We start from the raw sequence: 57,671 nt of genomic DNA on the forward strand, positions 1-57,671 counted from the left end.
CGGCTCTCTCGCCGCGGCGGGGGGGCGCGCCCGGCGCACCTTGACGGGGGCGGTAGGGCCGGCCGCTGGCCGGCACCGCCTGATGCTGGGACGCCCAGGTAGACGCCGACCTTGGTCGGCGCTCGCACCGCTATAGCAGCGCCGAAGCAACCACCGATGCCTTTACTCGAATACTGTCCGGCGCATCACCCTTCAGCGCTTCGATCAAGGACACGACTTCTGCTGCGCCTTTGGTTGAGGCTTCATTCTTCAGGCAGGCAATCAACCTATCTCTGTATGGATCACTATTCAGCAATCTGCAGATGAACGTCTCCAACCATTCTGGTGCCACGGTACGCATGTACGGAGCTGATTGGACAAGCGCGGAAACCATCCTGTCGCCGTCACTGTCCTCGACAAGATGAAGAAGCCCCCACATGACTTCTTCATGCGGAGTGTCATCGGCGAACATCGAGAAGAGGACCCCCAGCTCCTGACTGGAGAACTCCAGACCTGACAACGCCTGAACCGTCTGGTCAAATACCGCGACATCCTCAGAAGTGAGCATTCGCGAGGCCCGTAACAGCTCCTCCAGAAGTTGGCCTTTCATCACAGCTTCGTTGGCGGAACCTGGCATTACTTGCACCGGTGCATCAGCGGAGTGATATCCGATTGTACGCACGCACCCTGGTAACGGTGGCATTGGCACCAAGAACCGCCAAGTATGACCAGCGTTACCGACCGAACTCTTTGGAGCCGTCCAACTGCTCGGCTCAGTTACCCACGCTGCACGACGCCTGACCGAAAGACAGCCGAGCATGGGCTCGGCTCTACATGATTGGGGCCTTCGGATCACTTCCGGGCCAGCGGCTTCACATTGTTCGCATAGTGCGGAAACGCAGGCGCGGCAAACTCCCTCAGCATGTGCAGGTGCGGCTGAAGCTTGAGCCTGCGCAAGCTGCCAACTGCGACTTCGCCGCCGCAAACCAGCGCTGGCTCAAAGCCATACATCTCATCTGCCATCAAGTGCCCGCAAGTGCTCACAACCCTGTCGAAAGGCAGCTCTTCGGCCCCATCCATCAGATCAAAGTCGTCAAGCTCCGCGCAAGCGAAGAATGCCTTGATGCCACCATTCTGCCGTGCGAGAGACTTGGGTCTCAAACAGTTCTGAAGAGCAACTACTTCACTGCGGATCGGATCGATGCTCACGCCAACGCCTGATGCCTCGCCGCACAGGTAGAGCCGTCCAAACCCGCTTCTGGCAAACACATGGTAGGTATCGATCAGGGGAAATGGCGTACCAGACAACCACATGTGCATGAGGCCTTCGTAGTCCTCGGGATTCACCGTCCACAGCCGTCCATTGCCATAGTTCGCCCATCCATCCCGACGCCAATAGCTCAAGAGCGATTCAGGCAAGATGCCCGCCCACTTGGAGAAGGCGGCCTCTGGCACCGAGTCGTGTTCAGTTGCCTCTCCGAAGCTCTCGATGAAGAGCGCGAAATCCTCATCCTCCTCCATTAACCCTCCCATGCAAGGCTATCTCGTCGGTTTGGACTGAGGCGCTCTTATATCTGGTGCTTCATCAGATTCTAAGAGTTGTTTACGACAGGCCATTGGAAATTCACGCGTTCACATAGCCGCCCGCCTCCGCTTGACCAGGTGCCCGCCGCTGACCAACATGCGCCATCACCGCTGATGGGACACCGCGATGTACCGCACCCTTGCTGCCGCATTGCTCTGCGCCCTTTTCGCCGCTCCGATCGCTTCTGCGCGTGCGTCCCCTGGCGATCTTTCCAATCAGCTCGACGCCCAGCTGCAGAGCAACCGCGAGCGCTACGGCATCGCCGGCCAGGCGGTACTGGTCGCACACAACGGCCAGGTGCTCTACCAGGGGGCCAGCGGCGAACGCGATCCCGCTGCCCATGCGCCTGCCACTGTCGATACCATCTTCGCCGCGCAGTCGATGGCAAAGCTGCTGACCAGCACGCTGGTGATGCAGCTGGTCGACCAGGGCAAGGTGGATCTGGACGCACCGGCCAGCCGCTATGTTCCGGATCTGCCATCCGCATGGCAGGCGATTCACGTGCGCGATTTCCTCAACCACAGCTCCGGCATCGGCGAGTACTACGATCACGTGGACAACCGCTGGGTGAGCAAGGGCCACCCCGGTGTGGCGCCTAACCTTGGCGCTGCACTGAAGGTGGCTGCGGCGGCGCCGATGCAGTTCGCCACCGGCAGCCGCGTGCAGTACACGCAGGCCAACTACCTGGTGCTGACAGCGTTGCTGGAAGCGCACTACAGCAAGCCATACCCGGCCATCGCGCGCGAACACATCCTGCAGCCGCTGAAGATGACCAGCACTTCATGGGGAGCAGCGAGCGTGCCGGCGCAGCGCGCAGCGGTGCCTTATATCGGCAAGGACGGCCAACTGCAGCCGGCCAATGAAGATCCTTGGCCGGACTACGGCTGGGGCCATGCCGATCTGCAGACCACCGTGGGTGACATGAACCGTTTCCTGCAGGCGCTGGCGACCGGCAAGCTGCTGCGCACGTCCACGCTGGAGACGCTCTGGCAGCCGCAGAAGCTGAGCGGCGGCGGCAGCAATTTCTTCTCCACCGGCTGGGACACCACCCGCAGCGACAGCTACACCCAGGTCGGCCACGATGGTGGCACCCGCGTGCGTGCAAGGCTGGCCTACAAGGGCACGCTGGCCAACGGCTACTGGGTGTTCGTGTACCTGTCCAACGGCAGCGCCCGCAACGTGTGGTCGAGCACGCTGGTGGAAAGCACGATGGCGGTGGCCGCGCCCGACGAATTCCCGCATGCGGTGTTGTCCGAGCGATTGATCGCGTATGCGCTGGATGACAGCGCTGGCGCGGCCGAAGCTGTGCATCGCTGGCTGCGCGACAGCAACAAGGTTGCTGCCAGTGAACTGGAACGTGCGATCAATGCCGATGGGTATGCCATCCGTGAAAGCCTCGGTGCACGCAAGGCACTGAAAGCATTCGTGCTCAACACCGAGCTGTATCAGGATTCGGCCAACGCGTGGGACAGCCTGGCCGAATGCCATGCGGCACTGGATGAGAAGGAAACGGCCGATCGGCTGTACGCAAAGGCCAAGGCGCTGGCGAAGCCGGCGCTGTAGAGTCGAGCCATGCTCGGCTCCGGCACAGGAAAGCAGTCGAGCACGGCTCGACTCTACAGAAGGCGAAAAGCAGTCGAGCAAGCTCGACTCTACAAGGAGCGCGGGCGGCCATACACCGCCGATGGGTGACGTGACGCCGCCGACCTGTTAACTTGCGCGCCACTTTAGTGGTTTACAGCATTCCCGCATGTCGCTCTCGCCGTACCGCCCCGCCCCGTCGCTGCTGTTCCTGGCCGTTTCCCTCGGTCTTTCCTCCACCGCCGCTGCGGCCCCGCAGGCCACCACGCTGGATGCCGTGCAGGTCACCGCCGCTGCCGATGCCAGCGCCCACGCGCGCGAGGCGCTGAAGCGCGTACCCGGCGCCAGCAACGTCATCGACGTGGCCAAGGCCGACAGCCGGCTGTCCAGCAGCGCCGATGTGCTGGCCTACCAGCCGGGCATCAGTGCGCAGTCGCCGGGCAACGAGGGCACCAGGATCTCGATCCGTGGCTCGGGCATCAACCGTGGCCCGGGCGCGCACGCCTCGGGCATCACTGTGTCGATCGACGGTCTGCCACTGACCGGCCCGGGCGGCACGCCCTACGAGCTGCTGGAACCACTGTGGCTGTCGCGCGTCGAAGTCCTGCGCGGCGCCAACGGCTTCGAGCGCGGCGCCTTGGCGCTGGGCGGTGCCATCGACTACGTCAGCCGCAGCGGGCGTGATTCGGCGGGCGTGCAGCTGCGCTACGAAGCCGGCAGCCGTGGCTACCAGAAGCGCGGCATCAGCTGGGGCGGCGTCAGTGGTGATGTCGATTACTTCCTGGCCTACACCGATACCGAGTTCGATGGCTATCAGCGCCATGCGCGCGGCGACGGCAAGGGCGCGATGGCCAACATCGGCTGGCAGATCACGCCCGATCTGCAGACGCGCTTCTTCGTGCGCTACCGCGAGACCAATCACCAAACACCCGGTCGCCTGACCCGGGACCAGATCCGCAACGACCCGCATGCGGCCAACCCGGCCAACCTGGCCATCGATGCACGTCGGCCCCAGCCCGGCAGCACGTGGGTGGGCAACGTCACCACGATGCAGATCGATGAGGATTCCTCGCTGCAGGCCGGGCTGGTCTACCACAAGTACCCGATGGACTTGAACGAGAGCCTGTACCGGCAGCAGCTGGACTACGCCAACCTCAACGCCACGCTGGACTACCGCCGCCGCCACCGGCTGTTCGGCCTGGACAGCGAGACCACGGTCGGCCTGCGCGTCACCCACGATCTGGACGCCGATGTGCGCGAGTCGCTGCGCTTTGCCAGCAACGGCTATGCCGCCGGTACGCGCACGCGTGACTTCCGCCACCACGGCACCGACAGCACGCTGCACGTCGGCAATACCCTCACCTTCAATGACCGCCTGCGCATGCAGACCGGGCTGGCACTGATCAACACCCGTCGCGATGTGCAGGTGACCTGGCCAAGCAGCGGCGGCCGCCTTCGCGACCACGACTGGGACTACGCGCCGCGACTGGGCTTCACCTGGCAGCACAGCGCCCAGACCCAGTGGTTCGGCAACCTCAGCCGCTCGGTGGAGGCGCCGCATCCCTGGTCGATGATCTGGGGCTCGAACCAGTACTTCGGGCCAGGCAATGGCCCGTCTACCGGCCGCCAGCGCGCGCCGGTGCCGATGCAGAACCAGACCGCCACCACGCTGGAACTGGGCGCGCGCGGTGACGCCGCGCTGGGCCGCTGGGAACTGACCGGCTACTACGCTCACGTGAACCACGAACTGCTGAGCGTCGAACTGCAACCGGTGCCGAACCTGTTCATCGCCGAGAACAACGCCAGCCCCACCGTTCACCGCGGCATCGAGGCCGGATTGGACAGCACGCTGTGGCAGGCTGCACCGGGCCGCCTGTCGCTGCGCCAAGCATATACCTTCAGCGATTTCCGCTACCGCCACGACGCGCGTTTCGGCAGCAATCGCCTGCCCGGCCTGCCGCGCCACGCCTATCAGGCCGAGCTGCGCTTCGATCATGCATCCGGCCTGTACGCTGCGCTCAATACCGAATACGCCTCGCGCATCGCCGTCGACTACGCCAACAGCTATTGGGCCGACAGCCATGTGATCTTCGGCAGCCGCATCGGCTACGACGCACCCGGTGGCCGCTGGCAGGTCTGGGCGGAGATGCGCAACATCGGCAACCGCCACTACGCCGCCACGGTCACGCCGGGCTACAACGATGCCGGCAGGGATGTCGCGCGCTCGACGCCGGGCGAAGGTCGTGGCGTCTACGCAGGTGTGCGCTGGCGCTTTGATTGATTACCTCAAGCGGCGCCGGGTGTGATCCGGCGCCGCCGACAAGATCAGCTGATGCGCCACGCCGGCAAGCGCTCGCTGCGTTTCCAGATGGAAGGCGCGAAGCCGATCAGCACCATCGCCGCCAGCCACTTCGGTGAGGTAGTGAGCAGTGTGGAGGTGAGCGAGCCATCAACGGGTGCGGCCATTTCCTGCCACGGGTTGTAGCCCAGGTAGACGACGCTGCCAGCCCACCACAGCAACGCCACACCGATACCCACCAGCAACAGGGCCAGCGTTCGGCAGGTCCAGCGCTGCGAGCTGGTGCCCCATTCGCGGGATACCGCCACCAGCAGGCCCACCACCAGCAGCGAAATCAGGGCCACCAGGCCGACCTCGACCTTGGGCGCAATACGCTCATAAGTGCAGGCGCGGCAGTCTGTCTCTTCAGCTGCGACGGTAGCTTCGGTGCGATCTGCCTGCCCAGCCGCTGCGGGTGCCGACTGGGCCAGCGCTGCAAACGGCATCAACACTGCCAGCAGCACCATCATGGTCCAACGAAACAACGTCCTGTTGCTGTGTGTAGCGACATCCATGCGCTCTTCCTCGTCAGTGGTGGTTGACAGCGGGGCCACATGCCTTGGCCCTGGCGCGGATCATAGCGCACGGCCAGACAGGAACGAAAAGGGGCTCACGGCCTTGATCCGCGCCGGTTCGGTCGAATCATGGAGGCGCGGCGGCCTTCAGCAACTGCGCGGCCACCTGGTCGAACGGGCCGATGTCCTGCAGTGCACGGCACATCGCCACCGCACCTTCCACGCTGGCAATCACCAGACTGGCCAGCCCACCCGCGGCGGCCGGATCGTGGCCGTCGGCGACGAACGCTGCGGCCAGATGGCCCTGCCAGCGCGCGAACACTTCGGCCGCGGCGGCACGCGGCTGGCTGGGCATGGCCTCCACCGGCTCCTCAACCGCAGCTGCCAGCACCGGGCAGCCAGCGCGGAACCCGGTGCGCAGCAGGCGCTCGCGCCACATTGCCAGGAACTGCTGCAGGCCCTGCACTGCGCCGCCCTTCAGCAGCTCCACCAGCAGTGCTTCCACCTTGTCGCCAGCCATGTGGGTGGCACGCGCCAGCAGCTCCTGCTTGCCGCCGGGAAAGTGGTGGTAGGTAGAGCCCAGCGGCGCCTCGGCCAGCTTGGTCACCTCACGGATGCTGGTGGCATTGAGGCCCACACGCGCCAGCATCTGTGCCGCAGCATCAATCACGCGTTGAGGCGCATCAGAGGGGCGCGGGCTCACGGCAGTCTCCTTGCCAGGACAGTCGTCATAGATTAGCGTACCGGCGATTCTATAACAGTCGTCATAACCATGAATCTCTGGTTCCGCCTGCTCCACCTGCTGCTGTGCAGCCTGTTCCGGCCGAAGCTGGAGGCCCCGTTCGGGGTCTCGCGCCTGCAGTTCCGTGTGCTGCCCAATGACCTGGACAGCAACCTGCACATGACCAACGGCCGCTACTGGAACATCTTCGACCTGGGCCGGCTGGACCTGATCCTGCGCATGGGCCTGGGCCGGGTCGCGCTGCGCGAGAAGTGGGCACCGATCGTCGGTGCCGGCACCATCCAGTTCCGCCGCGAACTCAAGCCGTTCCAGCGCTTCACCCTGGAAACGCGCCTGGTGGGCTGGGTCGGTTCGCGCGGCATCATGGAGCAACGCGTACTGATCGGCGCCGATCAGAAGATCGCCACGCGCGCGCTGCTGGTCACCGGTATCTACGACCGTCGCGCACGTCAGTTCCTGGGCATGCCGAAGATGATGGAAGCGATCGGCGTGGTCGCCCCGCCGTCGCCACCGCTCAGTGCAGCCGCCGAGGCGCTGCTGGCTGCAGATGCCGCATTGAAGCAGGACGATGCCTGAGGCGCGTCAGCCCACCTTTGGCATGTTCTTGGTCACGCAATGGATACCGCCACCGCCACCGGCGATGGCATCGATGTCCACCTGTTCGATCACGCGGCCGGGATACATGTCTTCCAGTAGTTCACGGCAGTAGCCATCGGCAGCGTCGTCTCCGAACTGCGGCGCGACCACGGCGCCGTTGATCGGCAGGTAGTTGATGTAGCCCATCGCCAGATCGTCGTTGTCGCGGGTATGCACGTTGTCGCGCCCGTCCAGCGGCGGCGGCAGCGTATGCACCTGCAGGCGACGGCCGTCGGCATCGGTGGCCCCGCGCAGGATCTGCAGGTGTTCGCGGGTCAGATCGTAGTCGTAGGACTCCGGATCGTTGTCCAGGTTGGCGATCACCACGCCCGGCCGCACGAAACGCGCATAGAAGTCCACGTGCGCATCGGTGATGTCCTTGCCGGCGATACCGGGCAGCCAGATCACCTTGCGCACGCCCAGGTGATGCTTCAGCTCGGCCTCGATATCCGCGCGCGACCAGTCCGGATTGCGGTTGCGGTTGACCCAGCAGCTTTCGGTAAGGATGGCCGTGCCGTGACCATCGACTTCGATACCGCCGCCTTCGCCCACCAGATCGCTTTCCAGCAGCGTCGCGCCAGTCACCTGCGCCAGCCAAGGGGCCACCGCGCCATCGTTGCGCGCACTCTGCTTGCCACCCCAGCCATTGAAGTTGAAGTCGACCAGGCCCAGTCCGCCCCGGTCATTGGTGACAAAGCAACCACCGTAATCGCGCACCCAGATGTCATCCAAGGGCACCTCCAGGAACTCGATGTTGTCGCGGCCACAGCGGTCCTGCGCCTGCTTCAACTGCGCCGGGCGGCACAGCACGCTGACCGGCTGGTGGCGGGCGATGGTACGGGCCAGCCGCGCCACGGCGGCGTTCACCGCATCGGCCTGCGCGCCCCACACCCGCGGCTGCGCGGCGAAGGCCAGGAACACGCGTTCCTGCGGGCCGTGCTCGTCCGGCATGCGCCAAGTCCCTGCACCTGGCCCTGCTGCGGATACGCGACCCGGCACCCCGGCCAGGCCCAGCGCGGCCAGGCCACCAAGACCGGCGGCGCCCGCCAGTTGGGTGAGGAAGTGACGACGGTTGCTCATGACAGGCTCCAGGGCCGGTGTGGGATGGGCGCTATGCTGCCCTTGCCGACACATAAGAACAAACGATAGATTCAACCATTGATTGAACAGTTTTACTTATCTTAAATGCTCAAGCACTGGCCACCACTGAACGCGCTACGGGGTTTCGAGGCCGCCGCCCGGCTCGGCAGTTTCCACCGTGCGGCAGAGGAACTGCACCTGACCCAGTCGGCCATCAGCCAGCAGATCCGGGGCCTGGAAGCGTCGCTGCAGCAGCCGCTGTTCTTCCGGCAGGGCCGCAGCGTCACCCTCACCGATGCCGGCATCGACCTCCTGGAAACAACGCAGGCGCTGCTGCGGCAGCTGGCCAGCGGCATCCGCCGGCTCGATCAGTACCGCAAGCCCAATCAACTGATCGTCAACACCAGCCCGGCCTTTGCCCGGCATTGGCTGGTGCCACGCCTGGCCGGGTTCCACCGCCTGCACCCCGACGCCGATCTGTGGCTGCTGACCAGCGAGGAAGCGCCGGACATGACCACGCAGACGCTGGACGTAGCGGTACGCGATGACCTCGACTCACAGGCGCAGTGCCAGCATCGCGTGCTGCTGCAGGATCGTCTCTATCCAGCCTGCCATCCGGCCCTGCTCACCACACCGGCGCACGAACGCCTCACCCTGCATGGCGAGCGCGAGATGGACTGGAGCCAATGGCAGGTACAGGGCGGCGCCGATGTCGGCCAGCGCCGCGAGGGCATGAACTTCTCCGAGCCCGGGCAGCTGTTGGATGCCGCATGCCAAGGGCTGGGCATCGCACTGGTCAGCGAACTGCTGAGCGCGCGTGCGTGCGATCAAGGCCTGCTGCAACCATTGGATGATGCACGCGTGCGCGGCCCACGCTGGAGTTGGCTGGTACATGAGGAGAGTGCAACCGATCCGCTGGTGATCAGTTTCTGCGAGTGGCTGCTGGCAAGCCTGCCCGGCGGAGCTACTTCTGCTGCAGCGCGTGCTTGACCGCCGCCTCAGCCAGCGGCGCCATCACCGCATAGCCCTTCGCCGTAGGATGCACGCCATCCTCGGCGAGCTGCGGATCCAGTCCACCGGCCGCATTGGCCATCGGCGTGTAGTAGTCCAGATAGACCAGCTGCTGCGCATCGGCATAGCGCTTCAATGCCGTGTTCAATGCACGTACCTTGGGCGCAGGTGCCGTGCCCGGCAGCCACGGGTAATCGCATACCGGCAGCACTGATGCCAGCACTACGGCGATGCCATGTGCACGGGCCAGGTCCACCATCGCGTGCAGGTTGTCTTCGATCATCGCCTGCGTGGATGGGCCGGTGTTGCCGGCAATGTCGTTGGTGCCGGCCAGGATCACCACCACCTGTGGCTTCAGTGCCAGCACGTCCTGCGGGAAACGTACCAGCATCTGCGCCGTGGTCTGGCCGCTGATGCCGCGGTTGAGCCAGCCCTTGCCGGGGAAGAAACCGGCACTGCCCTCCCTGCCCCAGCCCTCGGTGATGGAATCACCGAAGAACACCACGCGCGGCAGGCCCGGCACTGCCGCAGGCAGTTGCGCGTTGGCATCACGATAGCGTTGCAGCTCCGGCCAATCGGCCAGGCGCTGCTGCATGAAGCGCACTTCATCGGGACGAAGCTGGTCAATGGGCGTCTGCAGCAGCGGATTGACCGCGACGGCTTCAGCGGCGCCCAACGGTGTAGCCAACGCAAGGCCCAACGTCACGACAGTGGCAGTGACAGTGACAAGCTCAACAGGTCCACGCATGCGGGTACTCCTGAAATCATCTTCAGCAGTCTAACGCCCCACCCTGTGCTCAGCGTGCAGCCGTACGCGCAGCCACACCTGTGACTTTCGCCGGCATCCACATACCCGGCGTCCAGCCGCTGGCGGCCAGGATCGCCTTCGGGTTGTCCTGCTGGATCAGCGCACGCACCGCATCACGTTTGTCCTTGGCCTGCAGGTAATAGGCCTTGGCGATGCGGTATCCCACCCAGTACCCCAGGTCGTACGGTTCCTGCGAGCCCGGCTTGTAGTTGTACAGCCACGGCGACAGATCGGTGCTGTCCAGATCCAGCGCGAACGCGCTTTCGATATGCACTTCCCGACCACGGGTCCAGGCCGCGTGGCGCCCGTTGCCGACGTTGCCGGAAATCAGTTCGGCGATGAACTCCGCGATGCCCTCGCCCAGCGATACACGCAGCACCGTCGCATGCGGGTCGCCCGGCTCGAAGTCGATCAGGCCCGTCTGCTGGATGTGCACGTACTCGTGCGCGATCACGTGCACGAAGCGGTCCTGCACGTTGGGATTCATGAAATCGGCTGCGCACAGCGCTTCCAGGCCGATGATCACGCCGCTTTTCGAGGTCAGCCCTACCGGACGGCCACGGCCGACGGCGATGGTCACCGGCGGAAACGCAGCCTGCGGATAGATGGCCTGCAGGTTGGAAAACACCTGCGTCAGGCGTTGCTTCACCGCCGGCAGTTCGGCCAGGCAGCTTCGCCCCCGCACATACAGTTCCGGCTGGCTGGCGATGGACTCGGCAATGCGCTCGGGGGTGACCCGACGTGCCTTGGCCAGCTCGGACAGGCCCGCAGAACCCTCGGCCATGTAGCCACGCAACTGCGCAACGCTGGGTTTGCCACCTGCGTTGTCGTACAGCGCGTAGAAACGGCTGACATCGTCGGTGACAATCTGCGGCCCGGCCGGTACCGCCGCCGTGGCCATGCCAATCACCCCGGCACAGGCCAGGGCCAACAGGCCGCGCAGGATCATGGACATCGCTCCGTCCTTGGTGGAGTGCATGCGAAGCGCGCAATCTATCACTCCGGCCCTTCCGCCGCAGCAAGCAGATGCGGGCACCCCGGCGCTGTGCCAGACTCGCGTTGGCACCTGCCACGGAAGATAGAGCACCCCGCGATGATGATCGTTCCCGCCTACTGGGCCGAAGCCCGCCTGCAGGCCCGTTTCCGTGGCCGGCCGGTGGTGGTGCGCCGCTTCGGCTGGTCCGACGAAGGCCCTGCCGAGGCGCAGGTGCACGCCGACCGCCGCGCCAATGAAGCCCTCAATGCCATCCTCGCCGGGCAGGTGCTGCCGCGTCGCGAAGTGCGCAGCAACTACGGCGTGGAGGGCGTGCCGATCCGCGAGCAGATCGTGCTGCGCGACGGCGACGTCATCATCACCCGCAACAGCTATGGCGCACTGTGCCTCAACAGCCCGGACGTACTGTTCGCCGACATCGACCATGCGCAGCCGCCAGCCGGCTGCGTGATGCCGGCCATCGTTGCGGCGGTCGTGCTGCTTGCCGGCGCCGTCACCGGCACGCTGCTGTGGCATTGGCTGGTGGGACTGGTGCTGGGCGTGGCGGCGGTGGTTCTGGTCAATGCCGCAGTGCTGATGCGCCGCAGGCAGCGGCTGGCAGCCGCCGGGGGCGCCGAGGGGTTGGCGCTGCGACGCGTGGAAGCCTTCAGCGAACAACACCCCGACTGGCATCTGCGCGCCTACCGGACGCCTGCGGGACTGCGCGTACTGGCGATGCATGCCACGTTCTCCCCGGAGGACGAGCAGCTGCAGGCATTCTTCAAGGTACTGGGCACCGATACCCTGTACGCGCGCATGTGCCGGCTGCAGCATTGCTTCCGTGCGCGACTGACACCGAAGCCGTGGCGCGTCGGCCTGAAGTACCGCATCCGCCCGCCAGTGGCCGCGTGGTCATCCGAACAGGCCAACAATCCGGATCGACTGGCCTGGATTGCCGAGTACGAAAAGAAGAGCGCCGGCTTCGCAGCCTGCGCTTATCTACGCAGTTTCGGCGATACCACCCGGGTGCATGCCCGGGCCGAGCACGTGCGCGATCTGCATGACCGGATATCGCACGCGCAGGACCGCCTACCGCTGGCGTGAGGGCGGGTGCTCAGTCAGCGCTCTGCACGAACGGCTGCCCTGCCAGGGTAGTGCCCAGCCGCACCGCGATCTGTTGACCGTCCTTTTCGAAGGTCGTCGCACACTGCTTTCCGTCCTTCTGGCATCCGACTTCCGGAAAGCCCTCCAGCGACTCCGGCGCGCCCTGCGCACGTTTCGCCTGCCAGCCTGCAGCATCCAGCAGGCGCTTGGCCTTGGCGTAAGGCATGCCGGCGATGATCCCCAGCTGCGCCAGTTCGGCGGGCAGTGGCTGCGCACCTGCAGTTGAGACCAGGACCAAGTACAACGTTGCAGCAAGAAGGATGGCTTTCATTGCACCGACCCGAGGCGAACTCACAGGGTCAGCCTAGCCCATCTGCATGGCATGCGAATGTGCCGGTAACACGTCGTTACCGAGTCTCCACAGTTGATTGCAAAGCCGTCGGCATCATTTACATGTGGACAGCAGCCGAGCATGGGCTGGGCTCTACAGAATGCAGGAAGGCCGCCCTGAGGCGGCCCTTTGCAACGCAGTCGAGCAAGCTCGACTCTACTTTGCGTTCTTCACGTAGGTGTCGAACCAGTTCAGCATCTCCGACACCAGCTGCTCGTTGGACTCCAACGCGGTATACCAGTGCGGTTCGTTCGGCAGCATCACCAGGCGGGTGGTACCGCCGTTGCCACGAATGGCCTGGTACAGCTTGCGCGACTGGAACGGTTCGGTACCCGGGTTGGCATCGTCCTCACCGTGCACCAGCAGCAGCGGCAGCTTGATCTTGTCGGCATAGAAGAACGGCGAGGCCTTCAGGTACACGTCCTGCGCCTGCCATACCGAGCGACGCTCGTTCTGGAAGCCGAACGGGGTAAAGGTCTTGTTGTACGAACCGCTGGTCGCCACACCGGCCTTGAACAGGTTGGTGTGCGCGATCAGGTTGGCGGTCATCAGGCCACCGTGGCTGTGCCCGGTCACGCCGATGCGGTTGCGGTCGACCACGCCCATGTCCACGGCCTTGTCCACCGCTGCCTTGGCGTCGGCTTCCAGCTGCTCCAGATAGGTGTCGTAGGCGTTCTTCGGGTCACCCACGATCGGGAAAGAGGCGTTGTCGATGATCGCGTAGCCGGCCAGCAGCATCAGGCGGTACGGCTGCAGGCGGGTGAAGGTCTGCTGCGAACCGGACACCTGGCCGGCCTGCGCGGCGTTGGCGAAGTCGGCCGGGTACGCGTACAGGATCGCCGGCACGCGCTGGCCTTCCTTGTAGCCCGGCGGCGTGTACAGGGTGAACGACAGGTCCACGCCATCGGCACGCTTATACGTCACCAGCTGCTTCTTGATCTGGCGCACTTCCGGGGTCGGGTCGACCAGTTTGGTCAGCGCGGTCGTGGTGGAGGCGAACTGCGCCTCGCCGGTCTTCGCATCTGCCACTGCCTCACCCTGCTGGCGGATGAAGGCGTTCGGCGGATCGATCACCGACTGGTGCCAGGTCAGGTAGCGCCCCGGCGTGTTGCTGAAGCCGAGGAACTGCTCGTAGGCATCGGCACTGCTGCGGAACAGGCGCTCGCTCTTCAGCGTGCCCAGGTCCAGGCGGTCCAGGAACGGACGATCGCCCTGCGGCGAGGCGCCACGGCCGCTGAGGAACACGTGGTTGCCCTCACGACGCACGACCTGCGCGCCATTCGGCAGGCGGGTAAACACCAGGTTGCCGGGGTTGCCGTACAGCTCATCGCTGGACATGTCCCACAGCAGGCGACCTTCCTTCTTCGGCTGGTCCACGTCGACGATGCGGGTCTGCATCCAGTGACGGTTCTCGTCGTTCTCGTACTGGAAGGCTACGGCCGGATCGGCGGTCCACGCGAAGCCCTCGAACCGCTGCGCGGTACGGGTGATCTCGGTCGGCTTGCCGTTGAACGGGGCCTTCAGCATCAGCACGCGGTCACGGTGCGGCACGCTGACTTTCCAGTCGCCCTTGTCCAGCGCTTCGGCATAGACCAGGGTCGCCGGATCGGTGGCTCGCCAGTCGAAACCGCGCGGGCCTTCCGGTACGCCGTGCACCGGCACGCGATCCGCCAGCGCCAGGCTGGCGATCGGCGTGCTGCGGCCATTGCTGATATCCAGCACCGCCACATCATTGGCGAAGCGCTGGTAGGTCACGGCATGCGAGTACGGTGCCTTGATCGACTCGGTCAGCACGTGCACGCCATCGGGCGCGGCGCTGACCTCGTTGAACAGCGCCGGCTGCCCCAGCGGGCGCACGCTGCCCGCGGCGGTATCGACCACGGCCAGCTGCGACGCGCCGTAGTAGGCGAACAGCTTCTCGTCATGCACGCTGGTCAGCGTGTCGCGGGCTTCATAGGTGCTGCTCTCGCCGCTGCTTCCCAGCGACTCCTGCGCATCCGGACCGGTCGGCACGCCACCGTTGGACGGCGCCGGACCCTGATTGGGCGGCACCAGTTTCACCAGCAGGTTCTGGCTGCCGCCCAGCCACTGCACGGTGTAGCCGAAGATCGGATTCAGCTGCACGTTCGGCACCTGCTTCACCTGGCCGGTGGCCGCATCGCCCACCCACAGCTGCACGCTGGTATCGACCGCATTCTGGAAGGCGAAGTGGCTGCCATCGGCCGACCACAGCGCGCCGGTGGCGCAGCCCTGCGGCAGGTTGACCTTGGTCTCCTTGCCGCTGCCGATATCGACCAGAGTGAAGTCGGCCACGCAGGCCGGAATGCCGTAGCCGCCGGGAGTGTCATGGCGGCTGCGGTTCTTCGGCTCCAGGCGCACGCCGGCCAGCTTCAGGTACGGCTGGGCGACGCGGCTGATTGACGGGTAGGTCTGCGCGGTGGTCAGCAGCAGGCGCTGGCCGCCCGGGGCCACGTTCGGTGCCGGCGGCGGTGGTGCCTTCAGCACCTTGAGCAGGTGTTCCGGCGGCTTCGCGTAATCAGCGAAGGCCGGGCCAGCGGCCAGCAGGCCGACGGTGGCAACGGCAACGGCCGCCGCCAGAGAGGTTCGACGGATCAGCATCCTTATCCCCTGGGGTGTGAATGGGCGCCCGAGGACGGGCAAGGGCCCGAATCTAGCACCGCAGGAGGCAACGGGAATGGGCCGGAAGGGCTAGTGGCCGGATAGGGCAAAGTGGGACGCACGCGGAGAGGCCGGCGATGGGTCGACTTCTGCCACGCGTGGTCTGTCATCACTGCTGGGCGTGCAGGTCCCAGGCCGTCAGGTAATCAGGGTCGACCACGATCATGCCACTGTTGCGCATGCGGTACTCGCCGGGCTCGGCCCGCTGGTACTGGTCGAGCATGGGCGGCAGGTAACGCTCATGACCATCGTCTTCGTCGGCCAGCACCACGCCTTCGTCGGCACTGATGCGCAGCACGGTGCCCGCGTACTGCTCCAGACCCTGCACCTGGCCATCGCCACCATAGCGGGTGACACCCACCAGCACGACCTTGCCGATCATTTCCTCGGCCTTGGCATCGTCCAGTGGGGGCAGCATGGGATTGAATTCGTCGTTCATCGGAGCACCTCCAAAGCCTGTGGGGATAGCGTGGGTTTGGCGGCCCCACGTGCCAGCGTCGATGGCAACGCAGGGATCTCTCTTGGGGCGCAAGTACCTGGATCGCAGGACCAACCGGGCAACGCCGGGGCGCGATGGGTGAAAGGTGTCTGGGACTGCGGAGGACGGCCATCCATACCGATGGCGTGACCGTATCAGGTCAAGGTCAACACCACGCGTTGCGTTGCATACACGGTGAAGCGTGACAGCTGCACTGTAGCGGCATGAGGGCCTCCTGTTGAAGGTCACACGCGGGTGTGTTGCTCCGTTGGAACGAATGCTGCCACTCTGCGCGGAAGGAACAAGTGAAGATTGCAGGCGACCTGTAAAAGGTGGTTCGCGCGGTACCCGTTCATTAAGCCGGCGCCCCGCTCTGCTGCGGCACGCCTGCCCCGGCACCCACGCTAGAATGCGCCCATGCGCACCGTACATGCCCTCCGCTACATCACCCCCTTGAGGGAAGGTGGTTCCCTGCCGGCCGTGGTCGAGACCGATGACGACGGCATGGCCGTGCTGAAATTCCGTGGCGCCGGCCAGGGCCCGAAGGCGCTGATCGCCGAGCTGATCGCCGGCGAGATGGCGCGCGCGCTGGGCCTGCCGATTCCGGAAATCCTGTTCGTGGAGCTGGACCGCGAGTTCGCCCGCACCGAGCCGGATCCGGAAATCCAGGAACTGATCCGCGCCAGCGAAGGCCTGAACCTGGGCCTGGACTACCTGCCCGGCGCGATCAACTACGACCCGGCGGCGATGCCGGTGGATGCCGATCTGGCCTCGCGCATCGTCTGGTTCGATGCGTTTACCAGCAATGTCGATCGCACCACGCGCAACCCCAACCTGATGGTGTGGCACCGCAGGTTGTACCTGATCGACCACGGTGCGGCCATGTACTTCCATCACGACTGGGCCAACGCCGGCGATGCCTGCGAGAAGCCGTTCGTGCTGATCCGCGACCATGTGCTGCTGTCGTTCGCCAGCCGCATCGCCGAAGTGGATGCCGAGCTGGCCGCGCACCTGACCGATGCCGAGATCGAGCGGATCGTCGGCCTGGTGCCGGACAGCTGGCTGGTGAATGAGCCCGCGTTCGACAGCCCACAGGCCTATCGCCAAGGCTATATCAACTATCTCAAGCACCGCCTGAAAGTGCGTGCGGTGTTCGTGCAGGAGGCCATCCGTGCCCACGCTGCACACGTATGACTATGCGGTCATCCGCGTGGTACCGCGGGTGGAGCGCGAGGAATTCATCAACGTCGGGGTGATCGTCTCCTGTCCCGGCGCGCGTCATCTGGAAGCGGCCATCGAGATCGATCCGGCACGCCTGCACGCCTTCGCACCAGCGCTGGACCAGGAGGCGCTGCAGCCATGGCTGGATGCGATCGTGGCGATCTGCCGCGGCGATGCCAGCGCCGGGCCGATCGCGCAGCTGCCGGCGCGCGCGCGCTTCCATTTCCTCACCGCCAAGCGCAGCTCGATCGTGCAGATGTCGAGCACGCATGTGGGCCGCACGGCAGACCCGGCGGGTGTGGTGGAACACTTGATGACGAAGATGGTGCGGGTGCCGACACCAACCGCGTAGCGGCAACTGGTAGAGTCGACTGTTAGTCGACTAACGCGCGCTGCGGGGGCTCTTCGGCGGCATCGAGAAAGGCAGTCGACTCTACCCGGTCGACTCTACCCAGTCGGTCCCATCACCGTGCACGTTCGCCTGCCGATTCAAGCTCGCTCAACGGCCAGCGGCACCATCCATACGGATGGTCACCGATCTGCGCGGCAAGACCGGCTCGAACGGGGTTTGCCAGAATATAGCAAGCGTGCCTGTGAAGCGACGCATCACTGCGGACTGCATGATCGTAATAACCAGCCTGCCAGATTGCACCCGGCTCCCTCGCCGCCGGTTGATTAGAAAGCTGCTGCGCGCCTTGAAGCGCTGCACGCAGTAGCCCAGCGAGTGACTGCGAAGGTGAGCCAGCCAGTGAATGTGATCCGGCATGATGATCCAGGCAAGTGATGCAGTCAGGCCCTCCCGATCCATCGATCCAAGGAGTTGCATGGCAAGGTCGGCATTGGCAGGGCAATCGAAGACGCGATGGTGGTTCCGGCACACCATGGTAATGGTGTAGACGTTACCGACTATGGATCGGCGGCCGGCAAGCAGTTGAGGGCTGGGCATGAGTTCGAGGATGCCCGCCAGGATGGATGCTCGACATCGGTTCACTGCCAACGTCAGGATCAGGGATCATCTCAATGCAGCGTCCGGGGATGTGGAGTCGCCTGGGTAGAGTCGACTGTTAGTCGACCGCTCTTCTCTTCCACGTTGGAAAGCCCGCGCTTCGCGCGATAGTCGACTAACAGTCGACTCTACCCAGTCGGCTCTGCCCAGCCGGTTTTACCCCGTCGGCCTACCTCGGCAACGCAAACGCCATCACGTAATCGCCGTTCGGGGTTTCCATGAAATGGTGGCCGCCGGCCATGATCACCACGTACTGGCGCCCGCCCTGCTCGTACACCATCGGATTGGCTTGGCCTCCCGCGGGCAGCCTGGCATGCCACAACTCCTTGCCGGTCTTCAGGTCGATGGCGCGCAGGAGGTCATCGGTGGCGGCGGCGATGAAGATCAGGCCGCTGGCGGTCACCACCGAACCGCCATTGTTCGGCGTGCCGATCTCGATCGGCAGGCCGGAGCGGATGCCGAAGGGTCCATTGCCACGCGCACTGCCGAACGGACGGTCCCACAGCAGCTTGCCGGTGCGCAGGTCGATGGCACGGATGCCGCCATAGGGCGGCTGCTTGCACAGCAAACCGGTGAACGGCAGGCGCCAACCGGCATTGACCTGGATGGCGTAAGGCGTGCCCACCTGCGGGTCACCCGCGCCTTCTGCTCCGCCCTGGTCGAACCGGATCTTTTCGCGCGGCAGCCAGCCCAGCCGGTCGGCCTCCGCGCGTGGCACCAGCCGGTTGTAGTTGGGCATGTCGTTGTAGTTGGCCACGATCACGCCGCGGCGCGTATCGATGGACACGCTGCCCCAGTCCGAGCCTCCGTTGTAGCCGGGGTACTCGATGGAATGGCGCTCGCTGCTCGGCGGCGTGTAGAACCCTTCGTAATAGGCCTTGCGGAACTGGATGCGGCAGACCAGCTGATCGAGCGGGGTGATGCCCCACATGTCACGTTCGGTCAGTTCATGCTCGCGACGCAGCGTGTGGTACAGCGAGAACAGTTGCGTGGGCGAGCGCTGCTCGGGCTCAACACCGCCAATGGGCACCTTGCGCTCCTCGGCAGCACTCAGCAACTGGCCGTTGCGGCGGTCGAGGATGTAGATGTCGCCCTGCTTGGTCGGCAACAGGATCGCCGGCACTTTGCCGGCAGCGGTCGGGTAATCGATCAGGCTGGCCTGCGAACCCAGGTCGTAATCCCACACGTCCTTGCGCACCGCCTGGAAATGCCAGACCGGCTTGCCGGTGGCCACGTCGATCGCCACCAGTGACGTCGCATAGCGGTTCTGGTTTTCCGTGCGTGAGCCGCTCCAGTAGTCACCCGCGGAATTGCCCAGCGGCAGGTAGACCAGGCCCAGCGCCTCATCACCGGTGGCGGTGGTCCACATGTTGGGCGTGCCGCGCGTATAGGTCTGCTCGCGCGGCGGCAGGCCGCTGCGCTCGGGCTGGTCCATGTCCCACGCCCAGCGCAGCTTGCCGGTGATGGCATCGTAGGCCTGGATCACGCCGGACGGCGCATCGCGGCGCTGCCCGTCCAGCACCTGGTGACCGGTCACGATCACCCCGCGCACGATCGCCGGTGGCGAGGTGATCGACACGTAACCCGGTGGCACCTCGCCCATGCCCAGGGTGATGTCGACCTGGCCGTTGTTGCCGAAGCTGGCGCAGGGGCGGCCGCTGTCCGCGTCCACCGCGATGATGCGGCCGTCCAGCGTGCCTTCGATGATGCGTGCCCAGCACGCCGGACGGCTGCCCGGTGCAGCACTGCGGGTGACGCTGGGCGGCGGTTCGGGCAACGCCAGATCGGCCGCGGCATCGGCCAGCGTGGCATCGGCAAGAACCGGCGTGCTGGGCTGCTCGTAATAGCTCACACCACGACAGGCAGCGGTATAGGGAATCGAGACGTCCTTCACCTTCGGATCGAACCGCCACAGTTCCTTGCCGCTGGCAGCATCAAGCGCGATCAGGCGGTTGCGTGCGGTGCACAGGTACAGGCGGTCGCCGATCTTCAGCGGTGTGGTTTCGGCGCCCCAGCGCTTCTTCGGCATATCGCCGGTACGGAACTGCCAGGCCGGTTGCAACGTGGCCACATTGGCCGGGGTGATCTGCTGCAGCGGCGAATAGCGGGTGCCCGCATTGCTGCGGCCCCACGCCGGCCAGTCGCCCTCGGCGGGCTGGTCAGCCGGCTGCAGGCCCGTGGTATCACGCGTAGGTTCCAGTCCGGCGCTGACCGCGCCTTCCGGGAACGGCTGATGCCCATCCACTTCACCATGCGGCGCAAAGGCCAGGCCGAAGGCGGCCACGAACACCAGCACCAGCACACCCGCCACGCTACGCGACAGGCGTTTGGAGACCGGCTCGTACAGGGTGGGCGCCAGCAAGGCCAGCACGATGCCGAGTGCGGTCACCAGGCCCAGCCGTGGCACCCAGCGCCAGTAGTCGCTGCCTGACTCCCACCAGGTCCACAGCAGCGTGCCGATGAACACCAGCGCGTACAGCAATGCACCGCTGCGGCGGTTGCCGAACAACAGGATGCCGCTGGCCAGCAGGCCGAGCCCGGCGATGGCGTAGTACGCCGAGCCGCCAAGGCTGAGCAGCCACGCACCGAGCCCGCCGATGACCAGGCCGAGCACGACCAGCAGCAGCGACAGCACGGTGATGAGGGGATGCCGGGAGGCGCGGAAGGGAACGGGAGCGGACTGCGGCGTGGCGGACATCGTCGATCTCCGGGGGCAGCATGCGCCGTTATCCCACCGCACATGTGAAGCGCGCGCGTATTTTCTGCATGGACCTGACTGGGCAATCGTCGACCCGGCGATCGTCGACTGGGTAGAGTCGACTGTTAGTCGACTATCGCGCGCAGCGCGGGTTTTTCATCGCCATGTGCAGAGCAGTCGACTAACAGTCGACTCTACCGCAGCGATCGGATGGTCCGCAGCGCTCGTAGAGTCCAGCACGACCGGAAGGTCCGCAGAAACAACGACGCCGGCACAGGGCCGGCGTCGTCGGGTACTTCTCATCGCGGCGGGATCACTCCTGCGCGGCGTCCTCGCTGCTGGCAGCCGCCGCCGGGGCGTCGTCGGTCGCGGCCGGGGCGGCAGCAGCCACCTCGTCCTCGTCCTCGTCGATCGAAGCATCCATGCGCTCCACCGCCTGCAGCTTCTCGTCCTTGGACAGGCGGATCAGGGTCACGCCCTGGGTGTTGCGGCCGACGCGGCTGATTTCCGAGCCACGCGTACGCACCAGGGTGCCACCATCGGAGATCAGCAGCACTTCGTCGCTGGAGCCCATCAGCACCGCGGCAACCAGCTTGCCGTTGCGCTCGGTGGTCTGGATGCCGATCACGCCCTGGGTGCCACGGCCCTTGCGCGGGTAATCCGGCAGCGGGGTGCGCTTGCCGTAGCCGTTCTCGGTGGCGGTAAGGATGTACTGCACGCTGGCGTCATCGGCGCCGTCGATCACCGCATCGCCATTGGCGGCGGTTTCCTCGACACCGTTGTCGTCCTCGTTCTCGTCCTCGCTGCCACCGGCACTCTCGGCCACGATCAGGCTGACCACTTCTTCACCGGCCGGCATCTTGATGCCACGCACGCCGGTTGCGGTACGGCCCATCGAGCGGACCTTGTCTTCACCGAAGCGCACGGTCTTGCCGTTGGAGGCGAACAACAGGATGTCGCGCTCACCGTCGGTCAGGCCGACGCCGACCAGGGCATCGCCCTCGTCCAGATTGATTGCGATCTTGCCGCGCGCCAGACGGAAGGCGAACTCGCCCAACGGGGTCTTCTTGACCGTACCGTTCTTGGTGGCGAAGAACACGAACTGGCCATCGGCGTATTCACGTACCGGCAGCACGGCCTGCACGCGTTCGCCCGGCTCCAGCGGGATCCAGTTGATGATAGGACGGCCGCGGGCATTCGAACCGGCTTCGGGCAGCTGGTAGACCGGCAGCCAGAACACCTTGCCCGAGCTGGTGAAGGTCAGCAGCGTATCGTGCGTGTTGACCAGCCACAGCTGTTCGATGAAATCCTCTTCCTTGGTCGCTGCCGCACTGCGGCCACGGCCGCCACGGCGCTGTGCGCGGTACACGCTCACCGGCTGCCGCTTCACGTAACCGGCATGCGACACGGTGACCACCACGTCTTCCGGCGCGATCAGGTCGAGGATGTCGAGATCTTCTTCGCTGTGGCGGATTTCGGTACGACGCTCGTCGCCGAACTCGGCCTTGACGTTGACCAGCTCCTCGCGGATCACCTGCAGCAGGCGGTCGGGATCTTCCAGGATGTGGATCAGCCCGGCGATCACTTCCAGCAGCTGCTTGTACTCGTCGGTCAGGCGGTCCTGCTCCAGCCCGGTCAGGCGGTGCAGGCGCATTTCCAGGATCTGGGTGGCCTGGATCTCGGTCAGCTGGTAGCCGCCCTCGATCAGGCCCACGCCCTTGGGCAGGTCTTCCGGACGCGAGGCTTCGGCACCGGCGGCACCCAGCATCGCACCGACCAGGCCCGGCTCCCACACGCGCGCCAGCATGCGCTCACGTGCTTCATTCGGGTTCGGCGAGGTCTTGATCAGCTCGATCATCTCGTCGATGTTGGCCAGCGCAACGGTCAGGCCTTCCAGCACGTGGGCACGGGCGCGCGCCTTGCGCAGCTCGAACACGGTGCGACGGGTGACCACTTCGCGACGGTGGCGGACGAACGCCTCCAGCATCTGCTTGAGGTTCATCAACTGCGGGCGGCCATCGACCAGCGCCACCATGTTAATGCCGAACACCGATTCCATCTGGGTCTGCTGGTACAGGTTGTTCAGCACAACCTCGGCAGATTCACCACGCTTGATCTCGATGTAGATGCGCATGCCGTCCTTGTCGGACTCATCGCGCAGCTCACTGATGCCTTCGATCTTCTTTTCCTTGACCAGCTCGGCGATCTTCTCGATCAGACGCGCCTTGTTCACCTGGTAAGGAATTTCGGTGACGATGATCGATTCGCGGCCGTTGTCGGCCACTTCGATATCGGCCTTGGCACGGATGCGTACACGGCCGCGGCCAGTGCGATAGCCGGCGACGATGCCGGCGGTGCCATTGATGATGCCGGCAGTCGGGAAATCCGGGCCCGGGATGTACTCCATCAGGCCGTCGACATCGATTTCCGGATTATCAATCAACGCGATGCAGGCGTTGATCGATTCGCTCAGGTTGTGCGGCGGGATGTTGGTGGCCATGCCCACCGCGATACCGGCCGAACCGTTGACCAGCAGGTTCGGGAACCGGGTCGGCATGACCGTCGGCTCCAGTTCCTTCTCGTCGTAGTTGGGCTGGAAATCGACGGTTTCCTTGTCGATGTCCGCCATCAGCTCATGCGCGAGGCGCGACATGCGCGCTTCGGTGTATCGCATCGCCGCGGCGGAGTCGCCATCGATCGAGCCGAAGTTACCCTGGCCATCGACCAGCATGTAACGCAGCGAGAACGGCTGAGCCAGGCGCACCAGCGTGTCGTACACCGACTGATCGCCATGCGGGTGGTACTTACCGATGACGTCACCGACGATACGCGCCGACTTGAAGTAGGGCTTGTTGCTGTGCGCGTTCAACTCGTTCATCGCGAACAGCACGCGGCGATGCACCGGCTTGAGGCCATCGCGCGCGTCCGGGAGCGCGCGGCCCACGATCACGCTCATGGCGTAATCGAGGTAGCTCTTGCGCATCTCGTCTTCCAGGTTGACCTGGATGATTTCCTTGGCGTTTTCTGCCATTCGGGTTCCGTTGTCTGGTAGCGGTCCAGTCCGGCGCAGCCCTCTGCGGGAGGGGGTCGTGCCGGAACCTCGATTCAACCTGTGGATACTACCACAACAGGCCGTTCCCTGCCTCCATTTACGGGGATTTTACCGGCACAAATCAGGAACTTAGGGGGGCCGGCCGTCGGCCGGCACTACCGGGGGCGCAGGTCACGCTGCCCCCCTCCCCTGTGCCTCAACCGCCGAAGGCGGCGCGCATGTTCTCGGTGGTCGGGTTCAGGATCACCCCACGCTCGGTCACGATGGCGTCGATCAGCTCACCCGGGGTCACGTCGAACACCGGGTTCCAGGCGGCAATGCCCTCGGCCACGGTGCGGGTACCGCCCACGCCGTAGAGTTCGCCCGGATCACGCTGCTCGATCTCGATCTGGCTGCCATCCACGGTCTCCATGTCCACGGTCGAGGACGGCGCCACCACCATGAACCTGACACCGTGGTGGCGGGCGGCGATGGCCAGCTGGTAGGTGCCGATCTTGTTGGCGGTATCGCCGTTGGCGCAGATGCGGTCGGCGCCGACGATCACCCACTGCACGGCGCCGGTCTTCATCAGGTGCGAGGCCGCCGAATCGGCGATCAGGGTGGCATCGATGCCATCCTGCTGCAGTTCCCACACGGTCAGGCGTGCGCCCTGCAACCACGGACGGGTCTCACCGGCGAACACGCGGGCGATGCGGTGCTGGGCCATGCCGGCACGGATCACGCCCAGTGCCGTGCCGAAGCCGGCGGTGGCCAGCGAGCCGGTGTTGCAGTGGGTCAGCACGCCGCTGCCGGCCTCGATCAGGCCCGCGCCCAGCGCGCCCATGTGGCGGTTGGCGGCCAGGTCTTCCTCGGCGATGGCCTGCGCTTCGGCTTCCAGCAGGGCCTTCCAGTCGGCGCCGGCGACGTGCAGGCAGCGACGCATGCGCGCCAACGCCCAGGCCAGATTGACGGCGGTCGGGCGCGATGCGTTCAGGCGCTGCAGCGCCGGCTCCAACTGCTGAAGCGCATGCGCGCCATCAGCGGCCTGCACGTCCCGCGCCGCCAGCACCACACCCCAGGCTGCGGCAATGCCGATGGCCGGCGCGCCACGCACGGTCAGCGCGTGGATGGCGCTGGCGACTTCGTCACTGTCATGGCAGACCACGTGCTCGACCACGAACGGCAGCTTGCGCTGGTCAAGCAGTTGCAGGGCATCGCCGGTCCAGAGGATCGGGCGGATGTGGTCATAACGGGCGTAGTCGATGTCGGAGGCAGTGTTCATGGGCCCATTGTAGGGCCACGCCCCGCGTGGTTGGAGCCTGCCCGGGCTCAATTCACCGAGAATTCGGCGCGGCAGCCGCCGTCCACCCAGATCCCGTTGCGGTTCCAGCCCCAGGTGTTGCCTTCCTCGCACGGGGTGCTGGACAGCTGCTCGGTGACAACGGCGCCGACCGAAATGCTCGCCCCACAGAAGCGGCGCTTCTTCGACTTCGACTCACAGGTCAGGCGGCGTGGCACGTCGACAAAACGACCGTCCTCGTCAGCCACTTCGAAATCGCCCTGGCAACCACGGCTGGTCCAGACTTCGTTGCGCTTGTAGCCCCAGCCCTGCCCTTCGCGGCACGGCAGCACCGACAGCTGGCGCAGCAGGCGCACCGGCGCCCCGTCCAGGCGCACCGGGCAACTCTGCGGGCGGCCATTGGATTCGCAGCGCACCACACGGCGGACCAGGCGCTTGCCTTCCGTTGCCGCAGGCGCTGCACCTTCCGCACGACGCGCACGGAACTCTGCGCGGCAGCCAAGGGTGACCCACACGCCACTGCGGTCGGTGCCCCATTCGCTGCCACGGATGCAACTGTTGCTGGACAACTGGCGCACAAGGTCGATGCCATTGCTGACGTCGATATCGCAATGCACCCAGCCCATGTCGCGCGATTCGCAGGTCACCACTTCGCCGTCATAGCCCGCCTGCTGGGCCGACGCCGATGACGGCAGCCAGGCACCCCAGAGCGCGATGGAGTACACCGGTGCAGCGACAACCGCAAACCACTTGACCAAAGCCTTCCCCAGCAGGAATGGATGAACTGCGTGCCAGTGTCCGGCATCTGCCGTGATAAGAGCATCATCCTGCTTACCGAAGCAAGCGCGGAAACGCGGAATTCCGTTCAGTCTTCGATGTTCAGGAACGTGCGCACCGCGCTCACGCGTGGGCGAAGTCGTAGGCCAGCACATCGGCAATACGCGGCGTGCGGCTCATCGCCATCAACAACCGATCGACACCCACCGCCACGCCAGCGCAGGCAGGCATCGACGGCAACGCCGACAGCAGCGCCTCATCCACCGACGGTTGCACCTGGCCCCGCTCATGGCGGCGCTGCAGGTCACGCTGGAATCGCGCACGCTGTTCGTGCGCGTCGTTCAGTTCGTGATAGCCGTTGGCCAGTTCCACGGCCCCCAGATAAAGCTCGAAACGCTCGGCCAGCGGCGGCGTGCCGGCTCGAATGCGCGCCAGTGCGGCCTGGCTGGCGGGCCAATCGTGGACCACGGTCATCACTGCGTCATCGAAATGCGGCTGGATATGATGGGTCATCAGCAGATCCAGCCAGTCATCGCGGGTCAGCCCGACCGGGTCGATATGTACCTCGCCCAGCGCGGCACGCAGCGCGGCCTCATCGGCATCGAACGGATCCACACCCACGTACTGCTGGAACAGCTCGCGGTAACTGAGCACACGCAGCGTCGCACTGCGCCCGACCAGGGCCAGCGCCTGGCCGACCAGCTCGGCGGTTTCCTGCACCAGCCGGTGGTGGTCCCAGCCGACCCGGTACCACTCCAGCATGGTGAATTCCGGATTGTGGCGGCCGCCCGCCTCGCCGTTACGGAACACCCGGCCCAGCTCGTAGCAGTCGCCCACGCCCGCCGCCAGCAGTCGCTTGAGCGGATACTCCGGCGAGGTGCGCAGCCAGCGGCGGCGGCCACCGGCATCGACATGGCCGGTGAAATCGGTGTGGAAGCTGTCGATGTTCGGCTCGGTGTTGCCGGCCACCGACAGGATCGGCGTCTCCACCTCCAGCACATCGCGATCGGCGAAGAAGCGGCGCACCAACGCATTGAGCGCGGCACGCTGCTGCAGCGCGCGCAGCAGGGCCTCGCTCACAGGATGCCCTCCGGGCGCGGATGATCCAGCGGTAGGGTCAGCAGATCGCGGGTGTCATCGATGTAGCCACTGGCCAGGTACAGGCGTCGGGCCAGTTCGTTGTGGTGGTTCACTTCCAGCCGCAGGCGGCTGACGCCACGCCCGCGAGCGCGCTGTTCGCAGATGGCCAGCGCCTGCTTGCCGCGGCCGCGGCCGCGCGCGCGGTGGCTCAGGTACAGCTCGTCCAGCAGCATGAAGTGGCCGCCCTGCTCCAGGCTGAAACCCATCGCGATCACTGCGTAGCCAACCACCTCGGCGGCCTCGTCCAGCCACAGCAGCACCTCGCCATTGCGCGGATCGGCCAGCAGCGCATCCACGCCGCGACGCACGCGCGCGTCGTCGAAGTCGATCTTGTCTTCGGCATAGAACTCTCGCATCAACGCGATCAACAGTTCTTCGTCGGCACGGGTGGCCAGGCGGAAATCCAGCGGAGCGGTCTGCATCGGTGTTCCTTTGTCTTTCATGCCGGACGCGGGGCACCCGGCGGGGTCATCATTCGTGTTCGGCAAGGAAGGCCAGCAGGCGGTCTTCGTCCCACACCGGCACGCCCAGCGATTGCGCCTTGTCCAGCTTGGAACCGGCTTCGGTGCCAGCGACCACGAAGCTGGTCTTCTTCGACACGCTGCCGGAGACCTTGGCACCCAGTGCCTCCAGGCGCTCCTTGGCGGCATCGCGGGTGAGCTGGGCCAGGGTGCCGGTCAGCACCACGGTCTGCCCGTCCAATGGGCCGGCCACGATCTCGGCCAGCGCCGGCGCCTTGGCCAGGATCTGCTGCATCGCCTTCTCGGCCGCCAGCAACATCGCGCCATGGCCATCTGCATCGAGCCACGCAGCCAGGCCGCGTGCAGTGTCATCGGGCAGGCCGGCGTTGACGAACTGGCCATGCTCGGCATCCAGCACCGCCTGAGCGCCCGGCAACGCAGCCACCAGCTTCTCCGCACGCAGGCGGGTGATCCCCGGGATTTCCGATTCGACCAGCAGCTGCGCCAGATCCAGCCCTTCGCGCAGCTTGGCACTGGGCGCATGCACATCGCTGATGCGCACCTGACCGACCTGCAGCAGGTCATCGATGGCCTGCTGGTTGCCCTGCTGCTCGAAGAAATGACCCAGCGAACGCGCCACTTCGCCGCCGATGTCCGGCACACGCTTGAACAGCGGCCACGGCAGGTGGCGGATCAGCTCCAGGTCACCGAACCACTGCGCCAGCGCCTTGGCCGTGCTCTCGCCCACGTGCTCGATGCCAAGCGCGAACAGCAGGCGCTCCAGCGTGGCCGCACGGCTGGCGTCGATCGCCGCGATCAGGTTGTCGGCCCACTTGGTGGCGATCTTCTTCGTGTTCCATTCGAAGCTGGCCGGCTGCGCCAGCGCCTGTGCGCGCCAGCCCGGAGCGTTGCCATCCAGCTTGAGCACCGCATTGAGCACCGCACCACTGCCTGCGGCGGGCAGGTGCAGCTTCAACGCGGCGGCCAGTGCGGAAGGGTCCTCGGCGTCCAGCACCAGCTTCAGGTGCAGCAGCTGGTCGCGGCTGAGGCGATACAGATCAGCCACGCTCCTGACGATGCCAGCGTCGACCAGGGTTTCAATGTACTTGTCGCCGAGGCCGTCGATATCCATTGCACGACGCGAAGCGAAGTGGGCGATGGCTTCCTTGCGCTGCGCCGGGCAGGACAGTTCGCCCGAGCAGCGCCACGCCGCCGCACCTTCCTCGCGCACGATTTCCGAGCCGCACACCGGGCAGCGCGTCGGCATCTGCCACGGCGTGGTGCCCGGCGGGCGGCGATCAAGGATGACGCTGACCACTTCCGGAATCACATCACCGGCGCGGCGCACGATCACGCTGTCACCGACGCGCACATCGAGGCGCGCAATCTGGTCAGCGTTGTGCAGGGTGGCGTTGGACACGATCACCCCGGCCACCGCCACCGGCGCCAGCCGCGCGACCGGTGTGGCGGCACCAGTGCGGCCGATCTGGATCTCGATCGCCTCTACCGTAGTGCTCTGTTCCTGCGCGGGGAACTTGTGCGCGATGGCCCAGCGCGGCGCACGGGAGACGAAGCCCATGGCCTGCTGGCCGGCGCGGTCATCCAGCTTGTAGACCACGCCATCGATATCGAACGGCAGGCCATCGCGGCGCTCACCGATATCGCGGTAGTAGCCGAGCAGGCCGTCGGTGCCTTCCACCACCTTGCACAGCTCACTGACCGGGAAGCCCCAGGCACCGAGCTGGGCCAGCGTGCCCGAATGGGTGTCTGGCAGCTCGCCGCCCTGCACCTCGCCGATGCCGTAGGCGAAGAAACTCAGCCTGCGCTGCGCACTGATCTTCGGATCGAGCTGGCGCAGCGAACCAGCCGCCGCGTTGCGCGGATTGGCCAGCACCTTGCCGCCCTGCAGGCGCGCACGTTCGTTGTAGGCCTCGAAGTCGGCGCGGGCCATGTAGACCTCGCCACGCACCTCCAGCACATCCGGCCAGTCCTTGCCGTGCAGGCGCTTGGGAATGTCACCGATCTCGCGCAGGTTGGCGGTCACGTCCTCGCCGGTACTGCCATCGCCACGGGTCGCGCCGAGCACGAAATGACCGTCCTCATAGCGCAGGCTGATTGCCAGGCCGTCCATCTTCGGCTCGGCCGAGAACCGCAGGCTGCGGCGGCCCAGGCGCTCATCGATGCGGCGCACAAAATCCGCCACTTCCTCGTCGCTGAAGGCATTGGACAGCGACAGCATCGGCACCGCATGGCGCACTTCCGGAAAGCGGCCGGACGGGCGCGCACCGACCTGCTGGGTCGGACTGTCGGCACGGGCCAGCTCCGGATGCTCGCGCTCCAGCGCTTCCAGCTCGCGCACCATCCGATCGTAGTCGACGTCGGGGATCTCCGGCGCGTCCAGCTCATGGTAGGCGCGGTTGGCCTGGGCGATCTGCCGGCGAAGATCTTCGGCGCGTTCGGCGGGGCTGGGGCTCATCGGGATCCGGTGGTTCTGGGATGGCCGGGGATTCTACCGCGCCCGGCTGTCAGGCCCGGTAACGGCCCCGCCTTTGTAGCGTGGAGCTTGCTCGACTGGCGCCCTCCGCTCTGGCAGGCGCCAATCGCTCCCCCGCTCGTAGGTGCCAACCTGCTCCCCCGCTCCGGTAGGTGCCAACCTGCTCCCCCGCTCCGGTAGGTGCCAACCTTGGTTGGCACGTCTGTAGTCGAGCACGGCTCGACTCTACAAAAGCAGCTTGCCGCCCACCCCGACCAGCGCTAGCGTGCGATGGTTGCCCCTTGGAATCCTGCCCGTGACCCTGCCCGCTTCCCGTCGACGCTTCCTGCAACTGGCCGGTGCCGGCCTCGCCGTCGCCGGCACCGGGCTGCCGCAGCTCGGCCAGACCCAACCCGCGGCCGCCGTCACCGCGCCCCCTGCCGAGGGCTCAGTACTGCTGAATTTCAACGAATGCCCGTACGGCCCCTCGCCCGCTGCCCAGCAAGCCGCGCGCGACAGCATCGCCGGTTGCGGTCGCTACCGTTTCGCGCTGGCCGGTCAGGTGCGCGACGCCTTCATCGAACAGGCGCGCATTCCGGCCGATCACGTGCGGCTGTATCCGGGTTCCAGCGAACCGCTGAACCGCGCCGCCGTGCTATGGACCGGCCCGCAGGCAGGACTGGTAGTGGCCGACCCGACCTTCGAGACGCTGGGCGAGGTCGCTGCCGCACATGGTGCACACGTGCAGAAAGTGCCGCTGCGCGAGAACGGTGCACACGACCTGCGTGCGATGGTCGCCGCCGCACACGCACGCCCGACCGGGCTGCTGTATGTGTGCAACCCCAACAACCCGACCGGTTCGATCAGCCCGCCGGATGAGCTCGCCTGGCTGCTGGCGCACAAGCCCGCTTCCACCCGCGTGCTGCTGGACGAGGCCTACCTGCAGTACAGCGAGCAGCCGAGCCTGATCGCGCAGGTGACGCAGCGCGATGACCTGATCGTGCTGCGCACGTTCTCCAAGCTTTATGGCATGGCCGGCCTGCGCCTGGGCGTGGCGGCCGCACATCCCGACCGTCTGCGCGAACTGGCCAGCCTGGGCGACAACCCGCTGCCGGTTCCGGCGCTGGCGGCGGCACTGGCCAGCCTGCGCGATCCGCAGTTGATTCCGCAGCGCCGCCTGCAGAATTCCAAGGTGCGCCAGGCCACCATCGCATGGCTGGGCAAGCGTGGTTTCAGCTGCCTGCCGTCGGAAGCGAACTGCTTCGTGGTCGACGTACAACGCGATGGCAGCGCGTTCGCCAAGGCGATGGCGGACAACGGCGTGGTGATCGGACGCAGCTGGCCGATCTGGCCACAGCGCGTGCGCGTGACCGTCGGCACCGAAGAGGAAATGGCGGCGTTCCGCCGCGCGTTCGCGAAGGTGGCCGGCGTGCCGGCCTGACCCTGTTGGTGGGGGCGAACCTTGGTTCGCCCCCATCCACGCATGGCGTGGATCTACTGTTGTGGGTGCCGACCGTTGGTCGGCACACCAGGGCGCTTACCAGCGCGGGGTCTTGGTCAGCGGCGGAGCCTGGTGCTGGCGGTCGTAGGCGCGCAGCTCGTCACGGATATGTGCGATGCGCTGGCGGCCCAGGGCATTGCGGCTGTCATCCAGCACCACGCCATCCAGCAGTTCAGCCATGCGCTGCACGGTCGGCAGCATCTTCTCCCAGGCGTCCAGTGCGGTCAGCGGCGCCGGCAGGGTCAGGAAGAAGGCGATGGCCGGGGTTTCCATGGCACGGATGTTGGCCATGTCGAAGCTGCCCGGCTTCATGATGCTGGCCATCGAGAAGATCGGGCCGCGCTCGGGATGGCCTTCCACCAGACGGTGGAAGACGTTCATGTGGCCGAACACCAGGCCGGTCTTCTCGGCCGCCACCACGATGTCTTCGCCGCGCAGCTGTTCGCCGGCGCGGGCAGCCACGAACAAGGAGACGATCTTGTCGAAATCCTGGGTGGCGCGCTTGCCGAGATCACTGGCGCCCGGGTCGGTTTCGCCCAGACCGAGTTCGGCCTGCTCGCCTTCCGTGCCCATGCCCGGTTCGACGCGGCCATCGGCCACGACGACGCCGTCTTCGCCCAGTACCGGCTCGCGGCGCTCGCCGCTGGTCGGTTCCGCGCCTTCCACGCGGCGCCCCTGGGGCTTCTTTTTCGGACGGCCAAACAGGAAGATCGCGGCGATCAACAGCAGGCCGGCGGCCAGGATGCCGATGCGCAACAGTGCCGTGTCGGACATTCGATAGGTTCTCCGGCTAGTTCATTCAGGTAACTAGGATGGCACGTCAGGCCGCGCCCGCCAATCGCGCGGCTTCTTCCAGGTCCACGCTGACCAGGCGGCTGACACCCGGCTCGCGCATGGTCACGCCCGACAGCTGGTGCGCGGCCTCCATCGTCGCTTTGTTGTGGCTGACGAACAGGAACTGCACCTTTTCGCTCATTTCCTTGACCATGTTGGCCAGGCGGCCGACGTTGGCTTCGTCCAGCGGCGCGTCCACCTCGTCCAGCAGGCAGAACGGCGCGGGGTTCAGCTGGAAGATGGCGAACACCAGCGCCACCGCGGTCATCGCCTTCTCGCCGCCGGACAGCAGCGAGATGCTGGACACGCGCTTGCCCGGCGGACGCGCCATGATGGTCACACCGGTGTCGAGCAGGTCTTCACCGGTCAGTTCCAGGTAAGCGTGGCCGCCACCGAACAGGCGCGGGTACAGCGCCTGCACGCCAGCGTTGACACGATCGAAGGTGTCCTTGAAACGACCGCGGGTCTCGCGGTCGATCTTGCGGATCGCATCTTCCAGGGTTTCCAGCGCCGTGGTCAGGTCGGTGTGTTGCGAATCCAGGTAATCCGAGCGCTGCGAAGCCTCGCCGTACTCGTGGATGGCGGCCAGGTTGACCGGCTCCAGCCGGCGCATGCGGCCATCGATCTGGTGCACGGCCTGCTCCCAGTCACCCAGGCGGGCGTCCTCGGGCAGTGCATTGAGCACGTCCTGCAGTACGAACCCGGCCTTCTCCACCGCGCCCTGCAGGGTGTCCGCGCTGAGCACCAGCGCCTGCTGGTCCAGCTTGCGCTGCGAGATACGCTCGCGCTGGGCCAGCGCCTGTTCGTCGCGCTGGTGGCGGGTCTGTTCGCAATTGCGCAGCTCGGCGTCGATGCCGTCCAGCAGCGTGCGCGCCTCGGTCAGTACGCGATCGGCCCGCACACGCTCTTCCAGTGCATTCTGGTGCTCGGCCTGCAGCGACTCGACCGGCGAATCACCTTCATCCAGCTGTGAGTGCAGTTCGCCCAGTCGCGAATCCAGCTGCCCGCGCTGGGTACCCATGCGTTCCAGCGCCTGGCTCAGTGAAGCCAGCTGCGCCCGCTGCGATTCCAGGGTCAGCGCCAGCGAATGCGAGCGCTCGCGCACCGCACGTGCGGCGTCTCTGGCCAGGTCGCGGGCCTCGGTCAGCTGGCGGCGCTCGCCTTCCAGCCGCTGCCGGGTCGATTCCAGGTCGCCCATGCTGCTGACCGCGTTCTCCAACCGCGAGCGCGCTTCACGTGCCTGCTCGTTGTTGGCTTCCAGCGTTTCCTGCAACTGCTTCAATTCGCCTTCGATGCGGTCGATGCGGGTTCGCGCCGCTTCCACCTTGCCCTGCTGGCCCTGCAGCTGGCCCGCCAGCTCGGAGACCGCACGATGGGCCTGGTACAGCGCACGCTGTGCGTCTTCGCGCTGCTGCTCGGCGGCGTGCAGCTGCTCACGGAAACCACTCAGCTGTTCTTCCAGCTCGGCCTCGCGGTCCTGCAGTTGCTCGATCTGCTCACGCAGTTCGTTGATCTCACGTTCGCGCAGCAGCGCTCCCTGCTGGGCCGCACCGGAGCGCGATACGCGCAGCCAGCCCTGGCCCAGGCGCTCACCACTCTGGGTGATGATCGAATCGCCTTCCGGAAGACTGCCCTGCAACATCTTCGCCTCGGACAGGTCCTTGGCTGCGTGCAGGTGTGCCAGCAGGCGACGGATCGCTGCCGGGCCACGCACGCGTGCCGCCAGCGAGGTCGGCGCGACCTTCAGGTCCGCGCCATCGTTGGCGACCAGTGCGATGTGGCCCTCGCCAAGTCCGCCGAGCGCATCGACCAGGCTGGCCGGATCATCAACCAGCACGCCTTCGATCAACTGGCCGAGCGCGCTTTCCACCGCGTTTTCCCAGCCGGCATCCACGTCCAGGCGTTCGCCGACACGCGCCGCCGAATCCAGCCCACGCGCCTTCAGCCACGCCACGGCAGCGCCCTGCTCCTGGCCCAGCGCGGCCTGCTGCAGGGTTTCCAGCGAGGCCAGGCGACCGCGCAGGCCGTTGGCCTGCTTGCGCAGTTCGGCCAGTTCGTTCTGGCCATTGCGCTGCTGTTCCTGCACCGCCGCCACGCTTTGCTTGCGCAGCTCGACGTCTTCGCTCAATTCATCCAGCGCAGTCTTCTGCGTGTCGTGCTGCAGGTGCAGCTGCTCGAAGGCTTCTTCCAGCGCATCCACGTCCAGCCCGGCGCGCTCGGCGGCCAGGGCTTCACGACGCCGGTCGGCATCGAGGATCTGCTTGTCCAGGTAGTCCACGCGCGTGCGCTCGACATCACCGGCGCGCGAGGCCTCCGAACTCTGCGAGGTGTGCTGTTCCCAGCGCTGCTGCCAGCTGGCCAGCCGGTCTTCAGCCTCACGCAGGCTTTCCTGCTTTATCTCGTTTTCTTCCTGCAGTTCTTCCAGTTGCGGGGTGGCAGCCTCTACCGCCTCACGCAGCACCCTCAGCTTGGCCTCGTCGCCACTGATGTGCTGCCCCAGTTCGGCCAGGGCCTGCTGGGTTTCGTCGCGTGCCTTGTGCAGGCGCTGGGACAGCTCGCGCTGGTGCTGGATCTGCTGCTCCAGGCGGGCCAGGGTGCTGCCGACCTGGTAGACCGCAGCCTGCGCAGTGTTCAGCGCATCGGCGGCCTCTTCGCGGCGCACGCGCGAGGTCTCGATGCGGGCCTCGGCGTCACGCTGGTCGGCGATCAGCTGCTGCAGCTTGGTTTCTTCCTGAGACAGCCCCTCGCGCAGCTTGGACAGACGACCGTCCAATCCGCGGAATTCCAGGGCCTTCCACTCGGCATCCTTGACCCTGCGCTCTTCCTGCAGCGCCTGGTACTGCTCGGCCTGCCTGGCCTGGCGCTTGAGGTGTTCGAGCTGCTTGCTGATCTCGTCACGCAGATCGCCCAGCCGGTCCAGGTTCTCGCGGGTGTGGCGGATGCGGGTCTCGGTTTCCTTGCGGCGCTCCTTGTACTTGGAGATGCCGGCCGCCTCTTCCAGGTACACGCGCAGGTCTTCCGGGCGCGCCTCGATGATCTGGCTGATCATGCCCTGCTCGATGATCGAGTAGCTGCGCGGGCCCAGGCCGGTGCCGAGGAACAGGTCGGTGATGTCGCGGCGGCGGCACTTGGTGCCGTTGAGGTAATAGTTGCTGGTGCCGTCGCGGCTGACCGTGCGCTTGACCGAGATTTCGTTGAACGAGGCGTACTCGCCCGAGATCGTGTGGTCCGAATTGTCGAAGATCAGCTCGACGGTGGCCTGCGAGACCGGCTTGCGGGCATTGGACCCGGAGAAGATCACGTCGGTCAGCGAGTCGCCACGCAGACGGCTGGCCGAACTCTCGCCCATGACCCAGCGCACGGCGTCGATGATGTTCGACTTGCCGCAGCCATTGGGGCCCACCACGCCGGTCATGTTGGTCGGCAGGTGCAGGGTGGTCGGATCGACGAACGACTTGAAGCCGGACAGCTTGATCGTGGAAAGACGCATAGGGGTTCCGGACTGGGGCCGGCAAGCGGCCTGCGTTTACCCTCCAAGTCATTGATCCTGCTGGGATCGATGCCCGTGGAACGGGTGTGACGCCCTGAGTATACCGATGTGGCCGTGTTCTACGAATGGGCGTGGAACATTGTCCAGCCCCACCCCATCGGCCAGACGTGGCCCGACACCACGAAACGGAGCCATAAAACAAAACGGGCACCCTTGCGGGCGCCCGTTGTGCGGTGATTCCAGGCCTTGCGGCGTGGGATCAGGCTTCGGCGACGACGACGACCTTGACGGTGGTCTCGACGTCGGCGTGCAGGTGGATCAGCACGTCGTATTCGCCGATGTTGCGGAAGGCGCCTTCGCCCAGGATGACTTCGCTCTTGCTGACCGGCAGGCCGGCGGCGGTGAAGGCATCGGCGATTTCGCGGGCGCCGACCGAGCCGTACAGCTTGCCTTCGGTCGAAGCGTTGGCCGGGATGGTCACGCTCGCGCCGTCCAGCTTGGCCTTGCGGGCGTCTGCATCGGCGTGGATGGCCTGGGCCTTGGCTTCGTACTCAGCGCGCTTGGCTTCGAACTCGGCCTTGTTGCTCTCGGTGGCCGGAACGGCCTTGCCCTGCGGCACGAGGAAGTTACGGCCGTAGCCCGGCTTCACGTCGACCAGGTCGCCCAGGTTGCCGAGGTTGGTGACTTTCTGCAGGAGGATCAGCTGCATGGTATTGCTCCAGATGAGTTATTCGTTAGCGAGGCGCGATGCCCCGCAACAAAGGCTGTCCGAATAGCTGGCACAGCGGGGGCGGCACCGGGCCGCCCCGCCGGGCATCAGACGTCGTGGTTGTCGGTGTACGGGATCAGGGCCAGGAAGCGAGCGCGCTTGACGGCGGTCGCCAGCTGACGCTGGTACTTCGACTTGGTACCGGTGACGCGGCTCGGCACGATCTTGCCGTTCTCGGTCAGGTACTGGCGCAGGGTGTTGAGATCCTTGTAGTCGATCTCCTTCACACCTTCAGCAGTGAACTTGCAGAACTTGCGGCGACGGAAGAACTTGGACATGGGAAGGCTCCTTAGGCGGCGGAAGCGGCGTCGTCGCCGGCTTCGTTGTCAGCGGTGGTGTTGGACTCGCCTTCTTCGTCGTCACGACGACGGCGCTCACCGCGCTCCGGCTTGTCACCCTTCTCGTCCTTGCTCTTCATGATCAGCGACTGCTCGGTGTCAGCCTCGTCACGCTTGATGACCAGGTTGCGCAGCACGGCGTCGTTGAAGCGGAAGCTCTCGGTCAGTTCGTTCAGAACGGCCTGGTCGGCTTCGATGTTCATCAGCACGTAGTGGGCCTTCACCAGGTTCTGGATCGGGTACGCCAGCTGGCGGCGGCCCCAGTCTTCCAGACGGTGGATGGTGCCGTTGCCGTTCTCGACCAGCGACTTGTAGCGCTCGATCATGGCCGGGACCTGCTCGCTCTGGTCCGGGTGGACCATGAACACGATTTCGTAATGACGACTCATGTTTTTTCTACCTTTCGGATGTGGCCTCGCGGCCGGGCAGCCCCCCGCCGTTGAGACCGCGGTGGGGCAAGGATTCCCGCCAGGAAGGCAGGAAGCCGCGCATTATGGCGCAGATGGGGTGGCCGGGCAACCGGCGGGCCACAGGGCAACCTGAACCGGGCTACCCCAGATCCACATGAAGGCGGTGCTGGCCGCATTCCAGGCACTGGAACAGGCAGCCAATCATCTCCCCGTCCCGGCTCAGGTGTTCCAGCACCCAGTCGGCGTCGCGCGGGTTGACCTCGATCACGTCGGGCCGGACCTCGTCGAGGATGGGCTGGAGGTCCTCGCTACCGGCGTAACCGAGGAAGGCGCAGGGCCGCTCACAATGGCTGAGCCAGACCGATTGCTGCCAGGACGAGTAGCCCGGAGTGCGCTCGCAGATCTCCAGCAGCAGCTCGCGGGCGATGGTCGGCGGCGGATCGGCCGGATCCGGGGATACCCCCTCGATATCGCTCCAGCCGGTGAATTCACCCTCGTAACTGGCCGCTGCCCTTCCATCGGCTATACACCAGGGGCACAGGTAATCGGGGCGCAGAGGTGTGTAGAACGGTCCCCGGTAACGAAGCGTCCGCGGTTGCCCGCAGCAGTCACAGACCCCGTCGACCTCTTCGAAGGAGAAGGCGTAGGCGTTGGGATGATAGATAAAAGCCGGTCGTTCCATCCGTGGATCCCTTCCCTGCCGAGCCCAGCATGCCGACCAAGGTCGGCACTTACAACAGCACGCCTTGGCAGCGCAGGGCGATGCCCGGCAGCCGGCCGTCAGGCCTTGTCGGCGTCGGTGGTGAAGCTTTCGCCGCAGCCACACTCGGCGGTGGCGTTCGGGTTGCTGAACGTGAACGTTTCGCTCAGGCCGTGCTTGCCGAAGTCGATCACGGTGCCGTCCACCAGCGCCAGGCTCTTGGCATCGACGTAGATCTTCACGCCGTCCTGGTCGAACACGGTATCGCCCTCGCGCTCGTCGCGGGCCAGGTCGGTGATGTGACCCCAGCCCGAGCAACCGGTCTTGGTCACGCCGAAACGCAGGCCCAGCGCGCCGGGGGTCTGGGCGACAAAGCGCTGCACGCGCTCGAAGGCAATGGGGGTCAGGCTGACGGCCATGGGGCTACTCCATAGGTACGGGGACATTATAAGGAGCCGTTGCCACGAAAAATGCCTCGCAAGCAGAACGCTGCAACCGGTAAACTCCCGTGTTCACAGATCGAGTCGATCAGCAGAGGATTCAAGTCATGACGGTGGTCAGCGTTGAACATGCGCTTGCCGGGAAGATCCCGGAAGGCGGCGAAGTCACGGTACGCGGATGGGTGCGCACGGTGCGCGGTTCAGCGAATCTGGCTTTCGTGAATGTGAGCGACGGCTCCTGCTTCGCGCCGATCCAGGTCGTGGCCGGCGACAGCCTGGCCAACTTCGACGAGATCAAGCGCCTGACCAGCGGCTGCTCGGTCATCGCCACCGGCACCCTGGTGAAGTCGCAGGGCAAGGGCCAGTCGTTCGAGATCCAGGCCAGCACGCTGGAAGTGGTCGGCTGGGTCGAAGACCCGCTTACCTACCCGATCCAGCCCAAGCCGATGTCGCCGGAGTTCCTGCGCGAAGTGGCGCACCTGCGCCCGCGCACCAACCTGTTCGGCGCGGTCACCCGCATCCGCAACTGCCTGGCCCAGGCCGTGCACCGTTTCTTCCACGAGAACGGCTTCAACTGGATCAGCACCCCGATCATCACCACCTCCGACGCCGAAGGCGCCGGCCAGATGTTCCGCGTGTCCACCCTGGACATGGTGAACCTGCCGCGTGACGAGAAGGGCGCGATCGATTTCAGCCGCGACTTCTTCGGCAAGGAAACCTTCCTGACCGTGTCCGGCCAGCTGAACGTCGAGGCCTACTGCCTGGCGCTGAGCAAGGTCTACACCTTCGGCCCGACCTTCCGCGCAGAGAACAGCCACACCACCCGCCACCTGGCAGAGTTCTGGATGATCGAGCCGGAAATCGCCTTCGCCGACCTGGCCGAAGACGCGCGCCTGGCCGAAGAGTTCCTGAAGTACCTGTTCCGTGCGGTGCTGAACGAGCGCGGCGACGACCTGGCCTTCATCGCCGAGCGCGTGGACAAGAACGCGATCACCAAGCTGGAAGACTTCATCAATGCGCCGTTCGAGCGCATCGACTACACCGATGCGGTCAGCCTGCTGCAGAAGTCCGGCAGGAAGTTCGACTTCCCGGTGGAATGGGGCCTGGACCTGCAGACCGAGCACGAGCGCTGGCTGACCGAGGAACACGTCGGCCGCCCGGTGGTGGTGACCAACTATCCGGAGCACATCAAGGCCTTCTACATGCGCCTGAACGACGACGGCAGGACCGTTGCCGCGATGGACGTGCTGGCCCCGGGCATCGGCGAGATCATTGGCGGCAGCCAGCGCGAAGAGCGCCTGGACGTGCTGGACGCGCGCATGGCCCAGTTCGGCCTGGATCGTGAGCACTACAGCTGGTATCGCGACTTCCGCCGCTATGGTTCGGTGCCGCACGCCGGCTTCGGCCTCGGCTTCGAACGCCTGGTGGTGTACGTCTGCGGGCTGTCCAACATCCGCGATGCGATCCCCTACCCGCGTGCCCCGGGCAGCGCGGACTTCTAAGCCCTACACGACCACGGAGGTACCGCTCCCATGACCCTGTTCTTCGCCCTCTGTTTCGTCGGCGTTGCAGTGGCCGGGTTCAGTGCCTTCGTGATCTTCTGGCCGCTGACCCTGGTGCATGTACGCGACCGCCATCCGGCGCTCGCCGAGCGCTTCGGCAGCGGCGCCTTCCTCAAGCCCGATGCCTTGGCCTGGCTGCTGCGCCGTGACTATCGCCAGCAGCCGGACCGCTCGCTGTCCGGGCTGGCGACGCCGGCCTGGGTATCGCTGCTGACCCTGCTGGCCGGACTGGGCATGGCAGCCCTGCTCTGGCTGGCCTCGCTCTGGTAACACATCCATGAATGACATCACCGCCTCGCGCGACAGCTGGTGGCTGGCCAGCCTCGGCAACACCCTGATCTGGGCGCGCCTGCGCGTGCGTCCGGCCGGCACCGCCGAAGTGCTCGACAGCGATGGCAACACGCTGAGCTATGACAGCGAAGACACCGCGCGTTCGCAGCTGTTCGACGCCGAATTCGTCGAGTACGACGGCCTGGACGAGGAAGACGCGCTGGTGCGCGGCTTCAGCCTGCACGAAGTGCAGCCGCCGCAGGCCGACAGCGATGAGGGCCTGCGCGGCCGCATGATCCAGTCGCTGGGCGGGCGCGCCTGACCCCTGCATGTTCACCCCGCGCGCCTTCGCCGAGACCGACCTGCTCTGGCTGGACCGCCTGCTGGCACGCGACCCGTTCGTTACCGTGCTCACGCCCGGCAGCGATGGCCTGCCGGAGCTGGCCCGGATGCCGGTGCTGTACCGGCGTGACGGCGAACAGATCGAACTGCGCGGCCACTGGGCCCGCGCCAACCCGCAGTCGCGCCACAACGGCGCGGCCAAGGTACTGGTCGACGGCCCGCACGGCTATGTCTCGGCCAGCTGGTATCCGGACAAGGAACCCGCGGCGCGGGTACCGACCTGGAACTACGCCACCGCCGAACTGCGTGGACGCCTGCACACCTTCGACGATACCGATGCACTGGCCGACCTGGTGGGTACGATCAGCGACCGTTTCGAAGCCAGCGTCGGCCAGGCCTGGCAGTTCGATGCCTCGCGCGCCGAACATGGCCCGGAGCTGCGCGCCATCGTCGGCTTCCGTTTCCAGGTCGAACAGGTGCAGCTGAAGCTCAAGCTGAGCCAGAACCATCCCGATGCGAACCAGCGCGCGGTGATCGCCGAACTGGAACAGCTGGGCACCCCTGCTTCCACCGAGTTGGCGCAGTGGATGCGCTGGCACCGCGAACAGGCCGCCCGCAGCGACTGAACGCCCCAGATTCACGCAGCGCCGCAGCCGGATGGTTGCGGCGCGCCCCCACCCGACGCCAGGGACCCATACATGAAAGACATCCACAAACTGCTGCAGAACAACCGCGACTGGGCCGACCGCATCGAGAAGGAAGACCCCGAGTTCTTCCACCAGCTGGCCAAGCAGCAGCACCCCGAATACCTGTGGATCGGCTGTTCCGATTCGCGTGTGCCGGCCAACCAGATCATCGGCATGGCCCCGGGTGAAGTGTTCGTGCACCGCAACGTCGCCAACGTGGTCGCGCACACCGATCTGAACTGCCTGAGCGTGGTGCAGTACGCGGTGGACCAGCTGAAGGTGAAGCACATCCTGATCGTCGGCCACTACGGCTGCGGCGGCGTGCATGCCTGCCTGCACAACACGCGCGTCGGCCTGGCCGACAACTGGCTGCGCCACGTCGGTGACGTGATGCAGAAGCACACCGGCATCCTCGATGCGATCGAGACCGACGAGCTCAAGCACGCGCGCCTGTGCGAACTGAACGTGATCGAGCAGGTGGCCAATCTGTGCCGCTCGACCATCGTGCAGGACGCCTGGGCCCGCGGCCAGAAGCTGATGGTGCACGGCTGGGTCTACAGCCTGAAGGACGGACGCGTGCGCGAGATGGGCATCGACGTCGGTTCGCAGGAAGAGCTGCAGCCCGCCTATGAAAAGGCCCTGTCCTACGTCCCGCGCAAGGGCAAGCGCGACTGATCCCTTACGGATGACCACCATGCTCGCTTCGCCGATCAACCTGCACGCCTGGATCGAAGAAAACCGCCACCTGCTGAAGCCGCCGGTGGGCAACAAGATGATCGACAACGGCGACTTCATCGTGATGGTGGTGGGCGGGCCAAACTCGCGTACCGACTACCACTACGACGAAGGCCCCGAGTGGTTCTACCAGCTCGAAGGCGAGATGGTGCTGAAGGTACAGGAAGACGGCGCAGTGCGCGACATTCCGATCCGCGCCGGCGAGATCTTCCTGCTGCCGGCAAAGGTGCCGCACTCGCCACGGCGCCCACCCGGTGGTATCGGTCTGGTGGTCGAGCGCAAGCGCCTGCCGCACGAGATGGACGGCGTGATCTGGCACTGCGAGCGCTGCAACCACAAGCTGCACGAAGAGTTCTTCCCGCTGCAGAACATCGAAACCGACCTGCCCAAGGTGTTCGCGCGCTATCACGCCAGCTTGGAACTGCGTACCTGCAGCGAGTGCGGGCACATGGACCCGCTGCCGGCGCCAGCGGCAGGCTGAACCATCGAACGGTAGTTCCCCACCTCGGTGGGCGCTTGCTCGCCTCCGCTCTGGTAGACGCCCACCTTGGTGTGCGCTTGCTTGTACGTGCGCCAACCAAGGTTGGCGACAACCGGATCATGCGGCACTGGTGCCGGGTCGGCTGCTACCGGGCCCTGGCCCAGGCGCTACACTGGCGGTCCCGTTGCAGCCTGTTGCCCGACCATGTCCGACCTGCTCAGCCGCACCCACGCCATTGCCTTGGACGCCGCCGATCCACTGCGCCCGCTGCGCAATGAATTCCTGATTCCGCGCCATGGCGGCGGCGAGCAGACCTACTTCGTCGGCAACTCGCTGGGCCTGCAGCCGCGTGGCGCACAGGCGGCCGTACAGGAAGTGATGAAGCAGTGGGGCGAGCTGGCGGTGGAAGGCCACTTCACCGGCCCGACGCAGTGGCTGTCCTACCACCGCCTGGTGAGCGCGCAGCTGGCCCGCGTGGTCGGTGCGCTGCCCAGCGAGGTGGTTGCAATGAACACGCTGAGCGTGAACCTGCACCTGATGATGGTCAGCTTCTACCGGCCGACGGCCGAGCGTCCGGTGATCCTGATGGAAGCCGGCGCATTCCCGACCGACCGCCACGCGGTGGAAGCACAGATCCGCTTCCATGGCTTCGACCCGGCCGAGTGCCTGGTGGAAGTGCAGCCGGACGAAGCCAACGGCACGATTTCACTGACCGCGATCGAGCATGCCATCGCCGAATACGGCCCGCGCCTGGCGCTGGTGCTGTGGCCCGGCGTGCAGTACCGCACCGGCCAGGCCTTCGACCTGGATGCGATCACCTGCGCCGCCCGCCTGCAGGGCGCGCGTATCGGCTTCGACCTGGCGCACTCGGTCGGCAACCTGCCGCTGCGCCTGCATGACGTCGCACCCGACTTCGCCGTGTGGTGTCACTACAAGTACCTCAACAGCGGCCCGGGCGCGGTGGCCGGCGCGTTCGTGCATGAGCGCCATCACCGCGACACCACCCTGCCGCGCTTTGCCGGCTGGTGGGGCCATGAGGAATCCACCCGCTTCCAGATGGCACCGCAGTTCACGCCGGCCATCGGTGCCGAAGGCTGGCAGCTGAGCAATCCGCCAATCCTCGGCCTGGCGCCGCTGCGCGCCTCGCTGGACCTGTTCGAGCGCGCCGGCATGGAGGCGCTGCGCAGCAAGTCGCTGGCACTGACCGGCATGCTCGAAGCACTGGTCCGTGCGCGCCTGTCCGGCGTGCTCGACATCATCACCCCGGCCGAGCCGCAGCGCCGTGGCTGCCAGCTGTCATTGCGCGTGATCGGTGGTCGCGAGCGCGGCCGTGCGCTGTTTGAGCATCTGCGCGGCATCGGTGTGCTCGGCGACTGGCGCGAGCCCGACGTGATCCGCATCTCGCCCACGCCGCTCTACAACCGCTACCTGGACGTGCACCACTTCGTCGAGGAAGTGGAAGCCTGGGCCTGCCTCTAAGCCGGCCCCTCCCCTACTGCTGGACAGTTCGTTGATCGCACATGCTTCCCGCTCGTTGAGCATTATCGGTGCCGGCCTTGCCGGGTCCCTGCTGGCCATCCTGCTGTCACGCCAGGGCTGGCGCATCACCTTGTACGAACGCCGCGGCGATCCACGCGTGGCCGACTACGAGAGCGGCCGCTCGATCAACCTGGCGTTGGCCGAGCGTGGGCGCAACGCACTGCGTCAGGCGGGCGTGGAAGACGAGGTGATGGCGCGCGCGGTGATGATGCGCGGGCGCATGGTGCACCCGCGCGAGGGCGAACCGCAGCTGCAGCGCTATGGCCGCGACGACAGCGAGGTGATCTGGTCGATCCACCGCAGCGACTTGAACACCACGCTGCTGGAGCTGGCCGAACAGGCCGGCGCCACCGTGCACTTCCATCGCCGCCTGCACACCGTCGATTTCGATGCGGGTTACGCACGCTTCATCGATGACCGTGACGACAGCCCACACGACATCCGTTTCGACACCCTGATCGGTGCCGACGGTGCCGGTTCGGCACTGCGTGCGGCGATGAACCGGCGCGCGCCGCTGGGTGAGGACATTGCCTTCCTCGACCACTCCTACAAGGAGCTGGAGATCCCGCCGGCTGCCGATGGCAGCTTCCGCATCGAGCGCAATGCGCTGCACATCTGGCCGCGTGGCCACTACATGTGCATCGCCCTGCCCAACCATGAAGGCACCTTCACCGTCACCCTGTTCCTGCCCAACCAGGGCGACCCCAGCTTCGCCACGGTCAACACCGGCGCACAGGCCGAGGCGCTGTTCGCACGCGAGTTCGCCGACACCCTGCCGTTGATCCCGAACCTGCGCGCGGACTGGGAACAGCATCCACCGGGCCTGCTTGGCACGCTCACCCTGGAACGCTGGCACCAGCAGGGCCGCGCCGTGCTGATCGGCGACGCCGCGCATGCCATGGTGCCGTTCCATGGCCAGGGCATGAACTGCGCGTTCGAGGACTGCGTTGCGCTGGCCCGCCACCTGATGGAGGCTGATGATCTGGAAGCTGCGTTCGCCGCGTTCGAAGCCGAGCGCAAGCCGAATGCACGTGCCATCCAGCAGATGGCGCTGGAGAACTACCTGGAGATGCGCGACCGCGTGGCCGATCCCGCCTTCCTGCTGCAGCGAGAACTGGAACAGGAACTGCAGCGGCGCTGGCCGACCCGCTTCGTACCGCACTACACGATGGTCACCTTCCTGCACACGCCGTACGCCGAGGCGCTGCGTCGCACCGAACTGCAGCGCGACATGCTGGTGGCCGCCACCGCCGGCCACGATTCACTGGACAACATCGACTGGGCGGCGCTGGAAGCGCAGATCCACGCGCAACTGCCGGTCCTGGAGGGCGCGCACTGATGGCCGACAGCTTCCTGTTCTACGATCTGGAAACCTTCGGCCAGGACCCGCGGCGCACGCGCATCTCGCAGTACGCCGCGATCCGCACCGACGCCGATCTCAACGAAATCGACACCCCGGTCAGCTTCTTCGTGCGCCCGGCCGATGACCTGCTGCCCTCGCCGATGGCCACCCTGGTCACCGGCATCACCCCGCAGCAGGCACTGGCCGAGGGCATCAGCGAAGCCGAGGCCTTCGATCGCATCAACGAGCAGCTGTCGCGCCCCGGCACCTGTGCGCTGGGCTACAACACGCTGCGCTTCGACGATGAGTTCGTCCGCTACGGGCTGTTCCGCAACTTCCACGACCCGTACGAACGCGAGTGGCGCAACGGCAATTCGCGCTGGGACCTGCTGGACATGCTGCGGCTGATGCGCGCGATGCGCCCGGACGGCATCCAGTGGCCGCTGCGCGAGGATGGCGCCACCTCGTTCAAGCTCGAGCACCTGGCCGAGGCCAACAACGTGCGCGAAGGCGATGCGCACGAAGCGCTGTCCGACGTACGCGCCACCATCGGCATGGCACGCCTGTTCAAGCAGTCGCAGCCGCGCCTGTGGGACTACGCCCTGAAGCTGCGCGACAAACGCTTCGTCGGCAGCCTGCTGGACGTGGCCGCGATGAAGCCGGTACTGCACATTTCCATGCGCTACCCGGCCAGTCGCCTGTGCGCGGCCCCGGTGCTGCCGCTGGCCGCGCACCCGACCATCAACAACCGGGTGATCGTGTTCGACCTGGAAGGCGAGATCGACGATCTGCTGGAACTGCCGGCCGAGGTGATTGCACAACGCCTGTACATGCGCGCCAGCGAGCTGCCCGAAGGCGTGGCGCGGGTGCCGCTGAAGGAAGTGCATCTGAACAAGGTTCCGGCGCTGATCGCCTGGAACCACCTGCGCGCCGATGACCACGTGCGCCTCGGCCTGGACGTGGCCGCGATCGAGGCCAAGGTGGAACGCCTGCGCGCGTTCGCCCCGCAGCTGGCCGAGAAGGCCCGACAGGTCTACAACCAGCCCCGCGCTGCCACCGTGGCCGATGTCGATGCCTCGCTGTACGACGGCTTCCTCGGTAATGGCGACAAGCCGCTGCTTGCGCTGGCACGCACCACCGCGCCGAAGCAGCTGGCCGCGCTGGAAGGCCGCTTCCGCGACCCGCGCCTGCCGGAGCTGCTGTTCCGTTACCGCGCGCGCAATCATCCCGACAGCCTCGCACCGGCTGAACGCCAGCGCTGGCAGGATTACCGTCGCCAGCGCCTGCTCGGAGACGGCGGGCTGGGCGAACTCAACCTGCCCCAGTACCAGCAGCAGCTCGATGCACTGGCCGCCGAAGCGCCCGACGATGCACGGCGCCAGGCCCTGCTGCAATCGCTGCGCGACTGGGGCCAGCACCTGCAGGAGACCTTGTGAGTACCTATTTTTCGGACGCCAGCTTCAAGTTCCTGCGCAGCTTGGCGCGGCATAACGACAAGGCATGGTTCAACGACCATCGCCAACAGTATGAAGACCACGTGCGGCAGCCGTTCCTGCGACTGCTGGGTGACCTTCAGCCGGCGCTGGCCGAGGTCAGCGACCACTTCCGCGCCGATACGCGCGGCGTCGGCGGCTCGCTGTTCCGCATCCATCGCGACGCGCGCTTCTCCAACGACAAATCCCCGTACAAGACCTGGCAGGGCGCACGCTTGTTCCACGAGCGCCGCCGCGAGGTGGCCGCGCCCTCGTTCTATGTACACCTGCAGCCGGGCGAGAGCTTCGTCGGTGCCGGCCTGTGGCACCCGGAACCGGAAACCCAGCGCCGCGTGCGCCACTTCATCCTCGACAACCCGGGCAGCTGGAAGGCGGCCGCGCATGCTCCCGCGCTGCGCAAGCGCTTTGATTTTGAGGAGAGCGAGAAGCTGGTGCGGCCTCCGCGCGGCTTCCCGGCCGATTTCGAGTTCATCGACGACCTCAAGCACCGCAACTGGGTGATGTGGCGCTCGCTGGACGACGCCACCATGACCGGCCCGCGCCTGCTGTCCACGCTGGGCAAGGACCTGGCCGCACTCGGCCCGTTCGTCGACTACCTGTGCGCCGCGCTGGACCTGGAGTTCTGATGCCGTTGGCACAGCAACGCCGCACGCTGGGCCGCACCGGCCTGCCGGTTTCGCCGGTAGGCCTGGGCTGTTCCGGCTACTGGGGGCATCGCCGCTTCCCGGAACAGTCGGCCGCGCACGTGGTCGGACATGCACTGGCACAGGGCGTGAACCTGTTGGACACCGGCCACAACTATTCCGGTTTCCACGCAGAGCCGCGGCTGGGCCGCATCCTGCGCCCGTTGCTGAAGCGATACCCGCGCGAGTCGCTGGTGATCTCCAGCAAGGGCGGCACACTGACCGGCCAGGCCGGCATCAGCGGCGCCGAGCAACGCAATTTCTCGCCGGAAGCCATCACTGCCAGCTGCGAGGCCTCGCTGCGCAACCTCGGCCTGGATTACCTGGATATCTACCAGCTGCACGGTGCCAGCCAGCACGACATCAACGATGACCTGCTGGCCGCACTGCAACGCCTGCGCGAACGCGGGCTGATCCGGCACACCGGCATCAATACGCACACGGCATCGACCCTGCGCTGGATGATCGACCATCCCACGCTGTTCGACGTGGTGCTGCTCGATTACAACGCCCTGCAGCAGGACCGTGAACCCCTCATCGACCAGTTGCACGCATTGGGCATCGGCGTACTGGCCGGCACCGTGCTGGCGCAGGGCCATCTACTGCCACCACGCCCGCGCCTGCCACGACCGGCGGATGCCTGGTACCTGGCCAGGGCCTGGCTCAAGCCAAGCAGCCGTCAACTGATGCGCAGCGCACGCAGTATGCGGAAGGCGCTCGCCGCCATCCGCAGCCAGCGCCCGGCCCAGACCGCGTTTGCCTACGCACTCGGCCATCCCGGCGTGGCCAGTGGCATCCTGGGTACCACCCGCACCGCCAGCCTGGACGAAGTTCTGGCGACACGGCTTGAGGCACTGACCGCAGCCGAACGCCAGCAGCTGGTGGACGCCTTCGGTGATGGCCGCGGATCTCCCAGTCATTGAGTCTTCACCCCATGCTGCTGCGGTTGCGGCAGTCTGGGCGGCATGAAGAAACTCACCGCACTCGTTGGGCTGCTGGTCCTGGCCTTGGCCGCCTGGTGGTTCGGCGGCCCGTACATGACCGTCAATGGCCTCTCCAAGGCCATCGAACAGCGCGACACCGCCCGATTGGAGCGCTACGTCGACTTCCCGCGGGTGCGCAGCAGCGTGCGAGCCCAGCTCAACGACTACCTGGTGCGCCAGGCCGGTCCGGATGTAGCTGCCAGCCCCTTCGGCGCCCTGCTCTACGGGCTGGGCGACCAGCTGGGCGGTGCGGCGGTGGAGACCCTGGTAACTCCGACTGGCATCGGCGCGATGCTGCAGGGCCATGTGCTGTGGAAGCGTGGCCGCAATGAACTGCAGGGGGGCGATGCATTCGGCCCGACCGAACCGGCGCGACCGCTGAAGCATGCCGAGCACCATTTCGAAGCATTGGACCGCTTCGTGATCGATGTCGATCGCGGCCCCGGACAGCCGCCGTTGAAGGTGGTGCTGGAACCGCAGGGCCTGCGCTGGAAGGTGGTGGACCTGCAGCTGGGGATGTCGGGCAGCCCTTGACGGGTCATGCCCCTTCGATGGCCCTGCTTTCGGTAGATGCCCACCTTGGTGGGCATGGATCCAGGACGGCGCCAACCAAGGTTGGCAACTACCGGGGTACAGCGCTTCGGTAGATGCCCACCTTGGTGGGCGCCGATGCATGGCAGTGCCAACCAACGGCTGGCACCCACCCGGCAGGTTTCAACCCTCGTTGGCAACGCCATGCGGCACATGGCCGGCGGCCACATGCTCTCGGGCGCTGTCAATGTTGTGCTGCGAATCATCGAAGAAGATGTCGGCACCGAACGCCTGCAGGAACGGGCCCTTGTGGCGGCCGCCGAGGAACAGGGCCTCGTCCAGGCGCACACCCCACTCGCGCAGGGTGCGGATCACCCGTTCGTGCGCAGGTGCCGAACGCGCGGTCACCAGTGCGGTGCGGATCGGTGCACTGTCTCCGGCCGGGAACACTTCCTGCAGCGTGTGCAGCGCCGACAGGAAGCCACGGAACGGCCCGCCGCTGAGCGGCTCGCGGGCGCGCTCGCGCTCGTGGCGGCCAAAAGCTTCCACGCCCTGCTCGCGCGAAATGCGCTCACTCTCGTCGCCGAAGATCACCGCGTCACCGTCGAAGGCGATGCGCAGCTGGCCGGCCGGGCGACCGGTATCGATCTGGTCGGCCGCTGCCGCAGCGGTCTCGCCCGGCGGCTTGGGCAGGATGGTTGCCGCCGCGATGCCATGGCGCAGCGCGCTGCGCACCGATTCGGGGTTGGCCGACAGGAACAGGTCGGTGCCGAATGGCTTCACATACGGCCAGGTCGGCTCGCCGGCGGTGAACGTCGCGCGGATGATGCCCAGGCCGTAGTGCTGGATCGAATTGAAGATGCGCAGACCGGTATCGGCCGAATTGCGCGACAGCAGGATCACCTCGACCCGCGGGTTCTCCGGGCTGGCGCCCTGGTTCAGCGCCAGCAACTTGCGCACCACCGGGAAGGCCACGCCGGGGCCGAGGATATCGTCCTCGTGCTGGCGCTGGAATTCGGCATAGGCCGCCACGCCATCGCTCTCGAACAGCGCGTGGCTTTCCTCGAGGTCGAACAGGGCGCGCGAGGTCACCGCGACGGTCAGCAAACGGGGGGAGTTGTCGCCCATCGGTGGGGGTCCTTCAAGCGGTCGGCGGGGCCGGCCGCCTATTGTCGTCAAAAAACGAACTGTTCGCTCAGGATCCGGTCTTCCAGGTTGTGCTCCGGGTCGAACAGCAGGGTCACACGCCGGTCCTTCGACTCGCGGATGGTCACTTCAACCACGTCGCGGGTCTCGTGCGAATCCGCAGTGACGCTGACCGGGCGCTTGTACGGATCGAGCACGCGGAAACGCACTTCGGTGTCGGCCTTGAGAATCGCCCCGCGCCAGCGTCGCGGCCGGTAAGGGGCCAGCGGCGTCAGCGCGATGGTATGCGAGCCCAGCGGCAGCACCGGTCCGTGCGCGGAATAGTTGTAGGCGGTACTCCCAGCCGGGGTGGCCACCAGCACGCCGTCTCCGATCAGTTCGGCCACACGTTCCTGGCCGTTGAGGTCGATGCCGATATGCGCCGCCTGCCGGGTCTGGCGCAGTAATGACACGTCGTTGTAGGCCAGCGAACCGGTGCTGGTGCCCGATTCGGTCAGTGCCACCATTTCCAGCGGGCGCAGGTTGGCCGGTTCGGCACGGGCGATGCGCGCCTGCACGTCATCGTCGCCACGATACTGGTTCATCAGGAAGCCGACCGTGCCCAGTTTCATGCCGAACACCGGCTTGCCCAGGTGCCCATGCCGGTGCAGGGTCTGCAGCATGAAGCCATCGCCGCCCAGTGGGCACAGCACGTCGGCCTGCTCCGGCGCGTGGTCACCATAGCGCGAGACCATGGCCGCGCGGGCCATCTGCGCAGGTTCAGTGGTGCTGGCCAGGAAAGCGATGCGGGGGGTGTCGCTCATCGGTGGATCCGGGTGGGTGTGCCAGCAAGAGCATACCCGGTAGTGGGGGGGGGGGGGGGGGGGGGGCGGGCGGCGGGGGGGGGGGGGGGGGGGGGGGGGGGGGGGCGGGGCCCCGCCCGGCGCCCGCCCCGCGGCCGGCACTACCCGCCCCAGGCATGCGCCGCAAAACAAAAACGGCCCCGCTTTCGCGGGGCCGTTCCGTTCTACGCACGCCGGGCATAACCCGGCGTTACATCACTTACGCACCATGTGCGGCCAGCTGGCCCAGGCGCTGGACCGCGACCGAGACGGTCGGGTAGTCCAGAGTCTTCTGCTCGGCCAGTTCGGCCAGCATCGCCAGGGTGAAGCGCAGGCTGTTGTCGTCGCGACCCATCCATGCGGCCACCTTGGCTTCGGCACTGCCACCCTTGGTGCCCAGCACCTGGCCCGCCAGGTTGCGGTGGTTGGCGGCCAGCTCGTCACGCAGCACGCCACGTGCCACGGCGTGCCAACGGCCGTTGACCTCCAGCGCATCGACCTGCTCGAACAGCCACGGCAGCTGCAGGGCATCGCCCAGGCGGAAGTGGACCTTGGACACGTCCACCGGCTTCAGCTTGCGGGTACGGGCCAGTTCGATGATGTCGAACGCCGGCTCCAGGAAGTGCAGTTCGGCCAGCTGCTGCGCCAGCGCGGACGGCAGGCCCTTTTCCTTCCACTCGGCCACCAGGGCTTCGTAGGTCGGACGCTGCGAATCCGGCAGCACACCCGAAGCAACGCGGATGTCGTTGAACGGCCCCTGGTAGCGGTTGACCGCTTCGGTGATGCCCGGCATCGCGCCCGGGCGCGACAGCAGCCAGCGCACGAACGAGCGCTGCAGCTTCCAGATCACTTCCAGTGCATCGATCTGCACCGACTCCGGCACCTTGCCGTCGAGGGCATCGATCTGCGCCCACAGCGCGCGCGCATCCAGCGTTTCACGGCTGATGGTGTACGCCTTGGCGACCTCGGCGATGGAACGGCCGGTGTCTTCCTGCATGCGCATCAGGAAGGTGGCGCCCATGCGGTTGATGGTCTGGTTGGTCACGGCCGTGGCGATGATTTCGCGCTTCAGGCGGTGACGCTCCATTGCGTCGGCGTACTTCTTCTGCAGCGGGGTCGGGAAGTAGCGCTGCAGCTCCTTGGACAGGTACGGATCTTCCGGGATGTCCGAATCCAGCAGCTGGGCGAACGCCACCAGCTTGGAGTAGGACAGCAGCACCGACAGTTCCGGACGGGTCAGGCCCTGGCCGCGTGCCTTGCGCTGCGACAGCTCGGCGTCGGACGGCAGGAATTCGATCTGGCGATCGAGCAGGCCCTGCTGTTCCAGGGTACGGATGAAGTGCTGCTTGGAACCCAGGCGCTTGACCGCCATCCGCTCCATCAGGCTCAGCGCCTGGTTCTGGCGGTAGTTGTCGTTGAGCACCAGCTCGGCGACTTCATCGGTCATCGAGGCCAGCAGCTTGTTGCGCTGCTCGACGGTCAGCTTCTTGGCCCGCACCACATCGTTGAGCAGGATCTTGATGTTGACTTCATGGTCGGAGGTGTCGACACCGGCCGAGTTGTCGATGAAGTCGGTGTTGAGCAGCACGCCGGCCTGGGCAGCCTCGATGCGGCCCAGCTGGGTCATGCCCAGGTTGCCGCCTTCGCCCACCACCTTGCAGCGCAGCTCGCCACCGTTCACGCGCAGCGCGTTGTTGGCGCGGTCGCCGACATCGCTGTGCTGCTCGCTGGCGGCCTTGACGTAGGTACCGATGCCGCCGTTCCACAGCAGATCCACCGGTGCCTTCAGGATCGCGCTCATCAGGTCGTTCGGCGACAGCGCCTTGACGTTCTCGTCCAGGCCCAGCACTTCACGCACCTGCGGGGTGATCTCGATCGACTTCAGGCTGCGCGGGTAGACGCCGCCGCCCTTGCTGATCAGCTTGGCATCGTAGTCTGCCCAGCTCGAACGCGGCACGGTGAACAGGCGCTCACGTTCGACGAACGTGGTGGCCGCATCCGGGTTCGGGTCCAGGAAGATGTGGCGGTGATCGAACGCAGCGACCAGGCGGATGTGGCGCGACAGCAGCATGCCGTTGCCGAACACATCGCCGGACATGTCGCCGACGCCGACGGCGGTGAAGTCCTGGCTCTGGCTGTCACGGCCCAGCGCACGGAAGTGGCGCTTGACCGACTCCCATGCACCGCGTGCGGTGATGCCCATGCCCTTGTGGTCGTAACCCACCGAACCACCGGAGGCGAACGCATCGCCCATCCAGAAGCCGTGGGCGATGGCCAGGCCGTTGGCGATGTCGGAGAAGGTCGCGGTGCCCTTGTCGGCAGCCACCACCAAGTACGGATCGTCCATGTCGTGGCGCACGACATCCACCGGCGGCACGATCTTGTTGTTGACGATGTTGTCGGTGATGTCCAGCAGGCCCTGGATGAACAGCTTGTAGCACGCCACGCCGTTGGCGAAGATCGCGTCGCGGTCTCCGTTCACCGGCGGGGTCTTGGCGAAGAAGCCGCCCTTCGCGCCGACCGGCACGATGACGGTGTTCTTGACCATCTGCGCCTTGACCAGGCCCAGCACTTCGGTACGGAAGTCTTCGCGACGATCCGACCAGCGCAGGCCACCACGGGCGACCGCGCCGAAGCGCAGGTGGGTACCTTCCACGCGCGGGCCGTAGACGAAGATTTCGCGGTACGGGCGCGGCTTCGGCAGGTCCGGCACCAGCGCCGAATCGAACTTGAAGCTGATGACATGGCCGTGCTGGCCGTTGGCATCGGTCTGGTAGTAGCTGGTACGCAGGGTCGCGTCGATCACGCCCATGAACGAGCGCAGGATGCGGTCCTCGTCCAGGCTGGACACGCGGTCCATCAGCTTCAGCAGCGCATCGCGCGCGGCCTGCATCTGCGCGTCGCGGTCACCCTTGCGGGCGTCGACCACGGTCTTGAGCACCTTCAGGGTGGCGTCGTCGCCAGCAGCCAGCACATCGAAGTGGGCCTTCAGCTGGGCCTGGCCGGCGGCGATATCGTCCTTGCTTTCATGGCCGGTAGCCGGATCGAAGCGCGCTTCGAACAGCTCGACCAGCAGGCGGGCCAGCAGCGGGTAGCGCGCGAAGGTGCCTTCCACGTAGGCCTGCGAGAACGGCACGCCGGTCTGCAGCAGGTACTTGCAGTAGCCGCGCAGCATGGCGACCTGGCGCCAGTGCAGGCCGGCGGCCAGCACCAGGCGGTTGAAGCCGTCGTTCTCGGCATCGCCGTGCCAGACGCGGGCGAAGGTCTCGCCGAAGGCTTCATCGACACTGGCGGCATCGATCGCGCCGGCGGTCGACTCGACCTCGAAGTCCTGCACGTACACCGGGGCGTTGTCGACCGACAGGCGGTACGGACGCTCGGCGATCACGCGCAGGCCCATGTTTTCCATCATCGGCAGCGCGTCCGAAAGCGGAATGTCGTCCAGCTGGCGATACAGCTTCAGGCGCAGGCCATCACCGCTTTCGCGCGGCACGGCCTGCAGGCTCAGGCGCAGGTCGTCCGGGCCGGTCAGGGCATCGAGCTGGCTGACATCGTTGGCGGCAACGGCGGTGCTGTTGTCTTCGATGTAGCCGGCCGGCAGCGCCTTGCCGATGCGGGCGGCGATGCGCAGGCCTTCGGTTTCGCCGTGGCGGGTCACCAGTGCTTCGCGCAGGTCGTCCTGCCAGTTGCGCAGCACCTGGGCCAGCTTCTGCTCCAGTTCGGCGGTATCGACGTCCAGCATTTCACCCGGCTTCGGGCGCACGATCAGGTGCACCTGGGCCAGCGGCGATTCGCCCAGTACCACCGAGCTGTCCACGTACTCGCCGTGCAGCGCGTCCTTCAGCATCGCCTCGATGCGCAGGCGCACGTCGGTGTTGAAGCGCTCACGCGGCAGGTAGACCAGCGCGGAGATGAAACGGCTGTATTTGTCGCGGCGCAGGAACAGGCGGCTGCGCACGCGCTCCTGCAGGCCCAGCACGCCCATGGCAGTGCGGAACAGTTCGTCCTCGCTGGACTGGAACAGTTCTTCGCGCGGCAGGGTTTCCAGGATGTGGCGCAGGGCCTTGCCACTGTGGCTGGCCGAGGCCAGGCCCGACTGCTTCATCACGTGCTCGTGGCGCTGGCGCACCAGCGGGATCTCCCACGGGCGACGGTTGTAGGCGCTGGAGGTGAACAGGCCGAGGAAGCGCTGCTCGCCGATGATCTTGCCCTTGGCGTCGAATTCCAGCACGCCGATGTAGTCCATGTAGCCGGCGCGGTGCACGCGCGAACGGGCATTGGTCTTGGTCAGGATCAGCGCGTCCTTCAGCCCGGACGTGGTGTTCAGGCCCTGCGCGGCCAGGGTCTTGACCGGACGGGCGGCGGACTTGTCCTTGCCGCGCATCAGGCCCAGGCCGGTGTCATTCAGCGGCGCCAGCACCTCTTCCTTGCCCTGCTTCTCGACGCGGTACTCGCGGTAGCCGAAGAAGGTGAAGTGGTTGTCTGCGGCCCAGCGCAGGAATTCCTGTGCTTCCTTGCGCGACGCGTCGTCGACCGGCAGCTGGCGGCTGCCCAGGTCGTCGGCCAGCGCCAGCGCCTTGTCCTTCATCGGCTGCCAGTCGCGCACGATCGCACGCACTTCGTCCAGCGCCTTGCCGATGGCCTGCTCGATGGCCGCCATGGCTTCGGCCGGCTGTCGATCGATCTCCAGCAGCATCACCGACTCGGCATCACCCTCGCCGACCTTGACCAGCCTGCCGGCCTTGTCGCGGGTGAAACGCAGCACCGGGTGGCCCAGCACGTGAACACCCACGCCCTGTTCGGCCAGCGACATGGTGACGGTGTCGACCAGGAACGGCATGTCGTCGTTGACGATCTGCAGTACGGTGTGCGGCGATTCCCAACCGTTGGCCTTCGCGGTCGGATTGAACACGCGGACGTTGGCCTTGCCGGCCTTGCGGGCACGGGCGAATTCCAGCGTCTCAGCCGCGAGAGCGGCCCACTCTTCAGCGCTGTGGTGCGGGAACTCGTCCGACTCCATGCGCTTGTAGAAGTCAGTGGCGAAGGCCACCGCTTCGGCCTGTGCGGCCGCGGGGTAACGCTTGCGCAATGCCGTGTACACCGGCTCCAGGGAGAAACCAGCGGTCACTGCGACCTCCGCTTCTGCTGGTTTGGTCTTGTTTTTCACGGTCTTGGCTGCGGTTTTTTGCGGTTTCATGGCAGAGCGATGCGCTTGCTCAGTTGGGAAAATGAAATTGTAGCCCTACCGCACGAAAAGGCCTTGCTGCAGGACGGAATAACCAGATTCGGGTTTGCTGCGGTTTAGACGCCTATTCAGTTCGCACCGGTATGGTGCTGGCGCCTGCTTCAGCACTGCCGACAGGATCGGCAAAGCGTGTTACCGGAAGACACACGCAGCGACGCCGATTCGATTCCACAATCCTGAACTGGACGGTATAGTCCACCGCGTGAACCCGGCCTACCTCCCCGTTGCCCTCGACGCACGCGATGAGCGCGTGTTCGATGCCGTGCGCGAGCTGTTGGCCCAGCAGGGCATGCAGATGAGCATGGACGCGGTGGCCCAGCATGCCGGCTGCTCCAAGCAGACCCTGTACTCGCGCTACGGCAGCAAGCAGGAACTGCTGCGCCGGGTGATGCAGCGCCATGTCGGCCACGCTACCGGCGCCATGGTTCGTGCACTCCGCACTGACGACCTGCGTGCCAGCCTGCTCCAGTTCGCCACCGACTTCCTGGAGCATTTCAACCAACCGCACGTAGGGCAGGCCTGTCGGCTGATCGCCGCCGACGCAGCCCAGTTTCCCGAAGAGGCGCGTACGCTGTACCGGCATGGTGCCGGCGCGCTGACGCTTCATCTTGCTGAATGGATTGAAACCGTTTGCATGCGTGGCCAGCTCCGGCATGACGACCCGCACTTCATGGCCGAACTGCTGCTGAGCATGATCGCCGGTCAGGATTTCGACAAACAGCGTTTCCATACCCCCCATCGTGATGACGCGCAGCTGCGTCGGCGCTGGGCAGAGTTCTCCGTCGACAGCTTCCTGCGCGCCTTCGCGCCTCAGCCGTCTGCGGCCCCATCTTCAAACCAACCCCGGAGTTCCTCCTGATGACCGCCCCACTCCGCACCCTTGCCTTGACGTGCGCCGTTGCTGTCGCGCTGGCTGCCTGCAAGAAGCCGGAACAGCAGACGCCCCCGCCGCCGGAGGTGGGCGTGATCGACGCCAAGCCGCAGACCCTGCCGCTGCAGCGTGAGCTGGTCGGCCGCCTGTCGCCGTTCCGCAGCGCCGACGTGCGCGCGCGCGTGCCGGGCGTACTGCTCAAGCGCGTCTACCAGGAAGGCTCGCAGGTCAAGCAGGGCCAGCCCCTGTTCCTGATCGACCCGGCGCCGCTGCGTGCTTCGCTCAATGCCTCCGAGGCCCAGCTGGCCTCGGCCCGCGCCACCTACGCCAATGCCAAGGTGGCCGCGGACCGCGCGCGTTCGCTGGCGCCGCAGCAGTTCGTCTCCAAGTCCGACCTGGACAACGCCGAATCGGCCGAGCGCACCGCACTGGCCGCGGTCAAGCAGGCCGAA

General features: G+C 66.1%; 50 protein-coding genes (1 of these 50 running past the window's edge). 22 read left to right on the top strand and 28 right to left on the bottom strand.

Annotation, left to right across the window (positions count from 1 at the left end; genetic code table 11):
- Positions 1-130: 130 nt before the first annotated feature.
- A complete protein-coding gene (locus V3B46_RS02570; RefSeq protein WP_329891062.1) occupies positions 131-589 on the bottom strand; it encodes an Imm30 family immunity protein in 459 nt (152 codons plus the stop codon).
- Between the two features lie 242 nt (positions 590-831).
- Positions 832-1,500, bottom strand: coding sequence for a GAD-like domain-containing protein (locus tag V3B46_RS02575; protein ID WP_329891063.1), 669 nt, complete (start codon positions 1,498-1,500; stop codon positions 832-834).
- Positions 1,501-1,690: 190 nt separating this feature from the next.
- On the opposite strand from V3B46_RS02575, the gene V3B46_RS02580 reads away from it, so the two are divergent.
- Together V3B46_RS02580 and V3B46_RS02585 are read left to right on the top strand one after the other, a co-directional pair.
- On the top strand, positions 1,691-3,127 hold the full coding sequence (locus V3B46_RS02580; RefSeq protein ID WP_329891064.1) for a serine hydrolase domain-containing protein: 1,437 nt from the start codon (positions 1,691-1,693) through the stop codon (positions 3,125-3,127).
- A gap of 187 nt (positions 3,128-3,314) precedes the next feature.
- Positions 3,315-5,426: a TonB-dependent receptor family protein gene (locus V3B46_RS02585; protein ID WP_329891065.1), complete on the top strand. Its 2,112-nt coding sequence runs from the start codon at positions 3,315-3,317 to the stop codon at positions 5,424-5,426.
- A gap of 44 nt (positions 5,427-5,470) precedes the next feature.
- Here the strand turns inward: V3B46_RS02585 and V3B46_RS02590 are convergent, their stop codons facing one another.
- Both V3B46_RS02590 and V3B46_RS02595 read right to left on the bottom strand, forming a co-directional pair.
- Complete coding sequence (locus tag V3B46_RS02590; RefSeq protein ID WP_329891066.1) at positions 5,471-5,998, bottom strand: hypothetical protein; 528 nt, start codon at positions 5,996-5,998, stop codon at positions 5,471-5,473.
- A 127-nt stretch (positions 5,999-6,125) separates the two neighbouring features.
- The gene (locus tag V3B46_RS02595; protein ID WP_154263968.1) at positions 6,126-6,701 is read right to left on the bottom strand and encodes a TetR/AcrR family transcriptional regulator; all 576 of its coding nucleotides are present in this window, start codon (positions 6,699-6,701) and stop codon (positions 6,126-6,128) included.
- 69 nt (positions 6,702-6,770) lie between these two features.
- Here V3B46_RS02595 and V3B46_RS02600 point away from each other — a divergent pair, with 69 nt between their 5' ends.
- Entirely contained in the window at positions 6,771-7,316 is a 546-nt protein-coding gene (locus V3B46_RS02600; protein WP_154352896.1) for a thioesterase family protein, read from the top strand.
- A 6-nt stretch (positions 7,317-7,322) separates the two neighbouring features.
- Here the strand turns inward: V3B46_RS02600 and V3B46_RS02605 are convergent, their stop codons facing one another.
- On the bottom strand, positions 7,323-8,456 hold the full coding sequence (locus tag V3B46_RS02605) for an agmatine deiminase family protein (RefSeq protein WP_329891067.1): 1,134 nt from the start codon (positions 8,454-8,456) through the stop codon (positions 7,323-7,325).
- 105 nt (positions 8,457-8,561) lie between these two features.
- Between V3B46_RS02605 and V3B46_RS02610 the strand changes: the two genes are divergently transcribed.
- Complete coding sequence (locus V3B46_RS02610; protein WP_329891068.1) at positions 8,562-9,446, top strand: LysR family transcriptional regulator; 885 nt, start codon at positions 8,562-8,564, stop codon at positions 9,444-9,446.
- On the opposite strand, the gene V3B46_RS02615 is transcribed toward V3B46_RS02610, so the two are convergent.
- Both V3B46_RS02615 and V3B46_RS02620 read right to left on the bottom strand, forming a co-directional pair.
- Positions 9,421-10,215 carry an SGNH/GDSL hydrolase family protein gene (locus tag V3B46_RS02615; protein ID WP_329891069.1) on the bottom strand — a complete coding sequence of 265 codons (795 nt, stop codon included), beginning with the start codon at positions 10,213-10,215 and terminating at the stop codon, positions 9,421-9,423. The genes V3B46_RS02610 and V3B46_RS02615 overlap by 26 nt on opposite strands.
- A 49-nt stretch (positions 10,216-10,264) precedes the next feature.
- A complete protein-coding gene (locus tag V3B46_RS02620; protein ID WP_154352899.1) occupies positions 10,265-11,230 on the bottom strand; it encodes a DUF2268 domain-containing putative Zn-dependent protease in 966 nt (321 codons plus the stop codon).
- A gap of 138 nt (positions 11,231-11,368) precedes the next feature.
- Here V3B46_RS02620 and V3B46_RS02625 point away from each other — a divergent pair, with 138 nt between their 5' ends.
- Positions 11,369-12,352, top strand: a complete 984-nt coding sequence (locus V3B46_RS02625) for a hypothetical protein (protein ID WP_329891070.1) — start codon at positions 11,369-11,371, stop codon at positions 12,350-12,352.
- Positions 12,353-12,362: 10 nt separating this feature from the next.
- Here the strand turns inward: V3B46_RS02625 and V3B46_RS02630 are convergent, their stop codons facing one another.
- The 3 genes from V3B46_RS02630 to V3B46_RS02640 form a co-directional block, all read right to left on the bottom strand.
- Positions 12,363-12,683 carry a hypothetical protein gene (locus V3B46_RS02630; protein ID WP_154263973.1) on the bottom strand — a complete coding sequence of 107 codons (321 nt, stop codon included), beginning with the start codon at positions 12,681-12,683 and terminating at the stop codon, positions 12,363-12,365.
- A gap of 216 nt (positions 12,684-12,899) precedes the next feature.
- Positions 12,900-15,362 carry a S9 family peptidase gene (locus V3B46_RS02635; protein WP_164171349.1) on the bottom strand — a complete coding sequence of 821 codons (2,463 nt, stop codon included), beginning with the start codon at positions 15,360-15,362 and terminating at the stop codon, positions 12,900-12,902.
- A gap of 169 nt (positions 15,363-15,531) precedes the next feature.
- Entirely contained in the window at positions 15,532-15,861 is a 330-nt protein-coding gene (locus V3B46_RS02640; protein ID WP_049443219.1) for a hypothetical protein, read from the bottom strand.
- Between the two features lie 456 nt (positions 15,862-16,317).
- On the opposite strand from V3B46_RS02640, the gene V3B46_RS02645 reads away from it, so the two are divergent.
- Together V3B46_RS02645 and V3B46_RS02650 are read left to right on the top strand one after the other, a co-directional pair.
- Complete coding sequence (locus V3B46_RS02645) at positions 16,318-17,094, top strand: HipA family kinase (protein ID WP_154352906.1); 777 nt, start codon at positions 16,318-16,320, stop codon at positions 17,092-17,094.
- Positions 17,072-17,473, top strand: a complete 402-nt coding sequence (locus V3B46_RS02650) for a DUF3037 domain-containing protein (protein ID WP_164171348.1) — start codon at positions 17,072-17,074, stop codon at positions 17,471-17,473. Before V3B46_RS02645 ends, V3B46_RS02650 begins: the two co-directional genes overlap by 23 nt.
- 147 nt (positions 17,474-17,620) lie before the next feature.
- Here the strand turns inward: V3B46_RS02650 and V3B46_RS02655 are convergent, their stop codons facing one another.
- From V3B46_RS02655 to ligA, 8 genes are all read right to left on the bottom strand, one after another.
- Positions 17,621-18,112, bottom strand: a complete 492-nt coding sequence (locus tag V3B46_RS02655; protein WP_329891189.1) for a transposase — start codon at positions 18,110-18,112, stop codon at positions 17,621-17,623.
- Positions 18,113-18,296: 184 nt separating this feature from the next.
- A complete protein-coding gene (locus V3B46_RS02660) occupies positions 18,297-20,825 on the bottom strand; it encodes a membrane-bound PQQ-dependent dehydrogenase, glucose/quinate/shikimate family (protein WP_329891071.1) in 2,529 nt (842 codons plus the stop codon).
- 313 nt (positions 20,826-21,138) lie between these two features.
- Complete coding sequence (gyrA, locus tag V3B46_RS02665) at positions 21,139-23,856, bottom strand: DNA gyrase subunit A (protein ID WP_164171346.1); 2,718 nt, start codon at positions 23,854-23,856, stop codon at positions 21,139-21,141.
- Between the two features lie 217 nt (positions 23,857-24,073).
- Positions 24,074-25,138: an S-methyl-5-thioribose-1-phosphate isomerase gene (gene mtnA / locus V3B46_RS02670; protein WP_329891072.1), complete on the bottom strand. Its 1,065-nt coding sequence runs from the start codon at positions 25,136-25,138 to the stop codon at positions 24,074-24,076.
- A gap of 47 nt (positions 25,139-25,185) precedes the next feature.
- Positions 25,186-25,914: a DUF3011 domain-containing protein gene (locus tag V3B46_RS02675; RefSeq protein WP_032127686.1), complete on the bottom strand. Its 729-nt coding sequence runs from the start codon at positions 25,912-25,914 to the stop codon at positions 25,186-25,188.
- Between the two features lie 142 nt (positions 25,915-26,056).
- A complete protein-coding gene (gene epmA / locus V3B46_RS02680; protein WP_125892083.1) occupies positions 26,057-27,013 on the bottom strand; it encodes an EF-P lysine aminoacylase EpmA in 957 nt (318 codons plus the stop codon).
- Positions 27,010-27,495, bottom strand: coding sequence for a GNAT family N-acetyltransferase (locus V3B46_RS02685; RefSeq protein ID WP_032127684.1), 486 nt, complete (start codon positions 27,493-27,495; stop codon positions 27,010-27,012). Before V3B46_RS02685 ends, epmA begins: the two co-directional genes overlap by 4 nt.
- A 49-nt stretch (positions 27,496-27,544) precedes the next feature.
- Positions 27,545-30,016, bottom strand: coding sequence for an NAD-dependent DNA ligase LigA (gene ligA, locus V3B46_RS02690; protein WP_329891190.1), 2,472 nt, complete (start codon positions 30,014-30,016; stop codon positions 27,545-27,547).
- Positions 30,017-30,323: 307 nt separating this feature from the next.
- Between ligA and V3B46_RS02695 the strand changes: the two genes are divergently transcribed.
- Positions 30,324-31,448 (top strand): pyridoxal phosphate-dependent aminotransferase, encoded by a 1,125-nt coding sequence (locus V3B46_RS02695; RefSeq protein ID WP_329891073.1) that lies wholly within the window; start codon positions 30,324-30,326, stop codon positions 31,446-31,448.
- Positions 31,449-31,544: 96 nt separating this feature from the next.
- On the opposite strand, the gene zipA is transcribed toward V3B46_RS02695, so the two are convergent.
- The 7 genes from zipA to V3B46_RS02730 all read right to left on the bottom strand — a co-directional run bounded on the left by zipA (position 31,545) and on the right by V3B46_RS02730 (position 38,468).
- Positions 31,545-32,282 carry a cell division protein ZipA gene (gene zipA, locus V3B46_RS02700; RefSeq protein WP_329891074.1) on the bottom strand — a complete coding sequence of 246 codons (738 nt, stop codon included), beginning with the start codon at positions 32,280-32,282 and terminating at the stop codon, positions 31,545-31,547.
- A 46-nt stretch (positions 32,283-32,328) separates the two neighbouring features.
- Positions 32,329-35,832, bottom strand: a complete 3,504-nt coding sequence (smc, locus tag V3B46_RS02705; protein WP_329891075.1) for a chromosome segregation protein SMC — start codon at positions 35,830-35,832, stop codon at positions 32,329-32,331.
- A gap of 259 nt (positions 35,833-36,091) precedes the next feature.
- The gene (gene rplI, locus V3B46_RS02710; RefSeq protein WP_014647660.1) at positions 36,092-36,541 is read right to left on the bottom strand and encodes a 50S ribosomal protein L9; all 450 of its coding nucleotides are present in this window, start codon (positions 36,539-36,541) and stop codon (positions 36,092-36,094) included.
- A gap of 107 nt (positions 36,542-36,648) precedes the next feature.
- Entirely contained in the window at positions 36,649-36,879 is a 231-nt protein-coding gene (rpsR, locus tag V3B46_RS02715) for a 30S ribosomal protein S18 (RefSeq protein ID WP_002804494.1), read from the bottom strand.
- Positions 36,880-36,890: 11 nt separating this feature from the next.
- Positions 36,891-37,328: a 30S ribosomal protein S6 gene (gene rpsF, locus V3B46_RS02720; protein WP_005417400.1), complete on the bottom strand. Its 438-nt coding sequence runs from the start codon at positions 37,326-37,328 to the stop codon at positions 36,891-36,893.
- 160 nt (positions 37,329-37,488) lie between these two features.
- Positions 37,489-38,031, bottom strand: a complete 543-nt coding sequence (locus V3B46_RS02725) for a CbrC family protein (protein WP_329891076.1) — start codon at positions 38,029-38,031, stop codon at positions 37,489-37,491.
- Positions 38,032-38,129: 98 nt separating this feature from the next.
- The gene (locus V3B46_RS02730) at positions 38,130-38,468 is read right to left on the bottom strand and encodes a HesB/IscA family protein (protein WP_006376495.1); all 339 of its coding nucleotides are present in this window, start codon (positions 38,466-38,468) and stop codon (positions 38,130-38,132) included.
- Between the two features lie 128 nt (positions 38,469-38,596).
- On the opposite strand from V3B46_RS02730, the gene asnS reads away from it, so the two are divergent.
- The 12 genes from asnS (at position 38,597) to V3B46_RS02790 (ending at position 49,139) form a co-directional block, all read left to right on the top strand.
- Complete coding sequence (gene asnS / locus V3B46_RS02735) at positions 38,597-39,991, top strand: asparagine--tRNA ligase (RefSeq protein ID WP_154352917.1); 1,395 nt, start codon at positions 38,597-38,599, stop codon at positions 39,989-39,991.
- A 30-nt stretch (positions 39,992-40,021) separates the two neighbouring features.
- A complete protein-coding gene (locus V3B46_RS02740; RefSeq protein ID WP_005417403.1) occupies positions 40,022-40,321 on the top strand; it encodes a hypothetical protein in 300 nt (99 codons plus the stop codon).
- Positions 40,322-40,328: 7 nt separating this feature from the next.
- Positions 40,329-40,643 (top strand): hypothetical protein, encoded by a 315-nt coding sequence (locus V3B46_RS02745; RefSeq protein WP_006453002.1) that lies wholly within the window; start codon positions 40,329-40,331, stop codon positions 40,641-40,643.
- A gap of 7 nt (positions 40,644-40,650) precedes the next feature.
- A complete protein-coding gene (locus V3B46_RS02750; RefSeq protein ID WP_329891077.1) occupies positions 40,651-41,289 on the top strand; it encodes an FMN-binding negative transcriptional regulator in 639 nt (212 codons plus the stop codon).
- A 72-nt stretch (positions 41,290-41,361) separates the two neighbouring features.
- Positions 41,362-42,024: a carbonate dehydratase gene (gene can / locus V3B46_RS02755; protein ID WP_014037740.1), complete on the top strand. Its 663-nt coding sequence runs from the start codon at positions 41,362-41,364 to the stop codon at positions 42,022-42,024.
- Positions 42,025-42,043: 19 nt separating this feature from the next.
- Positions 42,044-42,565, top strand: a complete 522-nt coding sequence (locus V3B46_RS02760) for a 3-hydroxyanthranilate 3,4-dioxygenase (RefSeq protein WP_154352919.1) — start codon at positions 42,044-42,046, stop codon at positions 42,563-42,565.
- Positions 42,566-42,769: 204 nt separating this feature from the next.
- Positions 42,770-44,044 (top strand): kynureninase, encoded by a 1,275-nt coding sequence (gene kynU / locus V3B46_RS02765; RefSeq protein ID WP_329891078.1) that lies wholly within the window; start codon positions 42,770-42,772, stop codon positions 44,042-44,044.
- A gap of 31 nt (positions 44,045-44,075) precedes the next feature.
- Positions 44,076-45,443 carry an FAD-dependent oxidoreductase gene (locus V3B46_RS02770; protein ID WP_329891079.1) on the top strand — a complete coding sequence of 456 codons (1,368 nt, stop codon included), beginning with the start codon at positions 44,076-44,078 and terminating at the stop codon, positions 45,441-45,443.
- Positions 45,443-46,882: an exodeoxyribonuclease I gene (gene sbcB / locus V3B46_RS02775; protein ID WP_329891080.1), complete on the top strand. Its 1,440-nt coding sequence runs from the start codon at positions 45,443-45,445 to the stop codon at positions 46,880-46,882. The genes V3B46_RS02770 and sbcB overlap by 1 nt, the downstream gene beginning before the upstream one ends.
- On the top strand, positions 46,879-47,565 hold the full coding sequence (locus tag V3B46_RS02780) for a DUF2461 domain-containing protein (protein ID WP_032127674.1): 687 nt from the start codon (positions 46,879-46,881) through the stop codon (positions 47,563-47,565). The genes sbcB and V3B46_RS02780 overlap by 4 nt, the downstream gene beginning before the upstream one ends.
- Positions 47,565-48,545, top strand: a complete 981-nt coding sequence (locus tag V3B46_RS02785) for an aldo/keto reductase (RefSeq protein ID WP_154352923.1) — start codon at positions 47,565-47,567, stop codon at positions 48,543-48,545. The genes V3B46_RS02780 and V3B46_RS02785 overlap by 1 nt, the downstream gene beginning before the upstream one ends.
- 42 nt (positions 48,546-48,587) lie before the next feature.
- Complete coding sequence (locus V3B46_RS02790) at positions 48,588-49,139, top strand: DUF2939 domain-containing protein (RefSeq protein ID WP_329891081.1); 552 nt, start codon at positions 48,588-48,590, stop codon at positions 49,137-49,139.
- A 180-nt stretch (positions 49,140-49,319) separates the two neighbouring features.
- On the opposite strand, the gene V3B46_RS02795 is transcribed toward V3B46_RS02790, so the two are convergent.
- The 3 genes from V3B46_RS02795 to V3B46_RS02805 form a co-directional block, all read right to left on the bottom strand.
- Positions 49,320-50,264: a 5'-nucleotidase gene (locus tag V3B46_RS02795; RefSeq protein WP_005417414.1), complete on the bottom strand. Its 945-nt coding sequence runs from the start codon at positions 50,262-50,264 to the stop codon at positions 49,320-49,322.
- 47 nt (positions 50,265-50,311) lie between these two features.
- The gene (locus V3B46_RS02800; RefSeq protein ID WP_006376667.1) at positions 50,312-51,085 is read right to left on the bottom strand and encodes an NAD kinase; all 774 of its coding nucleotides are present in this window, start codon (positions 51,083-51,085) and stop codon (positions 50,312-50,314) included.
- 238 nt (positions 51,086-51,323) lie between these two features.
- Positions 51,324-56,300 carry an NAD-glutamate dehydrogenase gene (locus V3B46_RS02805; protein ID WP_154352925.1) on the bottom strand — a complete coding sequence of 1,659 codons (4,977 nt, stop codon included), beginning with the start codon at positions 56,298-56,300 and terminating at the stop codon, positions 51,324-51,326.
- 250 nt (positions 56,301-56,550) lie between these two features.
- Between V3B46_RS02805 and V3B46_RS02810 the strand changes: the two genes are divergently transcribed.
- Together V3B46_RS02810 and V3B46_RS02815 are read left to right on the top strand one after the other, a co-directional pair.
- Positions 56,551-57,207, top strand: a complete 657-nt coding sequence (locus V3B46_RS02810) for a TetR/AcrR family transcriptional regulator (protein WP_154353640.1) — start codon at positions 56,551-56,553, stop codon at positions 57,205-57,207.
- Positions 57,207-57,671, top strand: the start of a protein-coding gene (locus V3B46_RS02815; RefSeq protein ID WP_049422071.1) for an efflux RND transporter periplasmic adaptor subunit. Its footprint extends 804 nt past the window's final position; the window shows 465 of its 1,269 coding nt (coding positions 1-465); the start codon lies at positions 57,207-57,209; the stop codon falls past the right edge of the window. Before V3B46_RS02810 ends, V3B46_RS02815 begins: the two co-directional genes overlap by 1 nt.

This window comes from Stenotrophomonas sp. SMYL11 (genome assembly GCF_036320005.1).
Lineage (GTDB): Bacteria > Pseudomonadota > Gammaproteobacteria > Xanthomonadales > Xanthomonadaceae > Stenotrophomonas > Stenotrophomonas maltophilia_A.

What these genes read in the sequence shown, in the direction of transcription:
- V3B46_RS02800 (WP_006376667.1), bottom strand. Translation starts at nt 51,085, where the DNA reads ATGAGCGACACCCCCCGCATCGCTTTCCTGGCCAGCACCACTGAACCT.
- rplI (WP_014647660.1), bottom strand. Translation starts at nt 36,541, where the DNA reads ATGCAGCTGATCCTCCTGCAGAAAGTCACCAACCTCGGCAACCTGGGC.
- V3B46_RS02740 (WP_005417403.1), top strand. Translation starts at nt 40,022, where the DNA reads ATGACCCTGTTCTTCGCCCTCTGTTTCGTCGGCGTTGCAGTGGCCGGG.
- mtnA (WP_329891072.1), bottom strand. Translation starts at nt 25,138, where the DNA reads ATGAACACTGCCTCCGACATCGACTACGCCCGTTATGACCACATCCGC.
- V3B46_RS02745 (WP_006453002.1), top strand. Translation starts at nt 40,329, where the DNA reads ATGAATGACATCACCGCCTCGCGCGACAGCTGGTGGCTGGCCAGCCTC.
- V3B46_RS02630 (WP_154263973.1), bottom strand. Translation starts at nt 12,683, where the DNA reads ATGAAAGCCATCCTTCTTGCTGCAACGTTGTACTTGGTCCTGGTCTCA.
- V3B46_RS02580 (WP_329891064.1), top strand. Translation starts at nt 1,691, where the DNA reads ATGTACCGCACCCTTGCTGCCGCATTGCTCTGCGCCCTTTTCGCCGCT.
- V3B46_RS02685 (WP_032127684.1), bottom strand. Translation starts at nt 27,495, where the DNA reads ATGCAGACCGCTCCGCTGGATTTCCGCCTGGCCACCCGTGCCGACGAA.
- V3B46_RS02600 (WP_154352896.1), top strand. Translation starts at nt 6,771, where the DNA reads ATGAATCTCTGGTTCCGCCTGCTCCACCTGCTGCTGTGCAGCCTGTTC.
- V3B46_RS02730 (WP_006376495.1), bottom strand. Translation starts at nt 38,468, where the DNA reads ATGGCCGTCAGCCTGACCCCCATTGCCTTCGAGCGCGTGCAGCGCTTT.
- V3B46_RS02640 (WP_049443219.1), bottom strand. Translation starts at nt 15,861, where the DNA reads ATGAACGACGAATTCAATCCCATGCTGCCCCCACTGGACGATGCCAAG.
- sbcB (WP_329891080.1), top strand. Translation starts at nt 45,443, where the DNA reads ATGGCCGACAGCTTCCTGTTCTACGATCTGGAAACCTTCGGCCAGGAC.
- V3B46_RS02585 (WP_329891065.1), top strand. Translation starts at nt 3,315, where the DNA reads ATGTCGCTCTCGCCGTACCGCCCCGCCCCGTCGCTGCTGTTCCTGGCC.
- V3B46_RS02790 (WP_329891081.1), top strand. Translation starts at nt 48,588, where the DNA reads ATGAAGAAACTCACCGCACTCGTTGGGCTGCTGGTCCTGGCCTTGGCC.
- smc (WP_329891075.1), bottom strand. Translation starts at nt 35,832, where the DNA reads ATGCGTCTTTCCACGATCAAGCTGTCCGGCTTCAAGTCGTTCGTCGAT.
- V3B46_RS02625 (WP_329891070.1), top strand. Translation starts at nt 11,369, where the DNA reads ATGATGATCGTTCCCGCCTACTGGGCCGAAGCCCGCCTGCAGGCCCGT.
- rpsR (WP_002804494.1), bottom strand. Translation starts at nt 36,879, where the DNA reads ATGTCCAAGTTCTTCCGTCGCCGCAAGTTCTGCAAGTTCACTGCTGAA.
- zipA (WP_329891074.1), bottom strand. Translation starts at nt 32,282, where the DNA reads ATGTCCGACACGGCACTGTTGCGCATCGGCATCCTGGCCGCCGGCCTG.
- V3B46_RS02785 (WP_154352923.1), top strand. Translation starts at nt 47,565, where the DNA reads ATGCCGTTGGCACAGCAACGCCGCACGCTGGGCCGCACCGGCCTGCCG.
- V3B46_RS02660 (WP_329891071.1), bottom strand. Translation starts at nt 20,825, where the DNA reads ATGTCCGCCACGCCGCAGTCCGCTCCCGTTCCCTTCCGCGCCTCCCGG.
- V3B46_RS02760 (WP_154352919.1), top strand. Translation starts at nt 42,044, where the DNA reads ATGCTCGCTTCGCCGATCAACCTGCACGCCTGGATCGAAGAAAACCGC.
- gyrA (WP_164171346.1), bottom strand. Translation starts at nt 23,856, where the DNA reads ATGGCAGAAAACGCCAAGGAAATCATCCAGGTCAACCTGGAAGACGAG.
- V3B46_RS02725 (WP_329891076.1), bottom strand. Translation starts at nt 38,031, where the DNA reads ATGGAACGACCGGCTTTTATCTATCATCCCAACGCCTACGCCTTCTCC.
- V3B46_RS02635 (WP_164171349.1), bottom strand. Translation starts at nt 15,362, where the DNA reads ATGCTGATCCGTCGAACCTCTCTGGCGGCGGCCGTTGCCGTTGCCACC.
- V3B46_RS02620 (WP_154352899.1), bottom strand. Translation starts at nt 11,230, where the DNA reads ATGTCCATGATCCTGCGCGGCCTGTTGGCCCTGGCCTGTGCCGGGGTG.
- V3B46_RS02610 (WP_329891068.1), top strand. Translation starts at nt 8,562, where the DNA reads ATGCTCAAGCACTGGCCACCACTGAACGCGCTACGGGGTTTCGAGGCC.
- V3B46_RS02795 (WP_005417414.1), bottom strand. Translation starts at nt 50,264, where the DNA reads ATGGGCGACAACTCCCCCCGTTTGCTGACCGTCGCGGTGACCTCGCGC.
- V3B46_RS02575 (WP_329891063.1), bottom strand. Translation starts at nt 1,500, where the DNA reads ATGGAGGAGGATGAGGATTTCGCGCTCTTCATCGAGAGCTTCGGAGAG.
- can (WP_014037740.1), top strand. Translation starts at nt 41,362, where the DNA reads ATGAAAGACATCCACAAACTGCTGCAGAACAACCGCGACTGGGCCGAC.
- V3B46_RS02805 (WP_154352925.1), bottom strand. Translation starts at nt 56,300, where the DNA reads ATGAAACCGCAAAAAACCGCAGCCAAGACCGTGAAAAACAAGACCAAA.
- asnS (WP_154352917.1), top strand. Translation starts at nt 38,597, where the DNA reads ATGACGGTGGTCAGCGTTGAACATGCGCTTGCCGGGAAGATCCCGGAA.
- V3B46_RS02645 (WP_154352906.1), top strand. Translation starts at nt 16,318, where the DNA reads ATGCGCACCGTACATGCCCTCCGCTACATCACCCCCTTGAGGGAAGGT.
- V3B46_RS02750 (WP_329891077.1), top strand. Translation starts at nt 40,651, where the DNA reads ATGTTCACCCCGCGCGCCTTCGCCGAGACCGACCTGCTCTGGCTGGAC.
- kynU (WP_329891078.1), top strand. Translation starts at nt 42,770, where the DNA reads ATGTCCGACCTGCTCAGCCGCACCCACGCCATTGCCTTGGACGCCGCC.
- V3B46_RS02615 (WP_329891069.1), bottom strand. Translation starts at nt 10,215, where the DNA reads ATGCGTGGACCTGTTGAGCTTGTCACTGTCACTGCCACTGTCGTGACG.
- V3B46_RS02605 (WP_329891067.1), bottom strand. Translation starts at nt 8,456, where the DNA reads ATGAGCAACCGTCGTCACTTCCTCACCCAACTGGCGGGCGCCGCCGGT.
- V3B46_RS02590 (WP_329891066.1), bottom strand. Translation starts at nt 5,998, where the DNA reads ATGGATGTCGCTACACACAGCAACAGGACGTTGTTTCGTTGGACCATG.
- rpsF (WP_005417400.1), bottom strand. Translation starts at nt 37,328, where the DNA reads ATGAGTCGTCATTACGAAATCGTGTTCATGGTCCACCCGGACCAGAGC.
- V3B46_RS02570 (WP_329891062.1), bottom strand. Translation starts at nt 589, where the DNA reads ATGAAAGGCCAACTTCTGGAGGAGCTGTTACGGGCCTCGCGAATGCTC.